The 57,671-nt window shown below is 42.6% G+C and carries 53 protein-coding genes (1 of these 53 only partly in view); 30 read left to right on the top strand and 23 right to left on the bottom strand.

Annotated features, from left to right (window positions below):
- Positions 1-788, top strand: the 3' portion of a protein-coding gene (locus ACEN9X_RS06715; protein ID WP_413669660.1) for a helix-turn-helix domain-containing protein. The gene continues 64 nt to the left of window position 1, outside the view; 788 of the gene's 852 nt are visible here — the last part of the coding sequence; its start codon lies off the left edge, out of view; it ends in the stop codon at positions 786-788.
- A gap of 76 nt (positions 789-864) precedes the next feature.
- Positions 865-1,578 carry a hypothetical protein gene (locus tag ACEN9X_RS06720; RefSeq protein ID WP_413669661.1) on the top strand — a complete coding sequence of 238 codons (714 nt, stop codon included), beginning with the start codon at positions 865-867 and terminating at the stop codon, positions 1,576-1,578.
- Positions 1,579-1,873: 295 nt separating this feature from the next.
- Here ACEN9X_RS06720 and ACEN9X_RS06725 read toward each other — a convergent pair whose 3' ends face one another.
- Positions 1,874-3,445, bottom strand: coding sequence for a hypothetical protein (locus ACEN9X_RS06725; protein ID WP_413669662.1), 1,572 nt, complete (start codon positions 3,443-3,445; stop codon positions 1,874-1,876).
- 470 nt (positions 3,446-3,915) lie between these two features.
- Between ACEN9X_RS06725 and ACEN9X_RS06730 the strand changes: the two genes are divergently transcribed.
- From ACEN9X_RS06730 to ACEN9X_RS06765, 8 genes are all read left to right on the top strand, one after another.
- Entirely contained in the window at positions 3,916-4,122 is a 207-nt protein-coding gene (locus tag ACEN9X_RS06730; RefSeq protein ID WP_413669663.1) for a DUF2945 domain-containing protein, read from the top strand.
- A 561-nt stretch (positions 4,123-4,683) separates the two neighbouring features.
- Entirely contained in the window at positions 4,684-5,448 is a 765-nt protein-coding gene (locus ACEN9X_RS06735; protein ID WP_413669664.1) for an ABC transporter ATP-binding protein, read from the top strand.
- A 140-nt stretch (positions 5,449-5,588) separates the two neighbouring features.
- Positions 5,589-6,713 carry an ABC transporter permease gene (locus ACEN9X_RS06740; RefSeq protein ID WP_413669665.1) on the top strand — a complete coding sequence of 375 codons (1,125 nt, stop codon included), beginning with the start codon at positions 5,589-5,591 and terminating at the stop codon, positions 6,711-6,713.
- A 257-nt stretch (positions 6,714-6,970) separates the two neighbouring features.
- A complete protein-coding gene (locus ACEN9X_RS06745; protein WP_413669666.1) occupies positions 6,971-7,708 on the top strand; it encodes a DUF2490 domain-containing protein in 738 nt (245 codons plus the stop codon).
- A 510-nt stretch (positions 7,709-8,218) separates the two neighbouring features.
- Complete coding sequence (eno, locus tag ACEN9X_RS06750; protein WP_090528991.1) at positions 8,219-9,514, top strand: phosphopyruvate hydratase; 1,296 nt, start codon at positions 8,219-8,221, stop codon at positions 9,512-9,514.
- Positions 9,515-9,845: 331 nt separating this feature from the next.
- Complete coding sequence (gene lspA, locus ACEN9X_RS06755; RefSeq protein WP_413669667.1) at positions 9,846-10,382, top strand: signal peptidase II; 537 nt, start codon at positions 9,846-9,848, stop codon at positions 10,380-10,382.
- 151 nt (positions 10,383-10,533) lie between these two features.
- Positions 10,534-11,901, top strand: a complete 1,368-nt coding sequence (locus tag ACEN9X_RS06760) for a DEAD/DEAH box helicase (protein WP_413669668.1) — start codon at positions 10,534-10,536, stop codon at positions 11,899-11,901.
- 157 nt (positions 11,902-12,058) lie between these two features.
- Entirely contained in the window at positions 12,059-12,382 is a 324-nt protein-coding gene (locus ACEN9X_RS06765) for an FtsB family cell division protein (RefSeq protein ID WP_413669669.1), read from the top strand.
- A 66-nt stretch (positions 12,383-12,448) separates the two neighbouring features.
- Here the strand turns inward: ACEN9X_RS06765 and ACEN9X_RS06770 are convergent, their stop codons facing one another.
- The 5 genes from ACEN9X_RS06770 to ACEN9X_RS06790 all read right to left on the bottom strand — a co-directional run bounded on the left by ACEN9X_RS06770 (position 12,449) and on the right by ACEN9X_RS06790 (position 20,138).
- Entirely contained in the window at positions 12,449-14,530 is a 2,082-nt protein-coding gene (locus ACEN9X_RS06770; RefSeq protein WP_413669670.1) for a hypothetical protein, read from the bottom strand.
- A gap of 188 nt (positions 14,531-14,718) precedes the next feature.
- A complete protein-coding gene (gene fabG, locus ACEN9X_RS06775) occupies positions 14,719-15,462 on the bottom strand; it encodes a 3-oxoacyl-[acyl-carrier-protein] reductase (RefSeq protein ID WP_413671118.1) in 744 nt (247 codons plus the stop codon).
- Positions 15,463-15,641: 179 nt separating this feature from the next.
- Positions 15,642-16,169: a hypothetical protein gene (locus ACEN9X_RS06780; RefSeq protein ID WP_413669671.1), complete on the bottom strand. Its 528-nt coding sequence runs from the start codon at positions 16,167-16,169 to the stop codon at positions 15,642-15,644.
- A gap of 258 nt (positions 16,170-16,427) precedes the next feature.
- Positions 16,428-18,788 (bottom strand): TonB-dependent receptor, encoded by a 2,361-nt coding sequence (locus ACEN9X_RS06785; protein ID WP_413669672.1) that lies wholly within the window; start codon positions 18,786-18,788, stop codon positions 16,428-16,430.
- Between the two features lie 441 nt (positions 18,789-19,229).
- A complete protein-coding gene (locus ACEN9X_RS06790; protein WP_413669673.1) occupies positions 19,230-20,138 on the bottom strand; it encodes a serine hydrolase in 909 nt (302 codons plus the stop codon).
- 119 nt (positions 20,139-20,257) lie between these two features.
- Between ACEN9X_RS06790 and ACEN9X_RS06795 the strand changes: the two genes are divergently transcribed.
- The 6 genes from ACEN9X_RS06795 (at position 20,258) to ACEN9X_RS06820 (ending at position 25,488) form a co-directional block, all read left to right on the top strand.
- Positions 20,258-20,713, top strand: a complete 456-nt coding sequence (locus tag ACEN9X_RS06795; RefSeq protein WP_413669674.1) for a hypothetical protein — start codon at positions 20,258-20,260, stop codon at positions 20,711-20,713.
- A gap of 49 nt (positions 20,714-20,762) precedes the next feature.
- Positions 20,763-20,930 (top strand): hypothetical protein, encoded by a 168-nt coding sequence (locus ACEN9X_RS06800; RefSeq protein WP_413669675.1) that lies wholly within the window; start codon positions 20,763-20,765, stop codon positions 20,928-20,930.
- Positions 20,931-20,940: 10 nt separating this feature from the next.
- The gene (locus tag ACEN9X_RS06805) at positions 20,941-21,180 is read left to right on the top strand and encodes a DUF433 domain-containing protein (RefSeq protein ID WP_413669676.1); all 240 of its coding nucleotides are present in this window, start codon (positions 20,941-20,943) and stop codon (positions 21,178-21,180) included.
- 366 nt (positions 21,181-21,546) lie between these two features.
- Complete coding sequence (lpxK, locus tag ACEN9X_RS06810) at positions 21,547-22,590, top strand: tetraacyldisaccharide 4'-kinase (protein ID WP_413669677.1); 1,044 nt, start codon at positions 21,547-21,549, stop codon at positions 22,588-22,590.
- A complete protein-coding gene (locus tag ACEN9X_RS06815) occupies positions 22,574-23,389 on the top strand; it encodes a purine-nucleoside phosphorylase (protein ID WP_091218692.1) in 816 nt (271 codons plus the stop codon). The genes lpxK and ACEN9X_RS06815 overlap by 17 nt, the downstream gene beginning before the upstream one ends.
- Positions 23,389-25,488 (top strand): putative porin, encoded by a 2,100-nt coding sequence (locus ACEN9X_RS06820; RefSeq protein ID WP_413669678.1) that lies wholly within the window; start codon positions 23,389-23,391, stop codon positions 25,486-25,488. The genes ACEN9X_RS06815 and ACEN9X_RS06820 overlap by 1 nt, the downstream gene beginning before the upstream one ends.
- A 90-nt stretch (positions 25,489-25,578) precedes the next feature.
- Here the strand turns inward: ACEN9X_RS06820 and ACEN9X_RS06825 are convergent, their stop codons facing one another.
- From ACEN9X_RS06825 to ACEN9X_RS06835, 3 genes are all read right to left on the bottom strand, one after another.
- Positions 25,579-25,722 carry a hypothetical protein gene (locus tag ACEN9X_RS06825; protein ID WP_413669679.1) on the bottom strand — a complete coding sequence of 48 codons (144 nt, stop codon included), beginning with the start codon at positions 25,720-25,722 and terminating at the stop codon, positions 25,579-25,581.
- Positions 25,723-25,787: 65 nt separating this feature from the next.
- Positions 25,788-26,198: a transposase gene (locus ACEN9X_RS06830; RefSeq protein WP_413669680.1), complete on the bottom strand. Its 411-nt coding sequence runs from the start codon at positions 26,196-26,198 to the stop codon at positions 25,788-25,790.
- Between the two features lie 45 nt (positions 26,199-26,243).
- Positions 26,244-26,612, bottom strand: a complete 369-nt coding sequence (locus ACEN9X_RS06835) for a glyoxalase superfamily protein (RefSeq protein WP_413669681.1) — start codon at positions 26,610-26,612, stop codon at positions 26,244-26,246.
- Positions 26,613-26,841: 229 nt separating this feature from the next.
- On the opposite strand from ACEN9X_RS06835, the gene ACEN9X_RS06840 reads away from it, so the two are divergent.
- The 6 genes from ACEN9X_RS06840 to ACEN9X_RS06865 all read left to right on the top strand — a co-directional run bounded on the left by ACEN9X_RS06840 (position 26,842) and on the right by ACEN9X_RS06865 (position 37,127).
- Complete coding sequence (locus ACEN9X_RS06840; RefSeq protein ID WP_413669682.1) at positions 26,842-27,876, top strand: sensor histidine kinase; 1,035 nt, start codon at positions 26,842-26,844, stop codon at positions 27,874-27,876.
- Positions 27,876-28,577 (top strand): LytR/AlgR family response regulator transcription factor, encoded by a 702-nt coding sequence (locus ACEN9X_RS06845; RefSeq protein ID WP_413669683.1) that lies wholly within the window; start codon positions 27,876-27,878, stop codon positions 28,575-28,577. The genes ACEN9X_RS06840 and ACEN9X_RS06845 overlap by 1 nt, the downstream gene beginning before the upstream one ends.
- A 372-nt stretch (positions 28,578-28,949) precedes the next feature.
- Entirely contained in the window at positions 28,950-31,754 is a 2,805-nt protein-coding gene (locus tag ACEN9X_RS06850; RefSeq protein WP_413669684.1) for a TonB-dependent receptor, read from the top strand.
- Positions 31,745-32,557, top strand: a complete 813-nt coding sequence (locus ACEN9X_RS06855) for a DUF4249 family protein (protein WP_413669685.1) — start codon at positions 31,745-31,747, stop codon at positions 32,555-32,557. The genes ACEN9X_RS06850 and ACEN9X_RS06855 overlap by 10 nt, the downstream gene beginning before the upstream one ends.
- Positions 32,558-32,883: 326 nt before the next feature.
- Entirely contained in the window at positions 32,884-34,278 is a 1,395-nt protein-coding gene (locus ACEN9X_RS06860; protein ID WP_413668504.1) for an IS4 family transposase, read from the top strand.
- Positions 34,279-34,580: 302 nt separating this feature from the next.
- Positions 34,581-37,127: a TonB-dependent receptor domain-containing protein gene (locus ACEN9X_RS06865; protein WP_413669686.1), complete on the top strand. Its 2,547-nt coding sequence runs from the start codon at positions 34,581-34,583 to the stop codon at positions 37,125-37,127.
- Positions 37,128-37,344: 217 nt separating this feature from the next.
- On the opposite strand, the gene ACEN9X_RS06870 is transcribed toward ACEN9X_RS06865, so the two are convergent.
- Positions 37,345-39,153 carry a MutS-related protein gene (locus ACEN9X_RS06870; RefSeq protein ID WP_413669687.1) on the bottom strand — a complete coding sequence of 603 codons (1,809 nt, stop codon included), beginning with the start codon at positions 39,151-39,153 and terminating at the stop codon, positions 37,345-37,347.
- A 63-nt stretch (positions 39,154-39,216) separates the two neighbouring features.
- Here ACEN9X_RS06870 and rlmH point away from each other — a divergent pair, with 63 nt between their 5' ends.
- The 6 genes from rlmH to ACEN9X_RS06900 all read left to right on the top strand — a co-directional run bounded on the left by rlmH (position 39,217) and on the right by ACEN9X_RS06900 (position 42,909).
- Positions 39,217-39,690 (top strand): 23S rRNA (pseudouridine(1915)-N(3))-methyltransferase RlmH, encoded by a 474-nt coding sequence (gene rlmH, locus ACEN9X_RS06875; RefSeq protein ID WP_413669688.1) that lies wholly within the window; start codon positions 39,217-39,219, stop codon positions 39,688-39,690.
- A 165-nt stretch (positions 39,691-39,855) separates the two neighbouring features.
- On the top strand, positions 39,856-40,794 hold the full coding sequence (locus tag ACEN9X_RS06880; RefSeq protein ID WP_413669689.1) for a cation diffusion facilitator family transporter: 939 nt from the start codon (positions 39,856-39,858) through the stop codon (positions 40,792-40,794).
- A 230-nt stretch (positions 40,795-41,024) separates the two neighbouring features.
- Positions 41,025-41,306, top strand: a complete 282-nt coding sequence (locus ACEN9X_RS06885) for a hypothetical protein (protein ID WP_413669690.1) — start codon at positions 41,025-41,027, stop codon at positions 41,304-41,306.
- Between the two features lie 52 nt (positions 41,307-41,358).
- Positions 41,359-41,790, top strand: a complete 432-nt coding sequence (locus tag ACEN9X_RS06890; protein ID WP_413669691.1) for a hypothetical protein — start codon at positions 41,359-41,361, stop codon at positions 41,788-41,790.
- Between the two features lie 79 nt (positions 41,791-41,869).
- Entirely contained in the window at positions 41,870-42,277 is a 408-nt protein-coding gene (locus ACEN9X_RS06895; protein ID WP_413669692.1) for a Dabb family protein, read from the top strand.
- Positions 42,278-42,450: 173 nt separating this feature from the next.
- Positions 42,451-42,909 carry a hypothetical protein gene (locus ACEN9X_RS06900; RefSeq protein WP_413669693.1) on the top strand — a complete coding sequence of 153 codons (459 nt, stop codon included), beginning with the start codon at positions 42,451-42,453 and terminating at the stop codon, positions 42,907-42,909.
- A gap of 104 nt (positions 42,910-43,013) precedes the next feature.
- Here the strand turns inward: ACEN9X_RS06900 and ACEN9X_RS06905 are convergent, their stop codons facing one another.
- The 5 genes from ACEN9X_RS06905 to ACEN9X_RS06925 all read right to left on the bottom strand — a co-directional run bounded on the left by ACEN9X_RS06905 (position 43,014) and on the right by ACEN9X_RS06925 (position 45,428).
- Entirely contained in the window at positions 43,014-43,406 is a 393-nt protein-coding gene (locus ACEN9X_RS06905; protein ID WP_413669694.1) for a type II toxin-antitoxin system HicB family antitoxin, read from the bottom strand.
- Positions 43,399-43,662, bottom strand: coding sequence for a type II toxin-antitoxin system HicA family toxin (locus tag ACEN9X_RS06910; RefSeq protein WP_413669695.1), 264 nt, complete (start codon positions 43,660-43,662; stop codon positions 43,399-43,401). The genes ACEN9X_RS06905 and ACEN9X_RS06910 overlap by 8 nt, the downstream gene beginning before the upstream one ends.
- A 167-nt stretch (positions 43,663-43,829) precedes the next feature.
- Entirely contained in the window at positions 43,830-44,336 is a 507-nt protein-coding gene (locus tag ACEN9X_RS06915) for a DUF5606 domain-containing protein (RefSeq protein ID WP_176622247.1), read from the bottom strand.
- 80 nt (positions 44,337-44,416) lie between these two features.
- On the bottom strand, positions 44,417-44,854 hold the full coding sequence (locus ACEN9X_RS06920; protein WP_121233230.1) for a peptidylprolyl isomerase: 438 nt from the start codon (positions 44,852-44,854) through the stop codon (positions 44,417-44,419).
- A gap of 106 nt (positions 44,855-44,960) precedes the next feature.
- A complete protein-coding gene (locus ACEN9X_RS06925) occupies positions 44,961-45,428 on the bottom strand; it encodes a hypothetical protein (protein WP_413669696.1) in 468 nt (155 codons plus the stop codon).
- Positions 45,429-45,736: 308 nt separating this feature from the next.
- Between ACEN9X_RS06925 and ACEN9X_RS06930 the strand changes: the two genes are divergently transcribed.
- Positions 45,737-46,918 (top strand): asparagine synthetase B, encoded by a 1,182-nt coding sequence (locus ACEN9X_RS06930; RefSeq protein ID WP_413671119.1) that lies wholly within the window; start codon positions 45,737-45,739, stop codon positions 46,916-46,918.
- A 374-nt stretch (positions 46,919-47,292) separates the two neighbouring features.
- On the opposite strand, the gene sucD is transcribed toward ACEN9X_RS06930, so the two are convergent.
- The 5 genes from sucD to ACEN9X_RS06955 form a co-directional block, all read right to left on the bottom strand.
- Positions 47,293-48,171 (bottom strand): succinate--CoA ligase subunit alpha, encoded by an 879-nt coding sequence (gene sucD / locus ACEN9X_RS06935; RefSeq protein ID WP_110585905.1) that lies wholly within the window; start codon positions 48,169-48,171, stop codon positions 47,293-47,295.
- Between the two features lie 190 nt (positions 48,172-48,361).
- Entirely contained in the window at positions 48,362-48,520 is a 159-nt protein-coding gene (locus tag ACEN9X_RS06940) for a hypothetical protein (RefSeq protein WP_413669697.1), read from the bottom strand.
- A gap of 418 nt (positions 48,521-48,938) precedes the next feature.
- On the bottom strand, positions 48,939-50,165 hold the full coding sequence (dctA, locus tag ACEN9X_RS06945) for a C4-dicarboxylate transporter DctA (protein WP_413669698.1): 1,227 nt from the start codon (positions 50,163-50,165) through the stop codon (positions 48,939-48,941).
- 131 nt (positions 50,166-50,296) lie between these two features.
- A complete protein-coding gene (locus ACEN9X_RS06950) occupies positions 50,297-51,073 on the bottom strand; it encodes a hypothetical protein (protein ID WP_413669699.1) in 777 nt (258 codons plus the stop codon).
- Positions 51,074-51,466: 393 nt separating this feature from the next.
- Complete coding sequence (locus ACEN9X_RS06955; protein ID WP_413669700.1) at positions 51,467-52,267, bottom strand: hypothetical protein; 801 nt, start codon at positions 52,265-52,267, stop codon at positions 51,467-51,469.
- Positions 52,268-52,674: 407 nt separating this feature from the next.
- Here ACEN9X_RS06955 and leuS point away from each other — a divergent pair, with 407 nt between their 5' ends.
- Entirely contained in the window at positions 52,675-55,479 is a 2,805-nt protein-coding gene (leuS, locus tag ACEN9X_RS06960) for a leucine--tRNA ligase (protein WP_413669701.1), read from the top strand.
- 250 nt (positions 55,480-55,729) lie between these two features.
- On the opposite strand, the gene ACEN9X_RS06965 is transcribed toward leuS, so the two are convergent.
- The 3 genes from ACEN9X_RS06965 to ACEN9X_RS06975 all read right to left on the bottom strand — a co-directional run bounded on the left by ACEN9X_RS06965 (position 55,730) and on the right by ACEN9X_RS06975 (position 57,518).
- Entirely contained in the window at positions 55,730-56,077 is a 348-nt protein-coding gene (locus ACEN9X_RS06965) for an MmcQ/YjbR family DNA-binding protein (RefSeq protein ID WP_413669702.1), read from the bottom strand.
- Between the two features lie 117 nt (positions 56,078-56,194).
- Complete coding sequence (locus ACEN9X_RS06970) at positions 56,195-56,578, bottom strand: DUF1801 domain-containing protein (RefSeq protein WP_413669703.1); 384 nt, start codon at positions 56,576-56,578, stop codon at positions 56,195-56,197.
- Positions 56,579-56,585: 7 nt separating this feature from the next.
- Complete coding sequence (locus ACEN9X_RS06975; RefSeq protein ID WP_413669704.1) at positions 56,586-57,518, bottom strand: hypothetical protein; 933 nt, start codon at positions 57,516-57,518, stop codon at positions 56,586-56,588.
- Between the last annotated feature and the right edge of the window lie 153 nt (positions 57,519-57,671).

The following is a 57,671-nucleotide window of genomic DNA, read 5'->3' on the forward strand; positions in this document are numbered from 1 at the left end:
TTGAAAGCGGTGAAGAGGATTCGAAAAAAGCGCCTATGGGCGCCCATCGCGATGATCATTACCTGTTTTTTTTGATTGAAAGCGGTTCGGCATCGCTGATGATAGATTTTAACGAAGTTCATTTTTGCGAAAACACATTTTATTATATCCTGCCGGGACAGGTACACCACCGGATAAATAATTCAATTGCCGGCGGCTGGTATGTAGCTATCGACACACAACACATCCCATCCGACTTTCGGAGTATTTTTGAAAACCAACTTTTTCTGCAACAGCCTTATCAACTTAATGACGTTGAATTGAGGCAATACCAGCAGATCTTTTGCCTGTTGCGTGAAAAAAATAACGAGGATGACAACAGCGCTTTCTTTTTGCCTGTTTTGCAATCACTTATACAATCATTTGCCGGTATGGCAGCAGCCACTTTTAGCAATGTGCATACACCCGAAAAGCAACTTTCACGACCGGCACAAATTTCACATCAGTTTAAAAAGCTGTTGTTGAGAAATGTGCGTACAGTTAAAGGCCCATCGGCATATGCGGGGATGCTTAATGTTTCGGAGTCATATCTTAACGAGGTTTTAAAGAAAACCACGGGGTTCCCGGTAAGTTACTGGATAACCCAGGAAGTAATGCTGGAAGCAAAAAGGTTATTGTATTACAGCGGGCTCAACGTAAAGGAAATTGCACATACCCTGGGTTATGATGACCATACCTATTTTTCAAGGTTATTTAAAAAATCGGCATGCATCACCCCGCTTGAATTTAGGGACAAACACCGTAAATAATCCAACCTTTACCCCGAAATTACTATTTTTTCCGGCTAAAATTCGATGTTTCTTTGTAGTATTAAAACAATACACCATGGAAACATCCACTCTACATAAATTAAAAAGAAAGGCCGGAAGCTTATTTGAAAACCAGCTTTTGCAAAGCGGCAGGGTACTTGAAGTAAGGCACTGGGAGCCGTCGACCATGATCGAAATCGACCTGCATTTGCCACAGGCTGATATGCAAAACTGGCACGAAGTACCTTATATAAAAGTAAAAGTTGGCGACCTAACTTATCGCGACTATACCCCCGCCGGCTGGGATGCAGAAACTTGCACCTGCACCCTTTATATTGATGCAGCGCATAGCGGCCCGGGCAGTAAATGGGCCGGGGAATTACAAACCGGGGATGCTATTCATTATTTCAAAATTCGTTCAACCCGTCACGCTCCTGCCAGCACTCCTGCCATCATAGGTCTTGGTGATGAAAGCAGCATGGGGCATATGCTGGCTTTGCAGCAAATGGTATTACCTGCAACCCGCTTTTCGGGCGCTATAATTATAGCCAATCAAAATCACCGCGGTTTATTTGGCGAGTATTTTAAATCGCCGTTAAAACCTATTGAACGTAATGACGTATATGGGCATCACAGCCTCATTCAATGGGTAATGGAACAACAGTATAACCTTGAGCATTCGGTATTTTACCTTGCCGGCAACCATACTATGGTAGGCGAACTGCGGAAGTTGTTAAAATTGCAGGGGTATCCGTCAAGCCAGATCAGGGCGCATGGATTTTGGTCATAAAAACGGGTTTGACAGCGCTTGTCCTGTGCCGGCAACTTATTCACCGACATTTTGTGCCGTTTCACCTAAAATATCTGTTTAATAAAAAGCGAGGGGCACATATTTGCAGCAAATAACATGATTATGAAAACATTTTACAATCCGCTTATAGCTGTTATAGTCATCTTGCAGGAGCACAGCACCATGGTTATCCAGGCATTGACTAACCTGGTTAATTGATATATCAGCTACCTATGAAAACACGAAAGCCGCTTTATTTACTGTAAAGCGGCTTTCGTGTTTGGCAAGCATTAATTTACGGTTGCAGCCAAACCAATTTAACACCCTTATTACCATGTTGGTTCTCAAGCTTCAGTGTTACATAAACATTGTTTTTCCTATCATAGTCAGATATAGAGAATAACGCGAGGTCATGATCGCGCTTACCCGCAGGATTACCAAAAACGTAATCGCGTTTTAAAATAGGGTCGACGCCTTTAAGCGGATAGTAAAAACCATCACAGTTGCTTACAGCTTTAACAGTCACTAAGCTACCTTTTTCCAGGGCATCGTTATTCCTTTCGGTATCATTAAACAAAACAAAACTTTTAGGCCCTGCGCTCAAAAACACAAATGGTTTAAATTGATTTCCATCTCCCAAGATCTGCAATGTCCCCTCACGCTCCGATTGATAAAAAGGATTTAAATACCAATTTGGTAATTCCTGATCCTTGCGTATAAGATAGTCATTGATAAACTCACCCGTTTTGCTGTAATTTACTATCGCCAAATCGCCCAAAGTTGTTTTGACATATCTGCCTTGTACTAACGTCTTCATTTCTTCAGATACAATACTAAATGTGCCGTCGTCATTTAAATACAGGTTTTGCGGCAACCCACTGAAACCTTTTTTTGAATATTGATTGAGCCGATCTGAAGGCGAAACAACATTAACCCTGTTTATTTTTTTTGCATAAGGGTCAACAAAAGCCATAATTGGTATATAGCCGTTATCTCTGCTTTTCTCTTTTACCAGTGTTAACAATATTAATGATTTCATTACCGGGTTATAGCGGACAATTCCCTGGTAAACTATAAGATCTTTTGAAAAATCGAGCTCAGTAAAACTTACGGTTTTGGCACCCTTATCTAAATTTGCCAAAATAAGCGACCTATCTTTAGCACTCGCCCCCTTGGTGTTGTAGCCATATATCAAAAGGCTCACCTTCTCGCTGCCAATAACAGCCATATCCACACAGCGCAGATATTTATATTTCTCTTCCGGAGATGAATAAAAAGCCCGGTTAATCTCCTTGTTATCATCACCGTAAGCAATAACCTCAATCCGTTTACTTTGTTCAGATTCAAATCGTCTAAATATTACAACAGCATAATTGTCGCTGTTAGGGTCTTTCTGTACATAAAAGTCAGGAGCCGTCAAACCGCCATATATAACATCAGATTCGCCGAAAAAAATACCTCTTTTACTTACCTCTGCTATTTTTTTGTCGTCCTTTACATTGCCGGTTTTACCATCAATGACAATACGGTACAACATAGGTGTACGGGAATCAATTACATTGATCATCATAACAACATCACCGGCCAGTTCAAAAACCGCATTAACACCTGCATTAATACTGCCGAATGATGCATCAACATGAGTTATGGCTGTTTCCTGATGTGCTGCATTATATATCCGGATGTTCATTCCTTTTTTATAATCAATAAGAATAAACATGGTATTGCCATTTTTGAGCTGAAGTATTTTGGCTCTTCCAGCCTCAGGTTCTTCGAAGGCCGGGCTTTCGGCAAGAAATTTAAATTGTGCCTTTACAATGATGCCGCACAATAGCATTAACACGACCAACAAGGCAGTCCTTTTCATTTAGTGATAATTAATTAGGTGATAATTGTGTACTTATTTAGAATAAAAGTAACAAAATTGTTGGTGTATAAAAATTGACATCAGGCAAAATATTAAAATCATATATATTGCCAACATGGCCTTTCATCATTCCGGGAAGTTTTACCGACAATATCAATTTTTTACCGGCATTTCTCCGATGTTTTACCCCTGTTCACCGATAACCATACTTACTTTGCCTAATAAGCCTAACGGCAGGGAGGCATTTGTGCGCAATTTTGGACCACTAAACAACAACAAATAAATGCCATGAAAACTCTACTTGCAATTCAATTGATCCATTTGGTAATGAAAGCCGCGGAACACGCCGTTGCTATCGCGCACTCAATCGGTCATTTAATAAAATAATGTCCCGGCCCCCGAGGGATGGTTATTTCACCTTTATCAAATCAATAACAAAGCCCATACGTTATTCAGAAAAGGTAAAGCGTATGAAAAAGGGAGATGAAGTAACCTGGAAATGGGGAAAATCAGAAGCTGAAGGCCATATCGTTAAAAAGCATGATAAGCCGGTAAGCAAAACTATAAAAGGCGCAAAAGTTAAACGCAACGCCAGCAAAGAGGAGCCCGCTTATGAAATTGAACAGAAAAACGGCAGCAAAGTGCTGAAATCTGAAAGTGAATTAAAGGCCCGCTAATCCCCCGAAAGGGGAATATTTGCGAACAGTATTTTTTAGCCCGGATGATGAGCATCCGGGCTTTTTCATTTTCTTCGTACTAAGGGGTAGTCTGAGTAATTAAAATAAAGCAACCTTTAAGTATCCCTCCGTCGTCATTGCGAGGTACGAAGCAATCCCAAACTATACAGAGCGAACTTAATTGGCTATTCTGAAAACCGGGGATTACTTCGTATCTTATATAACAACACAATTGCAATCTTCTGATTATCAAATATTTTTTTTATTTTCATTATCAATTTGGGCGTTACCTGCGGCCCGGGCTTTCCGTTGCAAGTCCTCGCCTTTCCTGCCCGCAGACCCAACCCGCGCTGTGGGCTTTACACTGCAATCCCTAACGCTGGCCTACGCACCATAACTGCAAAACCCAAAACTATATGTTCTTATTTATACGTCATCACATTTTTTCAGGACCCGCCTGATCAATGACGTCTCCTCAAAAACTCCCCTTTTCACCGTAAAAATTATGTACTTCACCGAAAAACTCATGGTTATTTCATGAATCTGATGCATTTTTACCCTATGACAAAACAACCTATCATCACTGTAAACAACCTGGTAAAAAACTATGGCGATTTTGCAGCCGTTAAAGGCATTAGTTTTGAAGTTTACGAAGGTGAGATTTTCGGCCTGCTTGGCCCTAACGGTGCCGGTAAAACAACCACCCTCGAAATTATAGAAACCCTTCGTAACAAAACATCCGGCAGTATCATTGTTGACGGCTTTGATATTGAAACCGACGCTGATAGTATCAAAAAGCGTATAGGCGTGCAGTTGCAGGCTGCCGGTTATTATCCTAACCTTAACCTGTCGGAGCTGATAGTACTGTTTTCAGGTTTATACGGCATTGACAAAACACCGATGGAGATGCTGGAAAAAGTAGCGCTTACCGATAAAGCAAAGGCAAAATATAAAGACCTGTCCGGCGGACAAAAACAGCGTTTCTCCATTGCTACTACGCTGATCAATAACCCAAGGATCATATTTTTGGATGAACCCACAACAGGACTCGACCCACAAGCCCGCCGTAACCTCTGGGATTTGATCCGTGAGATCCGCGACCAGGGCACTACAGTGGTAATTACCACCCACTACATGGATGAAGCCGAAGTACTGTGCGACCGGGTTGCCTTTGTAGACAACGGCCACATCATCGGCATTGATACCCCCGACCATTTTATTGACGAGCTGGTAGCCTCCGGTTTTGAACGCAAAAAGCAGGTTAAACTCGCCAACCTGGAAGACGTATTTATCAATCTCACCGGTAAAGAATGGCGGGAAGGATAACCCCCGGCCCCCTGAAGGGGGAGCCAGTATGCAGTTTTAAGTTTGCAGTTAGCACTCTAAAATGCTCCATGCCCTAATGACGCCGACAGACAAAATGACTCAATGACCTAATGACGCCTAATGGCAAATGACATAAAAGAATGAACAAACCTTACAGCAATACAAAAGCAACCCTGGCAATTGCCCGTGCAAGTTTCCGGTCGATATTACGCAGCCCTTCGGCGGTAGTGTTTACACTGGCTTTCCCGTTAATATTTATTATTGTTTTTGCCAATATTGGCGGCGGTGGCATGTCAATAGATGTGGGCATAGCTAAGGGCAGCGATACTTCTGCCAGTAACCCGGTTTACATGGCGCTGAAAAAAAACAAGATCATGCACCTCATTACTGATCAATCGGCCGATGAAATGAGCAAAAATCTGGCAAAGGGAAATATAGATGCAGTTCTTGACCTTAAGCCATTTGCACCACCGGCGGCCATGACCGTTCATGTGCAGTACAGCGAGGCATCGGGCGATAAGGGAAGCGTGTTAAAATCAGCCCTGAACAACATCTTTTATCGTATTCAATCAGAAGAGTTGAAGCGTATCCAATCATACACAACTGTTCAGGTACCCAAATTAATCGATCTTAAAGAAGAAACTATAAGCGGTCGCCCATATAAATATATCGACTTTATTTTGCCCGGACAGTTGGGCTTTTCGTTGCTAAGCAGCGGCGTTTTTGGTACAGCCTTTGTATTCCTGAGTTTGCGTTTAACGCTGGTTATCAAGCGTTTTTTTGCTACCCCGGTTAAACGTTACAGCATTGTTTTAGGTGAAGCTATCGCAAGGCTGGCGTTTTCGCTGTTAGGCTCATTGTTTATCATATTGGTTGGCCATTATATGTTTGGCTTCACGCTGATACACGGCATTACAACAGTATTAAACATGCTGGTGCTCTCGGCCATCGGACTGATTATTTTTATGGGCTTTGGCTTTACCGTATCGGGCATTGCCAAAAACGAAAGCTCGGTGCCGCCGCTTTCTAATATTATTACATTGCCGCAATTCCTGCTTTCGGGTACGTTTTTTTCAATCACCGCCTTCCCAAATTGGCTGCAGTATATCAGCAAGGTGTTACCGCTTACGCATTTAAATGACGCTATGCGTAAGGTAGCGTTTGAAGGAGCTGGTTTAGGCGATGTTACCCACCAGTTGCTGATACTTTTTGCATGGTTCATCGGCATTTATGCTGTTGCAGTGAAAACATTTAAATGGGAATAGCGGGAAAGATGCAAGACTTTTAGAAATAAGAGCCAGGAATTTGAGATTTGCGGATTACCAACCTCGCCGCCTCTTTACTTCGACCTATAAAAATTTGTAAAATTCAGACTTACGAAGTTTTAAAAACTTTGTAAGTCTACAATCCTATTTACTAATAGAATGCCAGTTCAATAATTAACATTAATTTAACATTAACCATGTTAATATTAACATTCAGATAACATTTAGGAAATATATTTGCAGAAATAACTCCTGTAATGATAATCAAACCAGTTAGTTTTGCCGCCTTAGTATTCTTTTTGTTAACTACATGTTCAATTACCGTTAAGGCCCAGGATTCAAAGGTAGGCACCTGGGGAATAGTTACCGTTGTGCTACCTGGCGACAGCGCTCATAAGTGGGGTGGTTATACCGAGTTTCAAACCCGTACCAACAATGTTTTCAGCCAGTTTCAATACTATGAAGCAAAGGCTGGCATAAGTTACGATATTGATAAAAATTTCACAGCGCTTTTAGGCGGCGGCCGATACACAACTTATGACTATATGGATGTTGGCCGGGGCCCTACCATTACCGAAACACGCTTTTGGGAACAAATTACCAGCAATCAGTTTCTGTACCGTATAAAATTAGAGCATCGCTACCGTGTAGAACAACGCTGGGTTAACGGTGATTATCGTAACCGCTTCAGATACCGACTTAACGTATTTGTACCGTTGAACAATACTAAAATTGTGGCTAAAACCTGGTTTATCTCTGCTTTTGACGAGGTATTCCTGAACAACAAAGTCCCTAATTTTGAACGCAACAGAATTTCGGCTGCGTTGGGTTACCAGTTTGATAAATCGTGGATCTTACAGGCAGGCTGGATTAACCAGTATAATTACTCGGCGACAGCTAAAAGCGATAAAGACAATATCATGCTGATCCTGATGTACCGTATCCAGCGTAAAAATGCGGTTCTGCGTGAGCACGTACCTACTACTGCCGATTGATTTTCCAGTTACCGTGTCCTCACGGCAACTAACCAGCATTAAATCAATGCACGCATGCTGTCGTGAGGACACGACAGCGGAGATGAGAATTAGGTATTATTTACCTTAAAGCCCGCATTAGCGATAGTAGCGGATACCGGCCATGTGACTAAGGCCTCGTGCAGTATGAGTGGATAGCGCGGGCCGCAGGCAATGCTATAATATGAACTATGATTTTTGAGATCGAAGGATTGTCAGGATACTTCTGCCCGAGCTCGAATTAAACGAATTATCTGAATTTATTGAATACTTATTCACGCTTTAGTTCGGCAAATTCAACAAATTCGGGTTCAGATATCATCCTTTTTGTAAAAAAATAGCCCATTACATATTAATTTCATGTTAAATCACATCATTAATTGCCTATAATCGTTACAAATACAAAATTTCAATTGCGTTTTCCTTATTTACACATTAACTTAGCCGCCGTTATTAATAGTATTCATTCAAACCACACTCTGACAATTCACTATGAGCATAATAATTGATGTGCATGCCCGCCAGATCTTAGATTCGCGCGGTAACCCTACTATTGAGGTAGAAGTTTTAACCGAAAACGGCGCATTTGGTCGCGCTGCTGTACCATCTGGTGCATCAACCGGCGTTCACGAGGCCGTTGAGCTTCGCGATAACGACAAATCAAAATACATGGGCAAAGGCGTTTTAAAGGCCGTTGAAAATGTAAACGAAGTTTTAGCTCCTGAATTAAAAGGTATCGATGTGTTTGAACAAAATGCTATCGACGCTTTAATGATTGAGATTGATGGCACCGAAAACAAGGGTAAAATTGGTGCTAACGCTATATTAGGTGTTTCATTAGCTGTAGCTAAAGCTGCTGCACAGGAAAGCCGTCAGCCTTTATACCGCTACATTGGTGGTGTAAACGCTAATACGCTGCCAATCCCGATGATGAATATCGTTAACGGTGGTTCACACTCTGATGCTCCTATTGCTTTCCAGGAATTTATGATCATGCCCGTTGGCGCTCCTTCATTCTCTGAAGCTTTACGTTGGGGTACCGAGGTATTCCACAACCTGAAAAAGATTCTTCACGACCGCGGTTTATCAACTGCAGTAGGTGACGAAGGTGGTTTTGCTCCAACTTTTGAAGGAACTGAAGATGGTGTTGAAACCATTTTAAAAGCTATTGAAAAAGCAGGTTACAAAGCTGGTGAAGATATCTTTATCGCGTTTGACTGTGCTGCATCTGAGTTTTACAAAGACGGTAAATACGACTATACTAAATTTGAAGGCGAAAAAGGTGCTATCCGCACCAGCGCTGAGCAAGCTGATTACCTTGCCGAGTTAGTTGCAAAATACCCTGTTATCTCTATCGAAGACGGTATGGCTGAGGACGATTGGGAAGGCTGGAAAATCTTAACCGACAAAATCGGTAAAAAAGTACAGTTAGTAGGTGACGATTTATTTGTAACCAACACTAAACGTTTACAAAGAGGTGTTAGCGAAGGTATTGCTAACTCAATCCTGGTAAAAGTAAACCAAATTGGTTCATTAACCGAAACTATCAACGCAGTTACTTTAGCTCAAACCAACGGTTTCACTTCAGTAATGAGCCACCGTTCGGGCGAAACTGAAGATTCAACCATTGCCGACCTTGCTGTTGCATTAAATTGCGGTCAGATCAAAACCGGTTCGGCTTCACGTTCAGACAGGATCGCTAAATACAACCAGTTATTACGTATCGAAGAAGAATTAGGCGCTAACGCTAAATTCATCGGTAAAGATTTCAAATACTTCAAAAAATAATCTTTTTAATACTTCAAAAGGCCATCTGTATTATGCAGATGGCCTTTTTTATTTTAACAATCTGGCCGAATAGAAATGCATAAACCGCCACGCTTTGTCATCCTGAGCCATAGCGAAGGATCTTCTTCAACAAGCATGGCTGCTATACAGGGCGAAGAAGATGCTTCGTTCCTACCCATGACATTTTTTTAAAATTGTTACACTTAACTTAATTCGGATCTTCCACAAACAGATACTTGCTAACAAGTATTTTCATACCTTTGCACCCGCAATCAAAGCCATATAATTAAACCAAAGCAGTTACGTTATATTAAATTGTTAAAATAAACTAATGAACAGAAAAGGGATTTTGAGGATATTGGGGATAGTGCTGATATTGGTTGTAAGCATTGGGCTTGACAGGGTTACTAAAATTTACGTAAGGGAGCATATCCACATCAGTGATAACATTTTTGTTATCAAAAACTTTTTCACCATTCTTCATGCCGAAAACACGGGTGCTTTTTTAAGTCTTGGCGACTCATTGCAAAACCCATGGAAATTCATCTTGTTGTCGTTACTGCCATTACTGGCACTTGCCTTTGGGGTGTTTTATGTAATGTTAAAACCGTCAATAGGTAAATTAACCACTATTGGTATTGTTTTGGTTATAGCCGGTGGCGCAGGCAACCTTTATGACAGGATGCTATACGGCAGTGTAACCGACTTTATGCATATGAATTTCGGTATCTTCCAAACCGGCGTATTCAACGTGGCCGACGTATCTATTATGATAGGTATGGGCCTCATCTTATTGGAGTCATGGCAAAAAGACCGCAAGGTAAAAAAGGAACAGGGAGCTCCTGATACCGAAACGCTGGCAGCTTAATCCAGTGCAGCTCTTGCTCTTAAAATTTTCTTAACAATAAAAAGCGTATCTTTGCGGGTAATTACCCGTTCGCTTACGGTTTTGAGCCCAGCAAACTCTTCAGATCCGCTTATGCTTTCGCGTTAGCACATTATACATTACAAAAGATCAAATGTCATTCGAAAATTTAAATTTAATTGAGCCAATCCTCAAGGCTTTAAAAACAGAGGGATATACTAATCCTACCCCAATACAGGCGCAAGCCATTCCTATTATATTACAACACAGGGATTTATTAGGTTGTGCCCAAACCGGCACCGGCAAAACCGCGGCATTCGCTATCCCTACCCTGCAGTTATTACACCAGGACAGGATAGCCCACAAGGAGCAAAAAACCATTAAAGCATTGGTTTTAACTCCAACCCGCGAACTTGCCTTGCAAATTGGTGAAAGTTTTACCAATTACGGTAACCATACAGGCCTTAAAAATCTGGTAATATTTGGCGGGGTATCACAAAACCCGCAGGTTGATGCTTTGCGCCGTGGTGTTGATATTTTAGTGGCAACCCCGGGTCGCTTGCTTGATTTAATGAACCAGCGTTATGTTCATTTGGAGCATGTTAAATTCCTGATACTGGATGAGGCCGACCGCATGCTTGATATGGGCTTTGTTAATGATGTTAAAAAGATCATAGCCAAAGTACCTGCCAAAAGGCAAACCCTCTTCTTTTCGGCCACCATGCCAAAAGAGACCCAGAGCCTGGCAGATAGTATTCTGAACAATCCCGAAAAGGTTGAAGTTACCCCGGTTTCTTCTACCGCCGATACTATACAACAAGCGGTTTATTATGTGGATAAGGGAGATAAAAAATCATTGCTGATACACATCCTGAAAGATAAAAGTATAAAAACGGTACTGGTGTTTACCCGTACCAAACACGGTGCCGACAAAGTAGTGAAAGACCTTAACCGTGTTGGCATCACCGCCGAAGCCATCCATGGTAATAAATCACAAAATGCAAGGCAGCGTGCGTTAACTAATTTTAAAAACCGCACAACGCGTGTGTTGATAGCTACTGATATAGCAGCCCGCGGTATTGATATTGACGAGCTTACACACGTTATAAATTACGAACTGCCAAACATCCCTGAAACCTACGTGCACCGCATCGGTCGTACAGGCCGGGCTGGCGCCAATGGTATAGCGTTTTCATTTTGCGATGCCGAAGAACTGGAATTTTTGAAAGACATCCACAAGCTGATAGCCAAACAAATCCCGGTTGAGGAAGGTCACCCTTACCCACTTAGTCCGGCGGCTATGGCGGCTAAAATAAACGAAGCACCTAAAAAAGGTGGTTCAGGTGGCGGTCAAAGTGGCGGCGGCGGTGGTCGTGGCGGCAACCGTAGGTCTGGTGGTGGCGGCAACAGCCGTTCGGCAGGCAACAACCGTTCAGGTGGCAATAAAAGATCAGGCGGTAGCCGTTCAGAAGCCGGTAAACCCGGCGGCAAAAGCGGCATGAGTGGAGCGAGAAGAGCATAGTTCATTAGTTCACTGGTTCATTAGTTCATTGGTAAAGGCGCTAAAATTAAGTCGCAGTAAATCATCTCTGTAATAAAAGTTGGACAACTTAACCACCAATGAACTAATGAACCAATAAACTAAATTTGTATCCGTCGAAAAAATTAAATAGCTTTAAATGAAAATCATACAGCCGGTATCAATGAAACGCCTTATAGATCTTTTCAAGAACAAGTTTTTTCTGGTTACCCTTGCTTTTGTGGTGTGGATGATATTTTTTGACAGAAACGATCTTTTTTCCCAATACCAATATCACCAACAAGTTAAAAAACTAAGGCTTGAGCGCGATTTCTACAAAGCCCAAACCGACCAGGTGACCAAAGAGCTTAAAGAACTGACCACCAACCCCCAGCAAATGGAAAAATTTGCCCGCGAAAAATACCTCATGAAAAAAGCCAACGAGGACGTTTATGTGGTAGTGCCGGAGAGCAAGGAGAAGTAAGAAGAAGCAAAAAAAGCGAGGCCTTGCCTTCTCTACTCCTGAATCTTACCGTCTTGACTCTACTACCTAAACCTCTCCTTCCCGCTTCCTCAAAAACCACTCGGTTGATAGCAGTAACAGGATCAACCCAAACAACCATTTTATATCTATCAGATCGCTGTAATGTTTATCCTCGTAAACCACCGTTTTGATATTTTCGTTTTTGCGGATCAGATCGGCAAGCAGGCTAATCTGTGAAGGTTTGATCATTTGCCCGACGCCTTGCTTAGCCAGCGCATTAAGCAGCGAATGGTTAGCGGCACTTTGGCGGGCTTCGAGGTTTAGTGGTTTTATGGTGAATTGCCCCGCGGCTTTAAAATCCTGCTTTCCATTTTGAGTTGAGGCGTTGTATGTGTATTCACCTATAGGCAACGCTCCGGCATCTAACTGGTAACTTTGCCCTGTGCGCGTAAACAAGAAGCTGTAGTTTTTCCCCGCCGCGCTTTTCAGCTCTATCTTTACATCGGGGGTATTGATAAGTTCAAGGGCGTCGTTATATAATTCGGCGTTGAGGATCACATTTTCACCTTCATCAAATACGTTACGTGCCGGATAGACACGAAAACGCTGTCGATTGGCATTTGCAGTTAAATACTGTACTGTTTGGCTCAACAGTTCATCTGTAGCATTCCGGCTGCCATAATTTTGAAATTCGGACAATTGCCAGCGCCAAATCCCTTCGCCTGCAAGCACAGCTACACGCCTACCAGCCTCATCGCCGAAGGCAAGTAACGGATATGTAGTAACTACAGCGCCGATCTTTTGCTTCAATAAAACCGAAGTGCCGGTACCTGTTCCATAACTCCCAAAGGGTGCCACCAACGGCGGAAAGACGGCAATCTTTCTCCTTGCCGAATCAGACAGCGTAAAAGCTGTAAAATCATTCACGGGCAACGGCATCACCTCCTGTGTTTCGGCCCTTCCTGCACTTATGCGTATGGTGTTTTGTTCGCTGTTAACCGCCTGCAAATTACTTTGCGAGCCCACTATATACCAAACCGGCGTTTTGCTTTTAGCTATAAAATTCTTTATCGGGGCATATTCCCCGGCCGAAAGTTGATACAGGATCACTAGGCTGTAATCGGCAGGTTTAATGGCAGCTGCATCGGCAAGGGAACTCGCCTTTACCTCAAAGTTTTTATTAGTTTCTATAGCTTGTTTAATTACCGTTAAATCGGGGTGCGGACCATTATATAACAGCAAAACTTTTTGCCTTGCATCCAACACTTCCACATAAATGGTTTCGGTATTGTTTTGGGTGGAGAGTTCGTTTTTTATGGGCGCAATGTTGATATTAAACTTCCGGAGCCCTTTTTTTGAGGCATTCAGTTTTATGGGGACGATTTTTTTAAAATCATTTCCGGTAACCGGGATGCTTTGCGTATAAACCTGTTTGCCATCTTCAGTAACCGTAAGGTTCATGTTTTCGCCCTTGCTTTGATAAGCCGTGGCAAGCACTTCTATCACAAAGTCGTTCCCTAAAAAGGCGGTCTTGTTGTAGTTTACGTTGCCAATGAGCAGGTCGCGCTTAGCGGTGGTATCGCCAAGGGCTATGGTGTAGATACTGGTTTTGATATTCCTGGCCTCATATCGCGGATCGTTACCCTGGTTGTATAAACCATCTGTCGCCAATACCAACGCGCCGATGTTTTGATTGGTAAACCTGTCGTTAAGCTGATGCAGTGCCCCCGCAATATCGGTTTGTTTACCGCTAAAGTTTTTTGAGAAGCCAGGATGCAGATCTTTATCGAAATTAAACTCCTGCACATCGTATTTATCGCCAAGCTGCTGTTTGAGTTTAGCCAGATCATCAATAAACGCTGTGGAATTAAACCCAACCGGTTTAAATGTGTTGATAGATGATGAATTATCCTGGGCGATGAGGACTAAAGGTTTTTGCGGCTCATATTTAACCGTTTTCACCAATGGAGAAATGAGCAGAACAGTTATGAAAAATACAGTAACAGCGCGGATGACAGCCAGGATATAACGTAAGTTTTTACCAAGTTCAACCGGCTTGCGGTACATGAGCCAGGCATATGCCAAACCAAGCAATAAGCCGGCAGGCAACCACCATCCCGAAACAGAACCCCATGTAAGTGAAAACATTTGTAGCTTATAGTATCGTTGTCAAAGGCGCGGGGCATCCGGCCCAATAAACATTACCTGCAAAATGCGAAATTATTGTGAAAAGAGGGGAATAAGTTTTTAACCTCACCCAACCCTCTCCAAAGGAGAGGGCTTAAAAAAAGCTTTTCAAGTCTCCCCTTTTGGGGGAGATTTAGAGGGGCGTATGCTTACAACATACCACCATCAACAGGGATAACCTGTCCGGTGATGTAAGCGGCCATATCTGAAGCCAGGAATACACAGGCATTGGCTACGTCTTCGGTTTCGCCGGGACGTTTAAGCGGAATGCCTGCTGCCCAGCCTTCAACAACTTTAGGGTCGAGCACCTCGGTCATTTCGGTACGGATAAAGCCCGGGGCAACAACGTTAGTTCGGATGTTACGTGAACCCAGCTCTTTAGCTACCGATTTAGAGAAACCAATAATACCTGCTTTTGAAGCGGCATAGTTGGCCTGGCCAGCATTACCCTGCACACCAACAACCGAGCTCATATTAATGAACACACCTTTGCGGTTTTTCATCATGATTTTTGAAGCTGCCTTGGTAACGTTGAATATCGATTTCAGGTTTACATCAAGTACTTCATCCCAGTTCTCCTCGGTCATGCGCATCAGCAGGCCGTCTTTAGTGATCCCTGCGTTGTTAACCACAATATCAAGCGTGCCAAAATCAGCAACAATATCGGTGATCAGTTTATCAGCTTCCTCAAACTTGGAAGCATCAGAACGGTAGCCTTTTACTTTGGTGCCAAAGCTTTGCAGTTCCTGTTCAAGCGCCTGACCTTTTTCAACTGATGATAAATAAGTGAAAGCTACGTTAGCGCCATGCTCGGCAAATTTTTCGGCAATCTTACGGCCTATTCCTTTTGACGCGCCGGTAACCAACGCGGTTTTTCCTTCTAATAATTTCATAATTAAAGTATATGATTTCAGGGCGGTGAAGTTAGCAGTTTTTTGTTTCTGTTCAAATGAGTTCATAGTTGATGGTTCATAGATCATAGTAACAGCTTATAGTTCATGGTTCATAGATCATGGTAAAAATGTCGAAGCAAAAGCTATGAACCATGAACTATCATCTATGAACTAAAAATCTATTTCAAATACTCCGCCGGTATTGGATTATCCTTCCGTTCGCCGTCATAAAACCAGGCCAGGATCCAGAAGCGGGTGCCATCGTTAAACAACTCAATACTATTGATGCCACGTTCGGTTACAGGGCCATTGGCTGTGTTACGTGATTCGTATGTGCTCCATACGTGGTAAATACTGCCAAATTTTTCAACCCGGCGGGCTATCTCGCGTTCATCAAAACCATTTTTTGACAGTGATGGATCGGCCAGTTTATGGTATTGCTTCAGGGTCATATAACTAAACTGCTGCTTGCCCTGCTTATCTATATACCCCGCGCCAACATGGGCATTGGCAATATGCAGCAGACTGTCGCGCTCATAGCTTACCTTTTCGCCTTTCTTAACGGTGACCACACCATAATAGGCCTTCATGATACCATCAAGGGTACTTACATTATCGCCATATTTGGTAATCACCTGCGAGTGCGCAGGAAAAGTGATGGCAATACTAACAATAGCAATGAGCAGCGGCAGGATATTCTTTTTCATGAAGATCAAGGTTTTATTAACGATCAGATTTTGATTTAATTAACAAAAAATATCCGGGATGGCATAGGGCAGAATAACTAAATATCTTAAAATAAAAATGTCATTTCGATTGAGCGGGAGAGATTAGAGTACCTGGGCGAAAGAGAAACCTTATACGCCTAAACGTGCCTTAAGCATAGCGTAGAAGATTTCTCCTCGCAGCCACCCCTTCTGTCCTTTATGCTCGTCGAAATGACATTTTTCTATAAGAAGGTAAGATTAAAAAGTAGTATTCAACGATACCCCATAAGTACGCGGATTACCTAAGTGTGTCGCGCCAAAATCATAGGCATAATCAATGTATTTTTTATTGGCGATGTTACTCTCCCAGAAAAACAGACCGAACCTTTTGGTGCTTACACCTACCCTTGCATTAAACTTGCTGTAGCCTTTTTGCTCAATCTGGTTAGCGAGGTCAAAATACTGGTCGCCAAGGTAGCGCCATTCGCCACGGGCAATCAGCTTAGTTTTCAGCGGGCCGCCCAGGTCATAACCATACTGCAGTGCCAGCATGCTGGTGATGTTAGGCGTATAAATTTGCTTATTGCCTTTCAGGTTCACTTCCTCGCCATTGTTACCAACTACCAATGTAGTATAACGGGCATGGGTATAACCAAAGTTGTAATCAAACTCCAGGCCTTTAACTGGTGTGGCGTTGATTTCGGCCTCGATGCCTTTGCTGCTTAACTTACCTGCATTTTTAGTGATGGTGATGGCATCGGGCAGCACCAGCGTTGGCACCTGTGCATCGGTAATACGGGTATAAAACGCGGTTACGTTTACACGCAGGCGGTTATCTAAAAAGTCGTTTTTTGAACCTACTTCAAAATTATTGCTGTATTCCGGCTTGAAAGAATAAAGTGGCGGAGATGATGGATCGGAACCTAATTCTGTAATACCACCCGCACGGAAACCACGGCTATAGGTAGCAAACAAATTGTTATGTGCCGATACGTGGTAAGCCAAACTAACTTTAGGTGTAAAAGCTTTGTAATGTGCCGTTGACGATGTATCCGAGCGGGTAACAACCGATTCTCCTCCGTTTGGCAGAAACTCGCCCATTACATTTTCTTTTTTATGCTCATAATCATAGCGCAAACCAGCTGTAATATCAAATTGTTCACTTACAGCATAAGTAGCTTGCCCGTAAACAGCTATGCCATAATTACGGTCGGTATTGGTGTTGATACTTGTAAAATCGGTTATAGGTGAGCCAACCGCGGCAGCATCATCACCAAAATAGGTACCCTGCCTGTTTGGCGCGTAGTGATAAAAGCCATAGGTACCTGCTGCCCATTTCAGTTTTGAGGTTGATGAAGCCGGAGAGGTAAAGCGAAATTCCTGGATGGTAGTTTTTACTTTATTCCATTTGCCACCGTAGTTGTTTACGATAGATACCGCATCGATAGGTGAAAAGTCGCCATCGATAGGTGTTGTATAATAACGGTTATTTACCTGGTAAGATGTTTGCGAGGTAAAGTTAAAATCATTGCCACTGTAGTTAGCCGTTAACGATGACTGGAAGGTATTGTCAACCATTTTGGTGGTGGCATTCTGATTAACCTCAAACGGATGGCTCAGAGCCTCATCAGGCGAACCGGCCAAAGTGAATGCGCCGTTATTACGGTTATTGTAGTTTTTAACATTCAGCGTAAAAGCAAGCTTTGAGGTAGCCAAAAACTTCAGGTAATAGTTACCCAAAAAGTAATGCTGTTTATCAAAATGTGTATTATTAAACGTATTGGTATAAAAGCCATTAAAACCCGAATAGATTCCGGCTACGCCTAAATACAACTTATCTTTTACCAATGGCGCTTTAATGCCTAAGGTATACCGCTGCTGATTATAATTACCAACGTCAACTCCGGCAAAACCACTCAAGGTATTTGATGGTTGTTTGGTGATCACATTGATAACACCGCCAGTAGCATTACGGCCATAAAGCGTTCCTTGCGGACCACGTAAAACTTCTATCCTATCCACATCCAGCAATTGAGGGATGTAAGTATCCAGCCCATATTGGTTTACACCATCAACATAGGTTGCAACAGCAGGATCATACGATGTGGTAACAATACCACGGATGCCTGTAACAGTACGGCCATCGCCGGGGGCGCCTGAGTTTAAGTTAGGTACAATAGCGGTAAGGTCTTTCAAATCCCAAAGCCTGTAATCCTGTATCTGTTTGGCCGATAGTGTTGAGATACTGAATGGTACACGCTGGGCCTGTTCTTCTGTTTTTTGGGCCGATACCGTAACTTCATCCAACTGGTTGCTGGCATCATTCAACTGAATTGTTATCGGGCGACTGGTACCGATCATATTTACCGGTATGTTTTTGGCCGCGTAACCAATAGCGCTGATATGCAGTGTATATTTTCCGGTAGTTATATTTTTTAAAACAAACTTCCCGCTTTTGTCGGCGCCAGTTTGGTAGTTGGTATTGAGCAGGTACACAGAAGCGCCTGCAACAGGTTGATTCTTGCTATCGGTAACGGTGCCCGAAAAATCACCCGAGGTTTGGCTCCGGGCCGAAAATGCAATAATAATAAGTAGTAATAAAGTAAATAATTTACGCATAAAATAGGTGTAGTTAAATGTGTACGGATCACACATTGTAATCGATTGTCAATAATAGCAATTGACAAACAATTAACAGCTATCCCGCATAAATATTACTTAAAGTTTATAAAATATATCATCTGCGTTTTTTGGGGTATGCCAATGCTTACATGATGGGTTAAGAAGAAACGTTTTATACGCAGGTGAAAACAATGGTGCCTTGTGGGAGATGTGTCTTTTAATCAATATTTATAAATATGGGCGTTGCCTGCGGCCCGTGCTATCCGCTCATACTACACAGGCATTAGCCACAAGGCCGGTATCCGCTCCTATCACTAACGCGGCCTCTCACACCATCCTTTAAATATATTTTACACGCTATCACTTTTTTTCAGGTTCGCCGATAGTTACTCGCAGATCACTTGGGGCAGATGAATTTATAGCAGGAAACAATACAGCCTACTCATTCAACATAAACTTATCTACTCCATCGGCCGGCCGCCACTTATCAGCAGGTTCAAAATAATGCCATAGCAGGGCCGATATTTTTTTGATCAGCAGGCCTGCTTCATTGCCGGGCGTCCAGCTGGTATCGGTATTATGATTGGTAATGATCGAAAATACATAGTCACTATGTGGGGCGTTAACCAGCACTGTTTCTGAGCGAGATTCATCAACAGCGCCCTGTTTGGATATGGTATGCACATAAGGCGGAATCTGCGACAACGCATGCTCGTCCCAATAAATGCGGCCCATGTTACGGTACATTCGCTCGCTGGCTGCCGGGCTCACAGCTTTTCCTTCGCGGATCATGGTAAACAATCGGCACATTTCGCGCGGGGTACTTACCCCCCAACCGTATATTTTGCGCATAGCCTCCCTCCCGGGAGCTCTTGAATTTACCCGCATTACTTTAAAACCATTTTGATCGAGCCAGTTGTTGATATACTCGCTTCCCACCAGCTTTTGCAGCCAAAGGCTTGCAGTGTTATCGCTCATGGTGATCATGAGCATGGCAACTTTGCTTAGCTGCACGGTGTCTTTATCTTTAAACGAACCCAGCAGGTCTTCACCGGCGTAAAGCAGCGAATCGCGATAACCCAGTTTCTGGTTATATTTCAGTTCGCCCTTTTCTATCTTATCCATCACCCCGCATTGAATACTTACTTTGATCATGCTTGCCGTTGGGAACAGGGTATCGGCATTGATCTCCGCAGTTTTACCGGTTTTAAGATTATGCACATAAATGCCAACCTGTCCGTGAAAATCTTTCACCGCATCATTCAATTTAGCGGTGAGTTTACCATCAGTTTGAGCAAAAGCTGATGCTGCCAATAACAGCAACAGCAGGGTGAGTTTATGTTTCATGAGATGAGCGATCTGGAAAAATGAAAATACAAATTTTTAATCGTTGAGCAACTATGCGTTCAACCCGGAGGTACTACTCAAAACTATGTTTTCTATATTTACAAAAACTCGCGTAGCACATGAACCATTTTGTTGATATCACCAACCGCAAAGTACTGTACCGCTTATTGCTTAACATCGATGCGCAGGCTAAGCCGCTTTGTGGTAAAATGACGCCTCAACAAATGATCGAACATCTTATAACTCAGGTTCAATACACCAACGGCGTTAAAATACCAACCTGGGATGGGCCTCATGAAAACACCGCGGCACGTAAGCAGAATGGTATTTATACCGATAATGAAATGCCCCGCAATATCATTTTAGAAGAGTTACCCGAAACGCTAACCTACCCTGACCTGGAAACAGCTATTAATCAATTAATGAAAGAGTTGGATACGTTCGACAGGCATTTCAACACGCTTGACCTTAAAGTGATTCACGGTGGCTTCGGTCCATTGGATTATAACGAATGGATCATTTGGCATGGCAAACATTTTACGCATCATTTAAAGCAGTTTGGGGTGATAGATTGATGCCATAACCATGTGAAACGTTAATTAAATAAATTTTGTAAATTTGAGTATGCAAGTTCAGGTAGATATAGGGTTTGATAACAATGAACTAAAAGAATTGGAGTCATTTTTATTGCTTGCTCCTACTTTCTCTGATAAGCAAATTGCAACAATCAATAAAACGCGTAAGGCTATTAATAAATGGCGGCCCCAAAAAGGCTCGCGCGTCAAACTTTAATTTTGCAACCATGGAGATCCGTGAAGTGATTAATATAGATCATGATATTTTGGGAGGTCAGCCTGTGTTTGCCGGCACACGAGTACCCGTTGATACACTCTTTGATCATCTGGAGGCCGGGATTTCGCTTGCCGATTTTTTAGAAGATTTTCCATCTGTAAAAAAAGAACAGGCCATTGCACTGTTAGATATTGCCAGTAAAATCGTAACCTCAAAGAATATCACCCAACTCTATGAAGCTGTTGCTTGATGAGAATCTCCCTAAAAAATTAAAACTTGATTTTCCCGAACACGAAGTATATACTGTAACCGATAAAGGGTGGAACGGTATAAAAAATGGAGGGCTTTTAAAACTTTTACTCAGTAAGGTTTTGATGCCTTATTAACTTTTGATAAAAATCTCCAACATCTACAAAACTTTAAAAAGTACACCATCAGTGTTTTCGTATTAATTGCTCCAATTAATACCCATGCCGAATTATCAAAGCTTGTGCCTCTAATAAAAAGACATATTAAAAAGAGCAAAGTCACCCCCGGTCCAATTATTATCAGCATATAGCAAATTGCGTATACGTTTATATTTATATACGTATATACCTATCTTTACGGGCTATATATGAAATTTATCCGCTGGCTTTTAATCCCTTTTTCGCTGATCTATGCCCTTATTGTGGGGATCCGTAACTGGTGTTATAACCGGGGCATCTTCAAAAGCTCCGGGTTTGATATGCCGGTTATCGTTGTAGGTAATCTTGACGTTGGCGGTGCCGGCAAAAGCCCCATGACCGAATACCTGATCAGACTGTTAAAAGACAGTTATAAAATAAGCACACTCAGCCGGGGCTATGGTCGCACCACAAAAGGCTTTTTAATGGCATCTGCCGAAAGCAAAGCCTCCGATATTGGCGATGAGCCTGCACAATTCAAACATAAATTTCCGGATATTGATGTTGCCGTTTGCGAAAAACGTGTAACCGGTGTTGAACAATTGAAAGACAATCATGATATTATCATTTTAGATGATGCTTACCAGCACCGGGCACTTGAACCGGGCATGAGCATCTTACTTTTTGATTATAGCCGGGTTAACGAGCCTCACTTCCTGCTGCCGGCGGGTAACCTGCGCGAATCATTTGCCGGGCGCAAAAGGGCAGATGCGATCATCATCAGTAAATGCCCTGCCTCCCTTACCGATCTTGAACAGGGCCGGGTAATTAAACGGATCAAGCCTTATCCTCACCAGTCGCTATTTTTCACTACTATTAACTATCTTCCCGCTCAAACTATGGAGGGAGCAACGGTTGCCAATGCTATCGACAAGCAAACTACGGTTTTCCTGCTCACAGGGATAGCTAATCCTAAGCCATTACTGGCATATCTGAAAAAGCAAACCGAACTGCTTGTTCATCACAATTATCCCGACCATCACCGTTTTAGCTTAAAAAATATCAGTAAACTTGCCAATGATTTTTCGGCCTGCTCCTCACAAAAAAAAGTGATCATCACAACAGAAAAGGATGCACAACGTTTAGGGGAACAGGACCTGCTTCCGATGGTTAAAAAACTGCCCGTTTTGGTGCTGCCCATAGGCATTAGTTTTTTAAATAACGGGCAACAACAATTTGACGAATTAATACAAACATATGTTAGACAATATTGAAGGCACCGCGCAATACATCAAAAACCGAATAGGCGATTTTGTACCCGAAGTGGGGATTATCTTAGGTACCGGTCTTGGAGGCCTGGTAAAAGAAATTGAGGTTGAAAAACAGCTCATGTATTCTAACATACCTGATTTTCCGATCTCAACGTTGGAGTTCCATTCGGGCAAACTTATTTTTGGTACGCTTGCAGGTGTTAAAGTTGTTGCCATGCAGGGCCGCTTACATTATTACGAAGGCTATAATATGCAACAAATCACCTTCCCGGTGAGAGTGATGAAATACCTGGGCATCAAAACGCTTTACGTATCAAACGCCAGCGGTTCGCTTAACCCCGATTTTAAAAAAGGCGATTTGATGATCATTGAAGATCATATTAACCTGCAACCGCAAAACCCGCTGGTTGGTCGTAATTATGAAGAGCTTGGCCCACGGTTTCCGGATATGAGCGAACCTTACCGCCATGATATGATCGAGAAAGGTTTAGCTATTGCGCAAAAAAATAATATCACCTGCCATAAAGGCGTTTACGTAGCGGTAACCGGCCCTAACCTCGAAACCCGTGCCGAATACAAGTACCTGCGCATTATTGGAGGCGATGCGGTTGGTATGAGCACTGTGCCCGAAGTTATTGTTGCCAACCACATGGGCATCCCAACATTTGCCATTTCAGTATTAACTGACGAAGGCTTCCCTGAAATATTGAAGCCGATAACGCTTGAGGAGATCCTTGCTATTGCGCAGGAAGCCGAACCTAAAATGACCCTGATACTTAAAGAACTGATAGCCGGTAATTAATGCGCCAAAAGCTCAAATATATTTTTTTATTGCTGATGTGCCTGTCGGTACAGGCCGCTTTTGCGCAATACGGTACCCGAACTAATCCACGCAACCTGCCCACCCGCGATACTGCGCGCCGTCAGGAAAAACAAATGACCGACGATCAGCTCCTGGACAGTTTGCGCCGTAAAGAAGAAAACAAAAAGGATTCGGTAGTCTTCAGTTCCAAATTTATCCGCGTTACCAACGAGCGCTTGCTGAACGATAGTACGCAGTTGTTTCCGATTGATACCGGTATTACAAATTTCGAGATCTATAGCCCACTTATTGATCCACGCAGCCCGCGGATCCATTTGGGTAATATTGGCTTATCGCAACGGCCTCTACTTTTTGAGCCCAGCAGGACTATCGGTTTTGACCTCGGTCTGCATGCCCTTGATATTTACGCGTTAAAACCTCAGGATATTAATTACTATAATACCCGGGTACCCTATACCAAGCTTACATTGTACAATGCCTTTGGTGGCTCGGCTATCCAGTTATTCAATATCGTCCATACCCAAAACATAAAGCCCAACTGGAATATTGGCTTTAACCTTAATTTCAACGGATCAAAGGGCTTTTATAACTATAACAACGTGCTGGGCCAAAACGTAAGTGATTTGAATGCATCCATTTTTACCTGGTACGAATCAAAAAGCAAACGGTACAACTTGCTGGCCAACCTGTTGTTTAACAATCTCAAGGCCCCCGAAACGGGCAGTATCCTCAACGATTCGGTATTTACCAGCACCAATGTAAACAATGCCTTTTCAAAAGACAGGGCAGCGGTACGACTGCCTTATAGTTATGAAAACTGGAACGATAAAGGACTTTACATTAAACAGTTTTACTATTTAGGTCGGATAGACAGCCTAAATAAAGGCAAGGATAACTCAAAGATCCTGCCTACCCAACGCGTATCACATACTCTTCATATCTCAAACAGCAGGTACCTTTATAAGCAAAGCGGAGTTGATACCTATAATGTGTTCCCCGATTATTATTACAGTAATAACCGATCGCGGGATTCAACAGTCGTCACGCATATTCAAAATGAGTTTTCGTACAGTTTTTACCTCCGAAGCAAATCGGTGAAATTTGTTAAGAATGAGCTCAAGCTTGATCTGGGCCTTGTGCATGACTTTTACTCTTATAACCAGTATGTAAGTGATACCACGCTTAACCAATACGGTGCAAAATACATTCACCAGGATAAAGTACAGCACAATACATTTCAGGACATTACGCTGAAAGCTAAACTGGGATACCGTTTCAGCGATCGTATAGCCCTTGATGCAGATTTCAGGCAAATTGCCCAGGGCCGTGACTTTGGCAACTATTTGTATGATGCCAAACTTACCCTGGCAGGCGGCCAAAAAACTGGTAAGATCGTTTTAGAGGCCTATTCGCAAAACAGCTCGCCGCCGTTGGTTTATAACAACTGGATCTCCAATCATTATATTTTCCATAACGATTTCAGCAATCAGAAAACTACCAGCGCATCGTTCAATTACATTAACAATGCCCTGCAAATTGATTTAAAAGCTGAGTATTTTTTGATTAGCAACTACCTGTATTTTACGGCACAGGATGGTGGCAGTGATGTACGCCCGGCGCAACTTGGCAGTTCCATCAACCTGTTAAAAATAAGCCTGGGTAAAAACTTCGCTTATAGGAGCCTGCATTTTGATAACTATGTCGTATATCAAAAAACCGACTATCAAAACACGCTTCGTACGCCTGAAGTATATGCTTACAGCAGCCTGTATGTTAACAGGGTTTTGCTTAATGTACTACACGCCAGTATGGGTATAAATGGAAGGTATAACACAGAATATGTTGCCCCTTCATATGCCCCGGGCCTGGGTCAATTTTATAACGGCGCAAACGTAACTTTTTCATCATACCCTATATTTGGAGTGTTCTTCAAAGCAACTTTACAGCGAACCAACCTGTTTGTTGCTTATGATTATATCAATCAGCGTGCATGGAGCAAAGGCTACTACACAGTAAACCGCTATCCGCAACAGGATGCCATCCTGAAGTTTGGCGTTTCGTGGACTTTTTATAATTAGTAAAGCATCCTATACAATTCAAAAATTGCCTTAGACTGGCGCAAGTCTTGCGTGGCAGGCATGAGGGTGGATAACTTGTGCCTTTTGAGGTTAATATACTACTTCAACTTCACTCAAAATGCCACCTTTTTCTTCATAATTAGAAGCGCTGCTATAAACATATGCAGAAGCCTCGTTGACCCATCCCGCTTTAACGGGGTTTTGATGAATATAATCCAATTTTTGATCAAACATATTTGAGTTGGGTTCAATTTCTATCGGATGATTTTCTTGCTGCCATAGCTGATAATGGGTATTATTTAATTTGCTTTTCCTGTATCGGAAAAGAGTTTAAGCATCCAGTGCTTTCGGCTTTCCATCGGATTTTCTATGATCTCCCTGATAATTTTAACAGACGAAAACTTTTTCATATCCCGCATAATAGCTGATAGACTTTGATCGCCTTTTTTGCCTATGAGCAAATGAACATGATTGCTCATTATAACAAACCCATAAATAACTAAGCCCTTTTCCTTCATGCAATAGCGAAAGCTATCAAGCAAGATATCACGATATATGTTTCTTGTAAAAACATCCACCCAATGAACCACAGCAAAGATTACGAAGTAGACGCCCTCTGGGTTAGCGAATTTATATTTGGTACTCACACGCTGAAAATAGTTAAATATAATAAAGAAAGCAAAAGTGAGCGCCCCTCCAGCCAGCCACACAACACTTGCGCTAAAAAACGTCTAAAAAAACTTAAAAAACTGTTCCTACCCCTTCAATTCCTCACTAAATGTTAACCTGTTACCAAAAGGGTCATGAACGGTCATGGTGATAGTCTTGTCATTCCATTCGGGTACTTCCAAACCCGGGCGATTATATTTGTATTCTTTGGCGATTAGATGGGCATGATAGTCCCTTAGTTCGGTAAAATCGTCAATAGCCACGTGGCTGCCTGGGCTTGAGTCGCCGTGATGCTCGGACAGGTAAAGCACAACGTCGCGCAGCGAAATTTGAATGTATACAGGTACACCCTCGGGCTTGTGTTCCCAATCGGTTTTAAAGCCGAGCCAGGTAATATAAAATTCAATGGCTTTATCATAATCAAAAATTCGGAGGATAGGTTTTGTTATTGACATAGGTAAAGTGACTGTTAAACAAATTTAACGGAAAATGTCGCCGCTTTTGTACAACGAACGCGCTTGTTTTCAATTAACTGGCTGCAAATGTTAATAGATGTTAAATATGACTAAAACGGCCTTGTAAATTAGGTTTCCATACAACAGATACCTTACTTTCGTCGGCACATTTCTCCCCCTCGTCTATTACATTGAGTGCGGGTTTAAAATGAGGCTACCTTAGCATGATATGTTTAAACGGATAAAACCGGCGCTGATTATCGAAATTTGTATCCATCTGTTATTTTGGGCACTGATTATTTTTACGCCCGTAATTTCCAGGCCGGATATGCGGGGTTTTCCGCAACCAGCCTTTTCGCTGGGTCATATCATCAGTTTTAACCTCGTTCTGGCGGCCGAATTTTATCTCAATGCTTTCCTCCTTATTCCCGGGATCCTGAAAAAGAATATCTGGCTTTACTTTTTTGCGTTGCTTGCCTCTTTTGTGGTATTCAATATCATATTGATGACCGTACGGCATTATTTTCCTGTACCTCATTTTCCCTGGATGGGGCAACATCACCGGCCAAAAGGACCTTACCTGGTTATATTCCCATTGCTGTCCATTACGGCAGGGAGTTTTGCCTATCATTACCTGGCCGATCAATTTAAGGCTATCAACAAAAAAAAGGATATTGATAATGCTTCGCTGATCTCTGAACTGGCCTTTTTACGCTCACAGATCAGTCCGCATTTTATTTTTAATGTAATTAACAGTGCAGTGGCGCTTTCACGGTTAAACCCCTCGGCAGTTGAGCCAACACTCATCCAGCTTTCCAAATTGCTCCGGTATATGCTTTATGTAACCGATGCGGAAAAAGTTACGCTATTCCAAAAAGAAGACTATCTCCGCAGCTATATCGAGCTGCAGCAGCTCCGTTTTCGCGACCAGGTGAAAGTGAGCTTCAGTTCTGATATCAAAGCTCCCGAAAAAACGATAGAACCCATGCTGCTCATCCCCTTTGTGGAAAATGCCTTTAAACATGGTACTGGAGATATTGAAGCACCGGCCATAGCCATCACACTTTTTACCGACGAAAAAAACCTGCGTTTCAGCGTACAAAACGTGTATAACCCTACCGAAGACAGTAAAGATAATGCCTCGGGTATCGGTCTTGCCAATGTTAAACGCAGGCTTGAACTGTTATATCCTGGCAAACACAACCTATATATCAATCAAAACGAGCAGGCTTATATAGTTATGCTGCAACTGGAACTTAAATGATGCGATGTTTAATAATTGACGATGAGCCGCTGGCGCTTGATCTGCTTGAAGATAACCTGAAACACGTGAACACCATACAGGTAGTAGCACGTTGCCGCAACGCAGGCGAAGCGATCATTGCCATGCAAAAGGAGCAGATAGACCTTATTTTCAGCGATATATACATGCCTGGCATTAACGGCTTACAACTTATCAGAAGCCTCACCCAAAAACCTATGGTAATATTTGTAACCGCTTATGAAAAATTTGCGGTAGAAGGTTTTGAACTTGATGTGGTTGATTACTTGGTTAAACCCGTGCCCTTAGACCGTTTTTTGAAAGCCTGTCATAAGGCGCTTGACTTATATGAGCTTCGTCGCAGTTATGTACCGCAACCTACAACTAAAAACTATTTCTTTTTGCATGCTGATTATAACCTCGTTAAGATCAGCTTTGACCAGGTTGAATACATTGAAGGCCTTAAAGATTATATTAAAGTACATCTCATCAATCAGCAAAAACCGGTATTATCCCGTATCAGCCTAAAAGCTATTGAACTGCAATTACCTCCCGACCAGTTTTTCCGGGTACATAAATCATACCTCGTTAACCTGGATCATGTATCGCAAATGCGCCGAGCCCGCATCAAACTAATCAATACTGAAATACCTTTAAGCGATGGGTATCGTGATGTGATCAACAGGATGATCGGGAAAGCGTAACATATTTTCCCTAATCATCTTGGGCGCTGTTTGGGGTCTTTGCCTTCAGACAAGGTTAGAAATATGTCATTGCGGGCGTAGCGCGGCAATCGCACACTATACAGGGCGGCTTTGCTTCCGTGCGATTGCCGCGCTACGCTCGCAATGACATGGTTTTTCAGGCAATTTTCAATAAACATATACAAACACGTGCCACTACTTCTAACTAATATCCTTTTCCTTCCTGCTACTGCCCCTAACAACTGCTACTAAGCAAAATCCCCCTGCCACACATCCTGCCGTCTTGTCGACACAAAGCCTCTCATGGTCGATTTTATTTGAGCTGCTTCAAAACATGGTGCAATTTCGGCGCTGAAGAAAATACACCCCTACATGAAGAAATTTTCCCTATTGTTATTAACCACCCTTGTAATGTGCGGTACGGTGGCCCATAGTCAGCAAACTCAACAAAAGCTAAAAAAGATTGTAGTAAACCATTTTTTTTCATGTCCGCTTGATGAGCTCTTTGATACACTGGCAATGAACTATAAAGTTCGCATAGTGTTTGAACGGCAGCCCCTGCATGAAATGGACGTTGTGGAGCATTTTTTTGAGGAACCGCTTAAAGAAGTAATTGCCAAGGTTTGTAATGAAAACAGCCTGCATTACTGGATAGAGTCAAGCGGCACCATCTATATCCTTCAAAATACCGACGACCTGGCGCGGCTGCAAAAACTCAACAAACTTTCGCTGCAGGCAGCCAATGCGGTAAAGGCTAAAGAGATTGAGGCCCCCAAAGCCAAACCCAAGCATTTCCTGGTCAGTATAAATGGCCGGGTGATTGACCAGCAAACAGGCGAGTCGCTGCCATCGGCAACAGTTAAGATCAGGGGCACCGATCTTAACGTAATGACCAATGCTGATGGTTATTTCACCATGTTCAGGGTGCCGTCAGATACATCAGTAGTGGAGGTTTCATATACGGGTTACCAAACCGACTACTTCAGGCTAAGCAGCGAAAAGCTGAATTCGCCGCTGATCTGTGGTTTGTATTCATCGCTCAACAGCTTAAACGAAGTTACCATTACCGGTAAAAAAAGCGGCGTTATGAATACGGATAGCAGGCAGGTTGGCGTGTTACAACTTTCGCCGGCCAATTTGGATAAGCTGCCAACCATGGGCGATAAGGACGTTCTGCGGGCATTTCAGCTGATGCCCGGTGTAAGCGGCACCAACGAGTCATCATCAGGTGCTTATGTACGCGGCGGTACCCCCGATCAGAACCTGGTTGTGCTGGATGGTTTTACCATTTACCAGGTTGATCACCTGTACGGTTTTTTCAGTGCCTTTAACGCCAGCGCTATCAAAGATGTGCAATTATATAAAGGCGGCTTTACGGCGAAATATGGCGGCAGGCTTTCGAGCGTTACCGAGCTTAACGGCAAGGAAGGCAACAAGAACGAAACTAATATAGGTACCGATTTGAGTTTACTGAGCGCAAGTGGTTACCTGGAAACGCCGCTTTCTGACAAATCAACTTTGTTATTAGCAGTGAGGCGTTCATACCAGGGACCGTTTTATAATAAGATCTTTAACCAGTTTAATCAAACCTCAACCACGCAGGGCGGCGGTCCGGGTGGCGGTGGTGGCCGGGGTGGCTTTGGCGGTGGCGGCTTTGCCAACCAAATTACCCCGAGTTCATACTTTTATGATTTTGATGCCAAGTACACCTACAGTATCAGCCCAAAAGATAAGGTATCATGGACCTTGTACACCGGTACCGATAAAACAGATAACAGCAGGCAATTGGGTCTGCCATCGTTCCTGTCGTCGGGCAGCAGCGGTATCAACATAACCGACTATACCAAATACGGTAACCTTGGCAGCAGTATCAAATGGTTCAGGCAGTGGAATAAAAAGTTGTATTCAAACAACTACATCACCTACTCATCTTATTTTAACGACAGGAACAGGAGCACCTCTGGCTTTGCACAGATTGATACCAACGGCATTTCACATACCGTAAGCAACGGAACTTTAGAGACCAACAATCTGAAAGATGTGGGTTATAAATCTGAATGGGAATGGACGGCCAGCAACAAATACAAACTGCTCTTCGGTGGTTTTGCATCCTACAAAAAAATAGACTATGAGTATACCCAAAACGATACCAGCAAGCTCATCAACCAGCATAATAATGCCATATTAGCAGGCTTTTATACCGAGCTGGCTATCGACCCAAACAATAAATTTCATATTCAGCCGGGCTTGCGTACCAGTTATTTCGGTCCTACATCCAAACCGTACTTTGAACCCCGGTTATCGGCAAGTTATAATGTTAACGACAGGCTTACAATTAAAGGCGCAACCGGACAGTTTTACCAGTTTGAAAACCAGGTGATCCGCGAAGATATTTTGGGCGGTAACCGCAATTTCTGGGTGCTATCCAACAACAGCAATATCCCGGTTGGCATGTCAAGGCATTATATATTAGGTAGCAGCTACGAAACGGATGAGCTTTTGTTTAGCGTTGAGGGCTATTATAAAACACTTAGCGGTCTTACGCAGTACACCGTGAGGCAAACACAGCCCGCAGGTGGCGGCTTCAGGATGGAGGCCAACCAAAATCAAACACAAACCGTTACTGAAAACTTTTACGAGGGAACAGGCCGTGCTAAAGGGATTGAGTTTTTGGTACAGAAAAAAATGGGGCGTTACACCGGCTGGATCAGCTATACCCTTGCCCAGGCCCAAAACAAGTTCTCGGCTTTCGGCACGGATTATTATGCTGCCGATCAGGATGTACGCCATGAGTTTAAATCCATCAACATGTACCATTACGAACGATGGAATTTTGCTGCAACCTTCCTGTTCAGCACCGGGCACCCTTACACGGCACCATTATCCAGCTACACCATTAAAACGGTTGACGGCAACAGCATCACTTACCTCAACATCAGCGATAAAAACGCCGAACGCTTGCCTGCCTATCACAGGCTGGATATGTCGGTATCGTACGATTTGCTGAAGATTGACGGACATAAAATAGGTTCGATAGGTTTATCGCTGTTCAACGTATATAATCATACCAATATATGGTACCGCGAATACCAGATGCAAAACAACCAGGTTATCACTACCGATGTTAACTACCTCGGCTTTACCCCTAACGTTACATTAAGCTTAAGATGGAAATAAAAACATACATACGATATACATTTTTTGCACTGATAACCGGCTGCCTGATGATGGCATCGGCCTGCAAAAAAAACTCCTCAGATACGGACGCGGTGAACAAACCTGTTGTTGAAGCATACCTGATTGCCGGGCAACCGCTTTCGGTAAAAGTTTATCAGCAAAAAGATCTCACCGATACTGCTACTTATGGCGCGGCCTTAACCGGTTTAAGTATCAATGTGAGCAACGGCGCGCAAACCGTAAAACTTACCGAAACAACAAGCGGCACTTACACTTACAGTGATGCCTCATTTGTAACTGCGGGTAAAACTTATAGCATGCAGTTTACCTATAATAATGTGGCCGTCAGCGCGTCGACAGTAATGCCGGGTAAACCTGAAGGGTTTAAAATAACTGATACTGTATTTCATGAACCTAACACCATCGATCAGGCATATAACGACAAGGTGCGTGAAACCATCACCTGGACCAACCCTGATTCGTTACAGCATATGCTGCTTTTCAAGAATACCGACAGTAATCCATTCGAAATCATAGCAGTAAGAAACAACCGAAACGCAAGTTTCGAAATCAATACTGAACGTGCGTCGACCTACAGTATAACGCAAACCACGTTCAAATACTACGGTGCTTATAAGGTGATATTGCTAAGGGTAAATGACGAATACATCAATGTATTAACCAGCAATACCCGGGGCAGCTCGCAAAACCTGGTAAACACCCCAACCAATGTTGTTAACGGCCTCGGCATTTTCACAGCGATGCAGACCGATACATTGAATTTGAAGGTAACAACAGAATAACTCTGATAATCCGGCCTTACGAAGTTTAAAAACTTCGTAAGGCTCCCCGAACAGGACAAATGCAATGGGACGACGCGGCAATCGCATGTTATAAAGCCAGCGTCGCCTCCAAAGCGTTTTTTCAGCTTGTGATCGGTGCTATTGCCATCAGTGTTCGGAAAATTTTAATTCCCTCCCTTGGGAGAGGTGAGGTGGGGATGTGCATTGGCAGGGAGGGGTTTATGCGTCATTAAAGCAGATAAGTCTGCAGGCGAAACCCCTCCCTACACCCTCCCAGGGGCTACTGTGTGTACACAATTAATAAAAAAAGGTTAGACATTTGGGAGATGGAAAAGCCGGTTAACTCTAACCCCGATTTTGAGGGGGTATTTGGAGACAAGCGAATAGGAAAACGTGCAGCACAGGTATTAAGAAAGCTGACAACAGGTCGAAGTAGTAGTTTACGGGAGATCACGGAAGATGAATCGGAACAGCGTAGTTTTTACCGATTATTTAATAATGAAAGTTTTAGTGAATCGGGGATTATAAAAAGTATCACAGCGCGATGCAGTGAATTAAGCAAAGGCAGACATTTATTGTGTATACAGGATACGACAGAGTTTAACTTTTCGGCAAAGCAAAGGCGTATAAAGCCGGAAAGTGGATTGGGGACGACATCCAGGAATGATATCCTGGGATTTATGTTACATAGTAGTTTGGTGGTGGATGCTGACAGAAGCCATGCATTAGGCTATTCTTTTATCAAGACATGGGAAAGAGCGGAAGCGACACCCGAAAAGCAGGGCCGTAATTACCGGGATCTTCCTGTCAAAGAAAAAGAGTCGTACAAATGGATAGAGGCAGCCAGGGAGAGTAAAGATTTGTTGAAAGATGCCAGTACGATAACCATTGTTGCTGACCGTGAAAGCGATATTTATGACCTGTTTGGTGTAGCAGAAAAAGATCGGGTGCATCTGCTTATCCGTTCCAACCACGATCGTCAGATCAGCGGAAAATTAAAGCTAAGTACATGCCTGGAGGCCTTGCCTGTAATGCATACTTATAAGTTATCCATAGCAGGCGATATCAGGAAAAACACCACTAAGCGTGTTGCTGAAATGGGGCTAAAATGGTCAGGGGTTGAACTGTTAAAGCCAAAGTCATGCAAAGATGAGCAATTGCCGGACGTTCAGCAGATTTATGTAGTGGAGGCCATTGAGCAGGGCCGGAAAAATGGTATTCACTGGCGGATATTAACAACCCATCAAGTCACTACATCGGAACAAGCTTTACAGATCATCCGCTGGTATAAGGAAAGATGGCACATTGAACAGATTCACCGGTTATTGAAAACAGACGGCTTCCGGATCGAACGATCCCAACTGGAACAGGGATGGGCTATTCGCAAGCTTACTTTGCTGGCTATGATGGCAAGTCTGCGGATCATGCAGATGATGTTATCTTATTTAGATGATAATGAACAATCTATAGATGAGGTTTTTGATAAGCAAGAGCAAAAGTGTTTACAAATGATAGGCAAGAAAATGGAGGGAGAAACCGAAAAGTTAAAGAACCCAGTAAAAACAAATACCTTAAGATGGGCTACATGGATAATTGCACGAATGGGCGGTTGGAAAGGATATACATCACAAAGAAAACCAGGCCCTATTGTATTACAAAAGGGCCTGGCCAAATTTTACAATGTGTATGAAGGATGGCTACTCTTTCAAGATTATAACTAAAAAGATGTGTACACACAGTAGCTCCCAGGGGAGGGAATCGCACAATCCCGCGCTTTTTTTATTTCTTCCAAACACCTATGATGATAACATCAACCCCAGGGCAAATTTTATACCCCGCCCCTCACTTTACCTCCTCTTTGTCACTGCATTGTAAACGCCCGTTTAAACGTTTATTGTAAAATATACGGTTTGTATCATGTTAGTGTAACTAATACATGACAATTGCACTTTTTGTAACAAAATAAAATTTAAGCATGTAACATTTAGGGTATTTTCGCCTCCAATTACCAAAATAACACTAAATGAAACGTTTTTACATACTTATTGTATTATTCTGCATTGCTTTTTCGGCTCAGGCCCAGTTTGGAGTTGGCGGAGGCGGCCCCACTGTAACAGGCAGAATTTCCGGTACAGTGATTGATTCACTTACCAAAAAACCATTGGATTATGCCACGGTGGGCTTATACCGCGCTGGTGGCAAATCGCCAATTACAGGTGTTTTAACCGATGAAAAAGGGAACTTTAAACTGGATAATGTAAAGCCAGGCACATACAAGCTGGCAGTTTCGTTTATTGGTTACCCAACCAAATATATTGAACCGGTTACTACAACTGCATCAAAACCCGATAACAAACTGGGGCAGCTCTTTATTTCGCCGGGAGCCCATGCGCTGAAAGAAGTTTCGGTAGTTGGCCAGGCTGCATTGATTGAAAACAAGATTGACAAAATAGTTTACAATGCTGAAAAAGACCTTACAGCTGCCGGCGGTAACGCTACCGATGTATTGCAAAAAGTACCGTTGGTAAACGTCGACATTAACGGTAACGTATCTATCCGTGGTGACCAGAACATTAAAGTATTGATCAACGGTAAGCCATCCGGCGCTACATCAGCAAGTTTATCTGATGTGTTGAAAACTATCCCTGCCGATCAGATCAAAAGCATTGAAGTTGTAACTTCACCGTCGGCCAAATATGATGCTGAAGGTTCAGGCGGTATCATCAATATCATTACCAAGCAAAAAAATGTTTCGGGCTTTAGCGGTTCGGTGAGCGGTGGTGTAGGTACCCGTCAAAACAATGGTAACATCAACCTAAACTATAACAAAAACCGTTTCAGTTTAGGTATTAACGCCGGCGGTAACTTAACATGGCCGCAAACCTCATTGACTACTTTCGACCAGATGATCAATACTCCTGCACACGATACAGTTCCTGCTGTTAGCCTCCATAACCGCAATAATACATCAAGCAGGATCAAAAGACATGGCGCTATAGGTTCGGTTACTGCAGGTTATGAGTTTAACGCATTTAACAGTATCAACAGTACCTTCAGGTTAAATGATGGTGGTTTTAATACCAACGGAGGCGGCGATTACAACCGTACGCTAAATGGCAACTTATTAACTTATAACGGCCGGACTACATCTCACAACCATTTTGGCGGTTTTGACTGGAATATCGACTATACCCACAAATTTAAAAAAGAAGGTCACGAATTGACCATATCAGGTCAGTGGAGCCATAGTGATATCACCACCGATTATACAAGTATCTTTACTGCAGTTAACCCAAGCCAGATAGGTGACAACAACGGCAAAAACAACGAATATACCGGACAAGCCGATTATACCTTACCTGTAAGCAAACTGTTAAAAGTAGAAGCAGGCGCTAAAACCATTCAACGCCGCATCAACAGTAATTACGATATTTTTAATACAGATACCGAAGGTAACAATCCGGTTCGAGATGTATTAAATTCAAACCTGTATGATTACAATCAGAATGTGTACGCAGGCTATACCGTATTAACGTTTACTTTACCTAAAAGCTATTCAATATTGGTAGGTGGCCGTGTTGAAAACACCAGGATTAAAGGCGACCCACAAAATCCTTTCCAGGAAGCAGGTAGTTCAGGTTTCCAAACTTTGGAGCCATTTACTGCAAGTTATACAACTTTTATCCCAAGTTTAACCTTACAAAAACAATTTGGTTCAAACACTATCAAGTTATCATACAGCAAAAGAATCCAGCGCCCAAGCCTTCAGTTTTTGAACCCGTTCATCAACCGTGCTAACGTGCAGAACCAAACTGTAGGTAATCCTAACTTGTCGCCAGAGATTTCACAAACTGTTGAGTTAAACTATAACACCTTTATCAAATCATCAGTACTTAACTTCTCTGTGTATTACAAACATACCAGCGATTTGATTGAAGGTATAGCAAGCCCAATTGTTGATACTATCAACAACAAACCGGTTATAGCTACCCGTACCACATACTCAAACGTTGGTGTAAATAATTCAATTGGCGCAAGCTTCTTTGGATCAATAAATCCTATTAAGCCGCTTACTATCCGTGCCAGCATTAACGGTTTTACCTATAGCCCAAGCCCGCAAGGGGTATTTGTGTCAAACTCATCTGCAACAGGTACCTATTTTCAGTACTCTGCTTTCGGAAGTGCATCGTACCAGTTCCCACATAATTTCCTTGCCGAGCTGTTTGGTTTCACTAACTCATCTCGCAGAACTATCCAGGGTACTAACCCATCGTTCGGGATCTATGCCTTCGGTGTTAAAAAACAGTTCTTAGATAAAAAACTGGCTATCGGCTTCAATACTGTACAGCCATTTGCAAGGGACAAGCATTTTGACCAGAACATCAATAGCCCAGGCTTTACACAAACCAGCTCAACGGCATTCCCATTCCGTTCGTTTGGGATCACGTTTAGCTACAGTTTTGGTAAACTAAGCTTCAGCAACCCTAATCAGCAGAAAAAAGGCGTTAACAACGACGACCAAAAACAAGGCGATCAAGCCGGCGGTCAGGGTGGCCCGGGCGGCAGATAATTTGGCTTAGAAGTCAAAGACTGTTAGAGTCAGGAATCAAGAAAAATAAAAAGAGCCGGAAGCGTAATGCTTCCGGCTCTTTTTCTGAACCGGGATTTGGGGGGATTTTTCTGATTTTTGGGATTTTCTCTTTTGATCGCCAAAATCATTCCGTAATCCAATAAATCCCGATTCAGATAAAATCCTATAATCCGGCAAATCCTCCCAAATCCCGGTTCTACTCCGCATCCACCTCAATACCAATCTGCTTAAGCAATAGCGAGGCATTAAAAGTTTTGCATTCGCCATGCTTGATCTTATAGTCAAACAACATTTCCCCGCTTACTACCTGGATATCGAAATAAAAGTTGCGAACATAATTGGGATATTTAGTCTCGAGATGAGCTATCTGCAAATCATGAGTGGCTACCATACCTACGGCGTTCTTGCGGATCAGCTGTTCTATAACTGCTTTTGAGCCGAGGTATTTATCAACCGAGTTGGTACCGCGCAGCATTTCATCTATCAGGAAAAACACCTTAGGTTCATTTTCAACGGCAGCCAGCAACATCTGCAGGCGGTCGAGCTCGGCTTTAAAAGTTGAAGTGCTTTCATTCAGCGAATCCTTGATACGCATATAGCTTATCATGGTGATCACCGATACCTGCATGCTTTTGGCGCAAACAGGTGCACCGCTTAGGGCTAGCGCGGTATTAATGCCCACCGTACGCAAAAAAGTGCTCTTACCGGCCATGTTTGACCCGGTTATGATATCTACCTTAAAAGTATTATCCAGCTCATAATCATTTTCGATACGTTTAGCGGCATCAATAAGCGGGTGGGCAATAGATTTGGCGGTGAGGGTATAGCCCTGCCTGTCGTCAATAACGGGAAAACTCCACTCCGGATAGTTCACTGCTAAACCGGCCAGACTCAGTAGCGATTCAAATTCGGCAATTACGTCAAAGGACGTTTCAAGACTATCCTGGTTTTGGCGTTTCCAGTTTTCGATGGCGATGATCTGGCGGATATCCCATAAAAAAAACAAGTTGAGCAAGAAGCCAACTAATAAGTTAAGATGATAATTAAGCTTGTTGATCAGTTGCCCCAACTCTTTTATTTTGGCCGATGTTTTATCGGTTTTTAGTTGTTGCGCCAACGTGTTGCTGTAACCGGACTGCCATTGCTGATCTTCAATGCACTTAAATACACCGGCATAATTGGCTAAAGTATCACCTATTTTTCCGGCAATGAGATCGGCTTTTCGGATATAGGCCGCTTTTGAAAACACTACCCCCATATTGAACAAACCCACGGCTATTGCCACCAATTTTGCCGGGGAATAGAAATAAGCCACGATAAGTAAAGCCGTAAAAAGGTAAGGAGCAATTTTGGTATAAGCGGCGAGCCACTTTTCGCCGGGCATATCAAGTGGGATATGCAGGTATTTAAACAGATTTTTAAGCTGGTTCACATCCTGCTTCATAGCAAAAACAAGGCGTGTTTGCAGGTCGAGTTTCCAGCTATTTTTAGTGGCTATTTCTTTAACAGCTTCTTGTCGCTGCAATACAGTTTGTTTGTTTGCCGGAGCATTAAGCCAGCCCGCCAGTTTATTGTTGCCCGGTGTGGTAGCTGTGCGGTTGATGAGTTGGTATAGCGATGCACCGCCGTAAATATCCAGATCGGAGGTATAAAAGTGCTTATCATTATTATAACGTGCACCATCGCCATAAATATTACTGTGGCTTTGGATACTGCCTATCTCGTTTTCATTTACCTGCTGCAGATCATCATAATACTGCTTTTGTTTTTCGAAACCGCTTTGCCGGGCCACCAACCAGGCAAAGGCAAAAACCAGCAACACAAAAGCAACAGCAATGATGCTGAAATTGTCGAAGTGAATGGCAAAGGCTATAGTTACGGCCACCATAGCAAAAATGCCAAGCCGCATAAGCGAATAAGTATTGGCAAGACTTTTATATTTGGCTGCTTCAGCAGCTGCGAGGTTGGCCCTGTGGGTGTAATCTATGATAATTGTTTGTTCCATTTGCAGATAAATTCAACCAAAATAAACACATATATTTTAAATAAACGTTTATTTGTTGCAGATATGAAGATCACGTTCCTTACCGTTGGAAAAACTGAGGATGCCTACCTGAAAGAAGGCATAGATAAATATGTAAAACGGTTAAAGCACTACACCAAACTGGAGCTTGCCGAAATCCCGGAGCTCAAAAACACCAAAGCCCTGAGCCCCGAACAGCAAAAAGGCAAAGAAGCTGAACTGATCCTGAAAAAGATCACCCCGCTTGATTTTGTGATCTTGATGGATGAGAAGGGCGCCGAGTTTACTTCGACCCAGTTTGCAGCCTACATCAATAAAAAAGAAGTTACCACATCGGCCAACCTGATATTCATCATAGGCGGACCATACGGGTTTGATAATTCCGTTTATCAGCGTGCCAATGATAAAATTTCCCTTTCGCGCATGACATTTTCGCACCAGATGGTACGCCTGTTTTTTGTAGAGCAGCTGTACAGGGCATATACCATTATGAAGGGGGAGCCTTATCATCATGAGTGACCGTTGATTTTTATGATTACGTTGATTTCGCTGATTTTCTTTCCGCTACTGCTAAAATCCCGTAAATCTTTTAATCCGTTTAATCCCGGTTCAGAAAATGAACAATCCATGAATCTGCACATTTGCACATCTGCATATCTGCACATCTTTCCCTACCTTTGCTAAATGTCAGCAGGTCACGATCATTCGCATTCGCACGGGCACGGGCACCATCACCATGACCACGCCCCTAAACTCGATCATTTAAATTCGGCTTTTATATGGGGTATCGTGCTTAACTCGGTATTTGTGGTGGTTGAGGCCATTACTGGTTTTATAACACACTCGCTATCCCTGTTAACCGATGCCGGTCATAACCTGAGCGACGTGGCCTCACTTGCACTGGCCCTGCTTGCTTTCAAGCTGACTAAGGTAAGTGCCAACAGTAAATACACCTATGGCTATAAACGGTCTACCATCATCGTATCGTTCTTTAACGCAGTAATATTATTTGTTGCGGTTGGGTTTATTATTTATGAAGCCATTATGCGTTTCATGACCCCCGAAACTGTATCCGGCGGAACAATGGCCTGGGTGGCTTTTATAGGTATTGGCATTAATGCCTTTACCGCATGGCTGTTTGTAAAAGATAAGGATACCGACCTGAATATAAAAGGCGCTTACCTGCACATGGCTGTGGATGCCATTGTATCGTTTGGCGTAGTGGTTTCCGGCCTCATCATATACTTCACCAAACTATATTGGATTGATAGCGTAGTGAGCCTTATAATAGGCTTTGTGATATTGCGCGGCACCTGGAGCCTGCTTATTGCCAGTTTACGTTTGGAAATGGACGGCGTACCTGCCGAAATGGACCTCGATAAAATCAAAGCCGAACTCAAAAAAGCCAAAGGTGTAGTTGATGTGCACCACATGCACGTTTGGGCGCTCAGCACTACCGAAAATGCGCTTACTGCCCATTTGGTGATCAGCCCCGAATCAATGGCCGATTTTGACAATATCAAACATGATCTGCGCCATCGGTTAGAACACCTGGATATCAGCCATAGTACCTTCGAACCTGAATTTTCGGAAGAAGAGTGTAAGCAGCCGGAGTGTTTGTAGGCCGTGTTAAATTTTTAAAAAGTGTCATTTCGATAGAGCAAGTCGGCATAGCGTAGGGAGCGAAAGAGAAATCTTATACATCCGGCATAGCCCAAACATGATTTATCAAATGGCGTATACGATTTCTCCTCATGCCGATGCAGCTCCCATCGCTGTTCGATCGAAATGACATGGACTTTTTCTTAAAATCGCTGATTTTCTTATTTTTATGGTAAAACAATTACCAGAAGATGAGCAAAATCAAAACCTTAAAAGTACTTTCTGTAATTACCTTTCTTGAGATCATCGGGATGGTGGCATGGCCGGTTATATTAGGATGGGGTCAGCTTATTGGTCCGGCAGGGAAATTGCTCTTCACCATATTTATTTTTCCATTCTCTTACTATATCGCTTTCCTCATATTTCTGTCGCGCTATGCAAAAAGAGAGAAGGACGATCAAAATATCGGCCTCGTCATATTTTTAAATGTAGCACCAATTATTGGGCTGCTTTATGTTTTAGACGTATTTTAATAAACGGACAGTATTCAGTTTGAAATATTGATGACAACCAAAGGAATTTAGTATGAACATACAGGAACAAATCGAAGCATATATCGCCAGCCAGCCCGAACCAAAACGGAATGACATGCAAACCTTGCATTTACACATACTTCAGTTACTGCCGGGACGTAAATTATGGTTCCTGGATGGTAGGGACAGCGAAAATAAGATTGTTAGTAATCCCAATATCGGATATGGATCATACACCATAAAATACGCCGATGGTACAACCAAAGAGTTTTATCAAATTGGCATCAGCGCAAATACAACCGGAATTTCAGTTTATATCCTCGGGATAAAGGATAAAACATATTTGGCTCAAACTTTTGGAAAAGACCTCGGCAAGGCAAGCGTAACCGGATATTGCATTAAATTCAAAACGCTGAAAGATATCAACCTTAGTATACTCGATGCAGCAATACAGTACGGAGTTAAGGTTACAGGTGAAAATTAAATCTTAAACCGGGGCACTACGCAAATACCAATGTTTATTTAATAATTCTTGCTACCTTAAAGCGATTATTTAACCTCTTATGAAATCAACCAGGAGAAAATTTATAACCACAACAGCGGCATTAGCTGCAGGAACAGTTACTGCATCGGCAATATCATTGAAAGAGCAAAAAGAAGAATGGCCAATAGTTCACCATGTATTTTTCTGGCTTAAAAACCCGGGATCAACAGAAGACCGCGATAAACTGGTAGCCGGTGTTAAAACCCTTGCCAAAATTGAAACAGTACGCAAGCTTCGTGTAGGTATTGTAGCCAGTACCGAAAAACGCGATGTGGTTGATAACTCATGGGCTGTATCTGAGCTCATGTTCTTCAGCGACCTGGCCGGACAGGCAACCTATCAAACTCACCCCATCCACCTGGAGTTTATTAAAAACTGCAGCCACCTTTGGGAAAAGGTTATTGTTTATGACGCGCAGGATGCTTAGGCTAAGGAGTCTGATTGGTAGTAAACCGACAAATTAGAGCCATGTTAGTTAAATTTCATCATGAAACAAAATGCTTAAATTATTTCATAAACATTTTGTTGATAACAGTGGTATGTAACTTTATTTTAAGCTGTTCTAATCCTAAACCTACTGCTTTACAACGGTTAAAAAGCATGGATAAATCCCAACTTGATAGCATTAAAGATGCGGTATTAAGGAGTTATAGGGATACCATTAAAGTTGATAGCACAGAAATAGCAGATAATGGTGATACTGTATCGGTAAAATTCAGGCATTATTGTAGTTATGATAATAAAATAAGCGTACCACAGGAATATCTCGATGTTTATGGAATCTCCGAATTTCAAACACACAACTTTATATCGGAGATAGAGTTTAAGATCAACTCCAGGATGATTTATAAAGGTGCTATAACTAAAAGTGATTTTAGTAAGTCCGTTTCCATGAGACTGAAAAAATATGGCGTACTCTGCTACACTCCAGATCTGAGCATATCGGGAAAGCGGCTATCCATCGATTATAATATAAATATACCTTTATCCGGAGAAGGCTGGGGTTATACTATCAGTATAGATTCAACCGGTAAAAAGATCACCGGTTCGCTTGATTAAGATGCTAAGGTAGCATTAAGCTAATTGATTGGTGTCAACGTATATATCGAAGAAGGAAAGAATTGCTACAAACAAAAAAAGCCGAATAATCGGCTTTTTTTGTGTTATGCCATCCCTATTATTTCGTTATCATTTTCAGCAGATCTTTTGATGATCTGCTCCTTGCGCTGAAGCGCGAAATGCATTGCCATTTTAACAAACTCGTTTAATGTGATATTGTTAATTGCAGCAAATACTGATGCTTCTTTATGCAGGGTTGAAGGGACGCGAACGTTAAATGTGCCTTTGTAAGTTTTATCAGGCGATTTACCAATAGTATTACAAGTATCAATATAATCTTCAATCGCCTCTTCAAATGCAGCTTTAAGTTCTTTTACCGATGTCCCCTCAAAATTAACCAGATCGGTGATGCCCAAAACTTTACCATGGAAAACTTCATCGGAGGCACTAAAATGCACCGATCCGTAATAGTTTTTATATTGCAAGATATCATTCATCTTTTAAGTATCCTTTTATTCTCAGAATTTCAATAACGTCCTTTATTGCGTATTCCTTTAGTATATTGGCAGGATGGGGTTTATGAAGGTTGATAATATTTTTATCCCCGTCAACAAATCGTCTTCTTGATCCTCCCGTTTTTCCACCTTTTAACTCTTCAAAGCCAAATGCTTTTAGTACTTTAATCAGTTCTTCCCATGTAAAATCCTTGGGAAGAGATAATAAACGTCCAATTAATTTTTCATGTCTTGACATTGTCTTTCGTTAATGCTTCTTTATTTGCCATAATAATCCCTTTCTACATATCTATTGGATAATTTCTTCAACCGTTGAAGAGAAATATAAAATTAAAAAAAGCGGCGGATATTTGCAACTAAAAATCAGTTGCAAATGTCCGCCGCTTTTTCAACAAAAAAAGCCGATTATTCGGCTTTTTTTGTGGCTTTTTTAGCTTTTGCTTTTGGAGCAGCAGGTTCAGCTTCCGGCTCAGCAGTTACTGCTTCGGCAACCGGCTCTTCAGCAACCGGGGCAGGGGCTTGGGTTGGATCGGCCTCTTCAAAAATTGGAAGCGGCTTTAATATCTGGAACCAGGCTATTACCTTTTTAATATCAGATGAGTAAACTTTTTCTTCATCATGATCTGGCGCTACTTCGTAAAAGAAAGTGCGTAATGCTTTTCCGTCGGCTTTAACATCAGGTATGTTTGATGCTGATTTCATACGCTCAAGAACATCAGTTAACCTGATATCATCTTCAACACCAAAAATGGTAATCTCGCTCAAAGCGGCTAATTTAGCTGTAGAAAGGTTAGCTATTAGCTTTGTTTTTTGCGCGTCTAAACTTTCCAGCACGTAACCGGTTTTGTTTTGAGCCAAAGCCTTCCATAAACCTGGTTTTCCTGATACTGATACAATTCCCTGTAAATTCATATATTTTTTGTTAGTCAGGTTGATTGAGCGAGTGATTTATCTCATTTGACCCATAAACCACTCACCTCATCAAAATTCACTTAATCCTCTATAACTTCGATACCTAAAATCTTGTCTCCCTGACGGATAGCGTCAACAACGTCAACATTCTCGATCACTTTACCAAAAACAGTATGATTACGGTCAAGGTGAGCAGTATTTGCACGGTTGTGGCAAATGAAAAACTGTGAGCTGCCTGTGTTACGACCGGCGTGAGCCATTGAAAGCACGCCACGGTCATGATATTGGTTGTTGCCTGTAAGCTCGCAATCAATTTTGTAGCCAGCACCACCAGCACCGGTACCGGTTGGGTCGCCACCCTGAATCATAAAATTAGGGATAACACGGTGAAAGATCACGTTATCATAAAAGTTTGATTTTGCTAATTTTTTAAAGTTAGCAACGGTATTAGGGGCATCCTGATCGTAAAATTCTACGGTCATGTCGCCTTTTTCGGTTTTGATTATTGCTTTGCTCATTTTTTTGTTTTTTTAGAAAACAGTTGGCAAAGGTAATAAAATTGAGGATTAAAGAAAAAGGTAAAAACTGAAAGGTAAAAGACGAAAAAGGCCACAACAATATTGACTACCACGGTGTAAATGTCATGGTAAGCGTTTTTTCTTTAGGCGAGTAACTGATCTCGCCTTTTCTTTTTGAATCAAACATTTTAATCTCCGAAACTGGCTTTTTATAATCCTTCCCCAATTCGGCCAATTGAGCAAAAAACCAGTCGAGCCCTTCCTGATCACCTAAGGTATTGGCAAACCAGGCCAGCTTTTGCAGTTCTATGAGGTTTACTTTTTCATCAGCTTTGAAAACGTAAGTCCACTTTACTATCATCAGTTCATCAGGCTTGCCAATCAGCTGGGCCCGGCTTCCATTAGCATCTGTAGCAACAAAATTCGGAAGCAGGCTGATATCTGTGTCTTGCTTAAAAACAAGACTACTATCGGCCTCAGTAAGCTTTTTAATTAACACGTTACGATTAAGGTGCATTCCGGGATTGCCAATTTGGGCATGCGCAGGCAAATAACATATTAATATAACTGCCACAAGGATGATATTTTTAATAACAGATAAACTCATTTAAGGGCCAGGATTTAACAGCGGTATAAAACTAAAACAACATGCCCAAAGCCCGAAGTCCCTGTGTGTTAAAAATGGTTAAAATACATTAGCTGTTTATTCGTTACATTTGATAACCCGGCAATAATAAATCAACAAGGATTGTGAATAAATCATTAGGCTATAACTTTTTAACTCATACATTCCGTCTTTTACTCACAAAGCTCAAGTTCCTTTTGCCTTTCGCCTTTTACCTTTTACCTTTAACAGCAAAGGCCGCATCTATATTGATCCCGATGGACGATGAGCAAAAAGACCATCTCAAATCATACGGTATAGCTTTCTGGGTGCTCAAAAACGGTGAGGAGGTTGACTGGCTGCTCAACTACCGCGGCGGCAGCTTCATGATGAAATATGGGCCAAAGGTTGAAGAAGAATGTAAGATCCGCGGGGTGAGCTACGAAGTTATTGCCGATGCCAAAGCGAATGAGATCATAACCGAAGTAAGTGATCCATCAGTAAATATGGATTTGGTTAAACTGGAGAAAGCACCACGGATGGCAGTTTATTCGCCTAAAAACAAACTACCCTGGGATGATGCCGTTACCCTGGTTTTGAAATATGCCGAAATTCCGTACGACCTGGTTTACGATGAAGAAGTGATCCATGGCGAGCTGCCCAAGTACGATTGGCTGCACCTGCACCATGAGGATTTTACCGGGCAATACAGCAAGTTTTACGGCGCTTTCCGCTATGCACAATGGTATACCGATGATATCAAGATCCAGGAAGCTATGGCCCATAAGCTGGGCTTTAGCAAAGTATCAAAAATGAAACTGGCCGTAGCTCAAAACATCCGCGACTTTTGTGCCGGCGGCGGCTTCCTGTTCGCCATGTGTTCAGGTACTGATACTTTTGATATTGCCCTATCCGCTGCCAATACAGATATCTGCGAACGCATGTTTGATGGCGATGCTGCTGATCAGGATGCACAAGCTAAACTCGATTTTAGTCAGACCTTTGCCTTCCAGAATTTTACGCTGGATATGAACCCTATTTCACACTCATTCAGCAATATTGATGTTACTACTACCCGCCAGGTAGACCGTACACGTGATTTCTTCACGCTGTTTGATTTTTCAGCCAAATGGGATGTCGTACCAAGTATGCTTACACAAGATCATGACAAAGTGATCAAAGGCTTCATGGGCTTAACCACCGCCTACAACAAAAGTATGCTTAAGCCCGGCGTTACTATCATGGGCGAAATGAAAACCGCTAACGAAGCCCGTTATATTCACGGTGAATACGGCAAAGGCCAATGGACATTCTACGGCGGCCATGATCCCGAAGATTACCAACACGCCGTAAATGATCCGCCAACAGATTTGAAGCTCCATCCAAACTCGCCGGGCTACAGGCTGATCTTAAACAACGTGCTTTTCCCGGCTGCTAAGAAGAAAAAACAGAAAACCTGATTGTTGAAGCTTAAAGCAAAATTCGGAAAGCTTAAAGCCATGAAACGCGCGTTGCAAACGAGCACAAGTTCAAAACAAACCATGTCATTGCGAGCGCAGCGTGGCAACCGCACGGAAGCAAAGCCGCCCTGTATAGCATGCGATTGCCACGTCGCGCCGAAGCTCATACCCAACCCGCGCTCGTTTATAACGAGTGCGCAAGCTGGGTTTGCGTTTATAACGCAAGCGATACAATCGCCAAACCATATTAAGCACTCGTTACAAACGAGCGCAAGTTCAAAAGACTATCTCGTTAAACAAAAAATCCCGGCCAAACCTGACCGGGATTTTCAAATATTAAAAAGCTTTTCGCTTTCGGCTTTCAGCCTTACGCTTTATGCTAACTTAGCCAATTCTTCAGCCATGGCAGCGCCAATTTCAGCTGGTGATTCAACCACGCGGATACCGCACTCGGCCATGATCTTCATTTTAGCAGCAGCAGTATCATCAGCACCACCTACGATAGCACCTGCGTGGCCCATACGGCGGCCCGGAGGCGCTGTTTGACCTGCAATGAAACCTACAACCGGTTTAGTACCGTTTGCTTTGATCCAGCGGGCAGCATCAGCTTCCATGTTTCCGCCAATTTCGCCGATCATGATGATACCATGAGTGTCAGGATCGTTCATTAATAATTCAACAGCTTCTTTGGTAGGTGTACCAATAATTGGGTCGCCACCGATACCGATAGCTGTAGTGATACCCAAGCCGGCTTTAACTACCTGGTCAACCGCTTCGTAAGTTAAAGTACCTGATTTTGAAACCACACCAACATTACCTTTTTTGAAGATAAAGCCCGGCATAATACCAATTTTGCTTTCATCAGCAGTGATGATACCAGGGCAGTTAGGACCAATCAGGCGTGCATCCTTATCGGTAAGATATTCTTTAACCGCAATCATATCCTTTGTAGGGATACCTTCGGTAATACAAACAATAACCTTAATACCGGCTTCGGCAGCTTCCATAATGGCATCAGCACCAAAAGCTGGAGGTACAAAAATGATGGATACATCAGCACCGGTTGCAACTACGGCATCTTTAACCGTGTTAAAAACCGGCCTGTCTAAATGGCTTTGGCCACCTTTACCTGGTGTAACACCACCAACTAACTGAGTGCCATAAGCAATCATTTGCTCGGCATGGTATGAACCCTCTTTACCGGTGAAACCTTGTACAATAACTTTTGAATCTTTATTTACGAGTACACTCATTGGTTTTTTCGTTTTAGTACGGCAAAGCTAAAGTTTTTGCCCGAATGTCAAACCCAATTGCAATCTAAATTTATATGTTAACATAAAAGTGACTTTTAAAGAGTTGGGATTAAGAGACAGGCATGTTTTGGAGGCCTGAAATTTATGATAATGGCACAATGGATATTATGTTGTACAAGAGTAAAACTGCTTACTGAAAACCGCCTGCTGCCAACTGAAAGCTGGGCATTACCTGCGGCCCGGGCTGTACGCTCATACGCCTGCAGGCGTTACGCTCGTGGCCGGTATCCGCTCCCATCCCTAATGCTGTTTGTCTGAACCGGGATTTGGGAGGATTCTTTGGATTCACGGGATTTTCTGTTCCGATCGATAAGAATCCCATAATCCAGCAAATCCTATAAATTCCGGTTCAGACAAAATCGGCGAAATCAAAAATCAATCAGTGTAATCCCTATAAAAAAATTCCAAAAAGCTACTTACTAAACATTGTAAATTCCATTACAGCAATCACAATAAATACCAAAAACGTAGCGAGAAATATTATCCCTGCCTTTTTGAGTTTAATCTTATCGCCCGAAATACCGGGAAAGAAATTAACCATAGTGAACGCCAACCCTGCAATTAAAATTACAGCTTTAAAAATTGTCAATATTATATACATCATTATTGAAACTCCTCCTTTAGGTTCAGACAAAATCGGCGAAATCAAAAATCAATCTGTGTAATCCAAATAAAAAAATCCGAAATCGAACATTCGAAATCCGAAATTATTCCCTTGGGGCAAACTCCCCCTCGCTCTTAGCAATCACAATAGTAGCCACGCCATTGCCTATCACATTGGTTATAGCCCGCGCTTCCGACATAAACCTATCCACACCTATTAATATTGCCAAACCTTCAACCGGGATAATTTTAATGGCTGTAAGCGTACTGGTGAGCACAATAAACCCACTGCCCGTAACACCTGCCGCTCCTTTGGAGGTGATCATCAGTATGCCGATGATCGTCAGCTCCTGCCCCAGCGAAAGCGGAATATTAAACACCTGTGCTAAAAATATCACGCACATGGACAGGTAAATGGTGGTGCCATCCAGGTTAAAAGAATACCCTGTGGGGATCACTAATCCTACTACCGATTTGGAACAGCCAAACTTTTCCATCTTCTCCATCATAGCCGGCAATGCCGACTCGGACGAGGACGTACCAAGCACAATTAGTATCTCCTGCCTGATATACTTCAGGTACTCCCAAAGGCTAAACTTGAACAGCCTGCAAATGATATTCAACACCACAAATATGAACAGGAACATGGTCAGATAAACCGAGCCCATGAGCAGGGCCAGCGGCTTCAATGTTTGGATACCGTATTTACTCACCGTAAAAGCCATCCCCGCAAAAGCCCCTATTGGCGCAACCTTCATCACTATCTTCATGATGTTAAAAAACACTTTCGATAGCTTATCAAACAGCTGGATAACTGATTGCCCGGTCTCGCCCATCTTGCTCAACCCAAAGCCGAATAATACGGCAAAAAACAGGATCTGTAAAATATCGCCTTCTGCAAAAGCTTTAAACATATTTGAGGGAACAATGTGGGCAATAAAATCACCCCAATGCATCTCGGCGGCGGCTTTTTCATAAACGGCCAGCTTGCTGGTATCCATTTTAGCAGCATGGTTTTCAAAGCCTGCACCGGGTTTTATGATATTGGCTACAGTAACACCAATAATCAGCGCGAAGGTTGTCACGATCTCAAAATAGAGCAACGCCTTGCCGCCTACCCTTCCTACCTTTTTCATATCGCTCATGCCTGCAATGCCCAGCACAATAGTTAAAAAGATGATAGGCGCAATCAGCATAGTGATAAGACTGATGAACGTTTTGCTGATCAGCTCGGCAGTGGGTGCAAATCCTTTGATATATAATCCGGCAACAACCCCAAGGGCTATGGCGATAAGTACCTGGAAAGTTAAGTTTGATAAGAGGCGTTTCATGATTCCCCCCAGCCCCCTAAAGGGGGAGCAACAGGTTGGGGCGGCAATATAATAAGTTATTGTGGACGCACAAAAAAGCCCCGTGCCGGAAAACCGGTACAGGGCATGATTTATTGATTGAAAGATTGTAATTAGGCCGGTGTTGCAGTGCCGGTTATCAGGTCAATTAAGAATATCTTATTAAGGAAAGTCAGCTTAGCTTTGTGGTTGCCCAGGAAAACAATGGTACCGCTGTAATCCCAGCCGCCGCCGTTTGTTTTTCCTTCCGAACGGAAAGTAGCTGTACCACTGGTGATATCAAAGTTATCATTGCCATGTACATACAGGTTAGTAAATACATAAGTATTATGTACCCTGCTAAAAGTTTTGTATTTAGTAAACTCGTTATCGATATAGGCTTTCATTGGGCCATCGAGCGAGAAGTTTGAGTTATTGGTGTTCAAGCCCCTAACCTTGTATTTCTGCACAATATTGTAAACAAAAGAATAACCCGGACCGCTGCCTGCGGTATTTAATGAATCAACCGAATCATAACCAACGGTTTTGTTTCCATCGCAAACGAAGTAGTATTTGGTGCCACCGGTCTTGGTTGATTTTAAGCTATCACCCTGGTTAAACACAAGGTTCAGGCTTGTATCAACATAAAAACCGCAGCTGTAAGTACTTTGTACTTTAAGTTTTGATGACGAATTGGTTGTCGGGGTAACGCCATCTTTGATGCTGGCACCGCCAAATGAACCTGCTAATGATTTTGCAAGGTTATCTGCAATTGCAGAGCTGGCCACATTATCACTTGCTTTTGTAGTAGTTGAATCGGATTTTGTATTGATCCCTGTTTTTGTACAGGCCGAATAAAGAACAGCTATACCTGCCAATAAGGGTAATACGCTGCGTAGATTTAGTTTCATAAACGTGATATCAGATTAAAGTTTAGATTCTCTTTGACCTCTTTTTTTGCAACAAGCATACCACAGGCGAAATAATTCGGCAAAAACAACCTGGTCAATGATTTTAACCTGTTTTTTATTTTAAAAAAGCACGTTTACAAATTTATATTCCTGATAAGAATGCAAAACAAAAAATACCAACCGGCTTCTTTCCCCGTTTCGGGGAAAGAAGCGTAGAAATTATTCCCCAAATCAATTTCAAAAACAGCACTTTAAAAACCATGCCGTACTGATCGGTTTGTCTTCTATAAATGATATTTTCAATCATTTAGTACCTATTGTTTAAAAGTCCATTACATAAAAAACCCTGCATCCGGTTTACAGTGCAGGGTTCTTATATCTTCAAAATTTGTGTTAGTTTACTTCCCCGGTCATCAGGTCGGCTGTGTAAACAGTGCCATCAATGGTAATTTTAGCTTTATGGCCGCCTAAAAACGTTATCGTTCCCTTATAGTTCCAGCTATTTTTCCCGATGTTTCCTTTGCTCGAAAAAGTAGCAGCTCCACTTAATATAAAATCGGGGTCTTTTGTAGGGTCAACCACAATCGACTTAAAATTGTAGTTAAACGTACCTTCAACATTTGGCTGATCGGTTGTTGGTTTAACATAAGTAACTTTTGCATAGTAATTTACAGGGCCATCAAATGAATACTGCGCATGTTCAACACCCGGATTAAGGCTTCTCAATGTCAGGTTTTCGCCCATTTTCAGAGCCATTGTAAACTCGCTGCTCACAACTGTCATATTTAAGCTATCATTAGCGGTAACACCCGATGGCACGCCGTTGGTGCAGGTAAGTTCATACTTAATCTTAGCCCAGATATCAAGCTTAGACGTATCACTTTGATCTAAGTTAAGGGATATGGTAGTATCTTTTTTAGCGCCGCACTGAGGCTTAGGATCAACAGACTGCACCTTGATTTTACCTTTTTTGTTCAGGGAAAGATCGGTTGGCATGCTTAAGCCATCCTTAAAGTCGAAGCCACCGTTTTCGGGGTTAAAAATACCAACAAGGCTTTGTGCTATCTGTACGCTCGCTTCTTTTTTGCTTACAGTACTTTGATTGGCAGGCCCCATATTAAGTTTATGACACGAGGTGTAGATGGCAGTGATGCCGGCAAGCAGCAATACTATAATTTTGTAATTGTGTTTCATGTTTAGGATTTTATTCGGGCGCAAATTTAACTTATTATCAATCAATTAAAGAATTTTCAAAAATATTTAAGGGTAGAAGGGTTATAATCTATGTTCTCTCCATTTGTACGGGCCAGCACTGCAAAAGGTTAGCCAGGGTTGAAAGCTCCTATTGACTCTGCTATAGTGACGGGTATTGACAAAACTTAGATTATGCGATTCTCCTTCTTGGGAGCAAAGCCGTCAATTTAAGGAACGAAAAGCGGGGATTTTTAAAATCTTTTGCCCTATTGCCTGCGGCTATGCTCTCAGGAAAGCAACTTAAACCTGGGCTATATTACACACTTTTCCGCCAACTAATCCATTAATAACTACTAAACTAATAGGGAAATGCTTAATTTCGCAACCTCATACGCGTAAAACATAAAATGGACTACCAATTTAAAGAGATAGAGCAAAAATGGCAGCAGTTTTGGGCACAAAACCAAACCTTCAAAGCCGAAGATAAAAGCAGCAAACCCAAGTATTATGTGCTGGATATGTTCCCTTACCCATCCGGAGCAGGTCTGCATGTTGGGCACCCGCTGGGCTATATCGCTTCAGATATTTTTGCACGCTACAAACGTTTAAAAGGCTTTAACGTGTTGCACCCTATGGGTTATGATAGCTTTGGCTTACCGGCCGAGCAATACGCCATTCAAACCGGTCAGCACCCTGCTATAACCACCGAAGATAATATCGCAACCTACCGTCGCCAGCTTGATCAGATAGGTTTTTCGTTCGATTGGAGCCGCGAGGTACGTACCAGCTCGCCTGATTATTATAAATGGACCCAGTGGATCTTCATGCAGCTGTTTAACAGCTGGTATAATAAAGATGCCGACAAAGCCCAGTCAATTGATAAACTGGTTGCACATTTTGAAACTAAAGGCTCTGCAGGCATCAATGCTGTTTGTGATGATGAAATTTTAAGTTTTACTGCCGATGAATGGAAAGCGTTAAGCAACCAGCAACAGCAGGACGAACTGTTAAAATACCGCCTTACCTACCTGCGCGAAAGCACCGTAAACTGGTGCGCGGCCCTTGGTACCGTATTGGCAAATGACGAGGTAAAAGACGGCTTCAGCGAGCGCGGCGGTTACCCTGTTGAACAAAAGAAAATGACCCAGTGGAGCATGCGCATCACTGCCTATGCCGAAAGGTTGTTGCAAGGCCTTGACACTATTGACTGGCCGGAACCTTTGAAAGAAATGCAAAGGAACTGGATTGGTAAAAGTACTGGTGCAAGCGTTAAATTCCCGATAGATAAATCAGGTCATAACGCCGCTCTGGATACCGATTTCATCGAAGTATTTACAACAAGGGTTGATACCATTTTCGGTGTTACTTTCCTGGTAATTGCCCCTGAGCATGAACTGGTAGCTTCATTAACCACAGCCGAGCAAAAGGCCGATATCGAGGCTTACATCGCTCAAACCAAAAAGAAATCGGAACTGGACAGGATGGCTGATGCCAAAACCGTATCTGGCGCATTTACAGGCAGCTACGTACTTAACCCGCTGAACGGCCAGCAGATACCAATCTGGATTGCTGATTATGTATTGGCGGGTTACGGAACCGGAGCGGTTATGGCCGTACCATCGGGCGATCAGCGCGATTTCCTGTTTGCAAAACATTTTAATTTGCCGATAGTGCAGATCCTCGATATTCAAAACATAGAAACCGAGGCCGATCCAACCAAAGAAGGCACCTACGTCAATTCTGACTTTATCAACGGCCTGCCGTATAAGGAAGCGACTGCTACTGTGGTTGCCAAACTGGAAGAGATTAATGCGGGCAAAGCAAAAGTTAACTTCAGGATGCGCGATGCCATTTTTGGCCGTCAGCGTTACTGGGGCGAGCCGGTGCCGGTTTACTTTAAAGATGGTTTGCCATATTTAATTGATGAAAGTCATCTGCCGTTACTATTGCCCGAGATTGATAAATACCTCCCAACCGAAACCGGCGAACCGCCATTAGGTCGTGCCGAGGATTGGAAATACGAGGGCGGTTTAGCTTATGAGCTAAGCACCATGCCGGGCTGGGCAGGTTCAAGCTGGTACTGGTACCGCTATATGGACGCCCAAAACGATAAAGAATTTGCATCGCGCGAGGCTATTGAATATTGGAAAGATGTTGACCTTTACATTGGCGGCAGCGAGCATGCTACCGGTCACCTGTTGTACAGCCGTTTCTGGAATAAGTTTTTGAAAGATCTTGATTTGGTTGTTGAAGAAGAGCCTTTCAAAAAGCTGATTAACCAGGGCATGATCCAGGGCCGGAGCAATTTTGTTTACAGGTTGATTGATGAGGAAGGCCGTGGTACGAACACGTTAGTGTCGCATGGTTTGATTAAGCAATACAAAACATCTCCAATACACGTAGATGTTAACATTGTGGAGAACGAAGTTTTGAACATCGAAAAATTCAAACAATGGCGACCAGAATTTGCCGAAGCCGAATTTATTCTTGAAGCCGGCAAATACATTTGTGGTGTTGAGGTCGAAAAAATGTCGAAATCTAAGTTCAACGTAGTGAACCCGGATGACATTATCAGCCGTTTTGGTGCCGATACCCTGCGCATGTACGAAATGTTCCTGGGGCCGCTGGAGCAGAGCAAGCCATGGAACACCAATGGGATCGAGGGTGTGTTTAAATTCCTACGTAAATTTTGGAGATTATTCCATAATGACGCCTGGGAGTTTGGTGTAAGTGATACTGCGCCGTCAAAAGCCGAGCTGAAATCACTGCATAAGATCATTAAAAAGGTTGAGGAAGATATCGAGCGTTTCTCGTTCAACACCTCGGTTTCAAGCTTCATGATTGCTGTGAATGAGTTAACAGATCTGAAATGCAATAACCGCGCTATATTACAGGACATGGTGATCATCCTGTCATCATACGCACCGCACATTTGCGAGGAGCTATGGTCGCTGTTAGGCAATGTTGATGGTACTTTATCATACGCGCCATTCCCTAAATTTAACGCAGAATACCTGGTTGAAGATGAGTTTGCTTACCCGATCTCTATCAACGGTAAAATGAAAATGAACCTGAGCATCTCGTTAAGCCTTGATGTTAAAGAAATAGAAGCAGCCGTTTTAGCTAACGCCGATGTGCAAAGATACCTGGATGGCAAAACCCCTAAAAAACTGATTGTGGTTAAAGGCCGCATTGTTAACATGGTGGTTTAGTCGCCTTCCACCCCCTTGAAGTGGGTACTTTTGAATAGCATTTAGCCCTGAGTTTTGCGACGCAAAACTCAGGGCTTTTTTTTACCTAAAATAAAAATGTCATTTCGAAACGAGGAACGAGTGAGAAATCTTATACATCAGGGTAAACCACCATGCTTACCGGATTTGCATGGCGTACAAGATTTCTCTTTCGCCCCGACGCACATGCCCATCCCTGCTCAATCGAAATGACAAAGAGTTTATTTGGTAATTACAAACCCAACTCCTTTTTAACCTTCCCCGGCAGTTTATCAGCAATAAGCCTGTACGATTGCCTAATATAATGCTCCCATTCCTTTTCACTTAAACTGCTGATATCACGCGCCAGCACCCATTTGTACCGGGCAATGTAAGGCTGTGGTTCCAGGCCTTCTTTGGAGATGATCTCCTCAAAATCCTCGGCAGGTACTTTGAACGAGGCCGAAGGCGGCACACCTTCCGGGTAGGTAAACAGGAATGATTTACCGCCAACATTAAAGCACAGGTGCTCTCCCAGTTTAATATCCTCGGTTACGCCGGGTAGCTTGTGGCAAATGGATTGAAGGGTTTCGATGGTCATGGTTATCTTCTATAAATACCGTAGAGACGCATAATTGCGTCTCCCGCATGCAAAGTAATGAACTGTTTACGGTCTTGCATAGTCGGAGACGCAATTATGCCTCTCTACATAGAAAAATTATCGCTTCTTTTTGGGCAACTTGATCAAACCAGATTTATATAGGTCAAGAGCCTGTTTTAGGATAAAACGGATGGTATCAACCGGCAGGTCCTCCATCGGGTTAAACACCATGATCTTGATGCGGGCGCGGTCTTCATAAGTGAGATCAGGGTGGTGCAGGTGTTTCCCTTCAACCATCCCTAAAAACGGCCATTGCTTTTTGGTGTGTACCCACAGATAGCAAAACATTTTGCCCTTATAGTAAAAGAAAGGCATGTTGTATTTCCACTCGGCGGTGATATCAGGGTCTTGTGCAAGGATGATATCTCGCAGAGCAAGGAAGCAGCTTTTATTGGGCTCCTCCCTGGTGAGGTAGAAGGTATCTATTGGGGTGAGTTGCATAACCTTATCATTCAGCCATATTGTTCAACACTTCCAAAAACTTTTCCGATGGATAGATCTCGATTTTATTGTTCTCTATTTTATACCGCAGTTCTTCAAAAACACCATCTTTATACCAGATCAGATTATTGCTGACCCCGCCAGGCCCCTGTTTACTCATATTATCAACTACGGGGATAATCGAAGTAACAGCATTGATAACCGCTAATGTTTCGAGCGGATATATAATTGCGGCATGCCTGTGAGGTACACCGATAATCGCTCCCCAACTACCAACAAGATGTTGTTCGTCAAGATCAAATACAATATTTGGTGCAAAAAAATGATCGCCCTGTGCAAGTAAGACATCCGTTTCGCCTATTTTTTCCTTCGATATACTGCATGGATATTTCTCCCTTACATTTTCAATTCCTTTTTCAAACAGTTCATCGTAGGTTTTATTCCATTTTCCCGCTTGCTCAGGTGTTATTGTTTGAATTGCATCCGGCAAATCAAATACTAATACCTTAGCTATTTCGCCTGCAATCATGCTATAAATCTTATTTTCTTCACCTCCATATTTCAGATAGTCTAAAGAATAAAGGCGGGTGGCAAGATATTTCTCTATTGCTTCGTAATCGTCAACGAACGCGTTAAAATCCTTATCGAACTGATAAGTCCTTATCAGTGCATCAAAATGGCCGGAAATTAATTCATAGTAGTTTTGCCTCTCGTCTTGCTTGCATGATTGTGCAACGTTTGTTAAACCTAATATATTTAATCCAAAATCATTAGGCCCTACTTTTACCGACGCATCGTCTTCTATTTTGTAACTGATGTTCTTCTTGTAAAAGAACTTATCAATCGCCTTAATAAAATCCCGGTATTCAGCATCATTAAAAAACGAAGCCCATTTGGGAATTACAATATTATCTTTTGGACGTTTAAAAAAGGAAAACATAGCGTTTAGGATTTTATGTTAAAGATGCCGAACTTTTTTTCATCCACAAATAAATTAACTACAACCACGGGTTTACCCCACCATTATTTTGACATTCCCCTACCCAACCTTCCCCCTCAAAATCCTTATCTTTGCGGCAACATAAATTACCCA

Source organism: Mucilaginibacter sp. Mucisp86 (assembly GCF_047324315.1).
Lineage (GTDB): Bacteria > Bacteroidota > Bacteroidia > Sphingobacteriales > Sphingobacteriaceae > Mucilaginibacter.

Bases quoted from the DNA above. Each gene is read 5' to 3' on its own strand.
- ACEN9X_RS06865 (WP_413669686.1), top strand. From the start codon at position 34,581: ATGAAACGTTTTTACATACTTATTGTATTATTCTGCATTGCTTTTTCG.
- ACEN9X_RS06870 (WP_413669687.1), bottom strand. From the start codon at position 39,153: ATGGAACAAACAATTATCATAGATTACACCCACAGGGCCAACCTCGCA.
- ACEN9X_RS06740 (WP_413669665.1), top strand. From the start codon at position 5,589: ATGAACAAACCTTACAGCAATACAAAAGCAACCCTGGCAATTGCCCGT.
- ACEN9X_RS06815 (WP_091218692.1), top strand. From the start codon at position 22,574: ATGTTAGACAATATTGAAGGCACCGCGCAATACATCAAAAACCGAATA.
- ACEN9X_RS06735 (WP_413669664.1), top strand. From the start codon at position 4,684: ATGACAAAACAACCTATCATCACTGTAAACAACCTGGTAAAAAACTAT.
- ACEN9X_RS06965 (WP_413669702.1), bottom strand. From the start codon at position 56,077: ATGACCATCGAAACCCTTCAATCCATTTGCCACAAGCTACCCGGCGTA.
- dctA (WP_413669698.1), bottom strand. From the start codon at position 50,165: ATGAAACGCCTCTTATCAAACTTAACTTTCCAGGTACTTATCGCCATA.
- ACEN9X_RS06955 (WP_413669700.1), bottom strand. From the start codon at position 52,267: ATGAAACACAATTACAAAATTATAGTATTGCTGCTTGCCGGCATCACT.
- ACEN9X_RS06905 (WP_413669694.1), bottom strand. From the start codon at position 43,406: ATGAATGATATCTTGCAATATAAAAACTATTACGGATCGGTGCATTTT.
- ACEN9X_RS06840 (WP_413669682.1), top strand. From the start codon at position 26,842: ATGTTTAAACGGATAAAACCGGCGCTGATTATCGAAATTTGTATCCAT.
- ACEN9X_RS06725 (WP_413669662.1), bottom strand. From the start codon at position 3,445: ATGAAAAGGACTGCCTTGTTGGTCGTGTTAATGCTATTGTGCGGCATC.
- lpxK (WP_413669677.1), top strand. From the start codon at position 21,547: ATGAAATTTATCCGCTGGCTTTTAATCCCTTTTTCGCTGATCTATGCC.
- ACEN9X_RS06920 (WP_121233230.1), bottom strand. From the start codon at position 44,854: ATGAGCAAAGCAATAATCAAAACCGAAAAAGGCGACATGACCGTAGAA.
- ACEN9X_RS06825 (WP_413669679.1), bottom strand. From the start codon at position 25,722: ATGTTTGATCAAAAATTGGATTATATTCATCAAAACCCCGTTAAAGCG.
- eno (WP_090528991.1), top strand. From the start codon at position 8,219: ATGAGCATAATAATTGATGTGCATGCCCGCCAGATCTTAGATTCGCGC.
- ACEN9X_RS06765 (WP_413669669.1), top strand. From the start codon at position 12,059: ATGAAAATCATACAGCCGGTATCAATGAAACGCCTTATAGATCTTTTC.
- ACEN9X_RS06770 (WP_413669670.1), bottom strand. From the start codon at position 14,530: ATGTTTTCACTTACATGGGGTTCTGTTTCGGGATGGTGGTTGCCTGCC.
- leuS (WP_413669701.1), top strand. From the start codon at position 52,675: ATGGACTACCAATTTAAAGAGATAGAGCAAAAATGGCAGCAGTTTTGG.
- ACEN9X_RS06720 (WP_413669661.1), top strand. From the start codon at position 865: ATGGAAACATCCACTCTACATAAATTAAAAAGAAAGGCCGGAAGCTTA.
- ACEN9X_RS06880 (WP_413669689.1), top strand. From the start codon at position 39,856: ATGTCAGCAGGTCACGATCATTCGCATTCGCACGGGCACGGGCACCAT.
- ACEN9X_RS06805 (WP_413669676.1), top strand. From the start codon at position 20,941: ATGGAGATCCGTGAAGTGATTAATATAGATCATGATATTTTGGGAGGT.
- ACEN9X_RS06745 (WP_413669666.1), top strand. From the start codon at position 6,971: ATGATAATCAAACCAGTTAGTTTTGCCGCCTTAGTATTCTTTTTGTTA.
- ACEN9X_RS06850 (WP_413669684.1), top strand. From the start codon at position 28,950: ATGAAGAAATTTTCCCTATTGTTATTAACCACCCTTGTAATGTGCGGT.
- ACEN9X_RS06930 (WP_413671119.1), top strand. From the start codon at position 45,737: ATGGACGATGAGCAAAAAGACCATCTCAAATCATACGGTATAGCTTTC.
- ACEN9X_RS06860 (WP_413668504.1), top strand. From the start codon at position 32,884: ATGGAAAAGCCGGTTAACTCTAACCCCGATTTTGAGGGGGTATTTGGA.
- ACEN9X_RS06800 (WP_413669675.1), top strand. From the start codon at position 20,763: ATGCAAGTTCAGGTAGATATAGGGTTTGATAACAATGAACTAAAAGAA.
- ACEN9X_RS06785 (WP_413669672.1), bottom strand. From the start codon at position 18,788: ATGCGTAAATTATTTACTTTATTACTACTTATTATTATTGCATTTTCG.
- ACEN9X_RS06910 (WP_413669695.1), bottom strand. From the start codon at position 43,662: ATGTCAAGACATGAAAAATTAATTGGACGTTTATTATCTCTTCCCAAG.
- ACEN9X_RS06795 (WP_413669674.1), top strand. From the start codon at position 20,258: ATGAACCATTTTGTTGATATCACCAACCGCAAAGTACTGTACCGCTTA.
- ACEN9X_RS06970 (WP_413669703.1), bottom strand. From the start codon at position 56,578: ATGCAACTCACCCCAATAGATACCTTCTACCTCACCAGGGAGGAGCCC.
- sucD (WP_110585905.1), bottom strand. From the start codon at position 48,171: ATGAGTGTACTCGTAAATAAAGATTCAAAAGTTATTGTACAAGGTTTC.
- ACEN9X_RS06900 (WP_413669693.1), top strand. From the start codon at position 42,451: ATGGATAAATCCCAACTTGATAGCATTAAAGATGCGGTATTAAGGAGT.
- ACEN9X_RS06820 (WP_413669678.1), top strand. From the start codon at position 23,389: ATGCGCCAAAAGCTCAAATATATTTTTTTATTGCTGATGTGCCTGTCG.
- ACEN9X_RS06835 (WP_413669681.1), bottom strand. From the start codon at position 26,612: ATGTCAATAACAAAACCTATCCTCCGAATTTTTGATTATGATAAAGCC.
- ACEN9X_RS06855 (WP_413669685.1), top strand. From the start codon at position 31,745: ATGGAAATAAAAACATACATACGATATACATTTTTTGCACTGATAACC.
- ACEN9X_RS06760 (WP_413669668.1), top strand. From the start codon at position 10,534: ATGTCATTCGAAAATTTAAATTTAATTGAGCCAATCCTCAAGGCTTTA.
- ACEN9X_RS06915 (WP_176622247.1), bottom strand. From the start codon at position 44,336: ATGAATTTACAGGGAATTGTATCAGTATCAGGAAAACCAGGTTTATGG.
- ACEN9X_RS06730 (WP_413669663.1), top strand. From the start codon at position 3,916: ATGAAAAAGGGAGATGAAGTAACCTGGAAATGGGGAAAATCAGAAGCT.
- ACEN9X_RS06845 (WP_413669683.1), top strand. From the start codon at position 27,876: ATGCGATGTTTAATAATTGACGATGAGCCGCTGGCGCTTGATCTGCTT.
- ACEN9X_RS06890 (WP_413669691.1), top strand. From the start codon at position 41,359: ATGAACATACAGGAACAAATCGAAGCATATATCGCCAGCCAGCCCGAA.
- fabG (WP_413671118.1), bottom strand. From the start codon at position 15,462: ATGAAATTATTAGAAGGAAAAACCGCGTTGGTTACCGGCGCGTCAAAA.
- ACEN9X_RS06950 (WP_413669699.1), bottom strand. From the start codon at position 51,073: ATGAAACTAAATCTACGCAGCGTATTACCCTTATTGGCAGGTATAGCT.
- ACEN9X_RS06780 (WP_413669671.1), bottom strand. From the start codon at position 16,169: ATGAAAAAGAATATCCTGCCGCTGCTCATTGCTATTGTTAGTATTGCC.
- ACEN9X_RS06885 (WP_413669690.1), top strand. From the start codon at position 41,025: ATGAGCAAAATCAAAACCTTAAAAGTACTTTCTGTAATTACCTTTCTT.
- rlmH (WP_413669688.1), top strand. From the start codon at position 39,217: ATGAAGATCACGTTCCTTACCGTTGGAAAAACTGAGGATGCCTACCTG.
- ACEN9X_RS06975 (WP_413669704.1), bottom strand. From the start codon at position 57,518: ATGTTTTCCTTTTTTAAACGTCCAAAAGATAATATTGTAATTCCCAAA.
- ACEN9X_RS06895 (WP_413669692.1), top strand. From the start codon at position 41,870: ATGAAATCAACCAGGAGAAAATTTATAACCACAACAGCGGCATTAGCT.
- ACEN9X_RS06790 (WP_413669673.1), bottom strand. From the start codon at position 20,138: ATGAAACATAAACTCACCCTGCTGTTGCTGTTATTGGCAGCATCAGCT.
- lspA (WP_413669667.1), top strand. From the start codon at position 9,846: ATGAACAGAAAAGGGATTTTGAGGATATTGGGGATAGTGCTGATATTG.